This window comes from Nisaea sp., assembly GCF_017640745.1.
GTDB lineage: Bacteria > Pseudomonadota > Alphaproteobacteria > Thalassobaculales > Thalassobaculaceae > Nisaea.
This window is the reverse complement of record NZ_JAEPQA010000020.1, coordinates 1-55538: the sequence shown is the minus strand read 5'-3', so window position 1 is coordinate 55538 and position 55538 is coordinate 1. Positions and strand designations below refer to the sequence as shown.

Sequence of the window (55538 nt, the reverse complement as noted above, 5' to 3'; positions counted from 1 at the left end):
TGCAGTGAACGGCGTCCTCCTCGTGCCGGCTGAGACCGCACGAGGGGCAGGTGTAGGACACCTTCTGCGGCCGGAAAACGGCCTGCGCCAGCCGCAGGAAGAGCGCGACGCCGACGACCATGATGACGACGGCGAGCACCCGCCCCGCCGTTCCGGTCAGGACGATGTCGCCGAAGCCCGTCGTGGTCAGCGCGGAGACCGTGAAATAGAGCGCGGCGATGAAATCCTCGATCCCCGGATTGTCGCCGAACTGCATGACGAAGACGAGCGAGGTCACGAAGAAGACGAAGACGCCGAGATTGACCGCGCTCAGGATCACCTCCTCATTCCGGCGGAAGAAGGGTGTCTCGGAACGCAGATCCCGGAGCACGTGATAGGAATGCAGCAGCCGGAGCGCGCGGAGGACTCTCAGGAACACGAGGTTTTGGCTGAAGACCGGTGCCAGCACGAGCGAGAGGATCACGAAGATATCGGCGATCGTGTAGACCTGCCGCAGCATCCGCGGCCGGTCCGGCGCGATCCAGAAGCGGGCGAGGAAGTCGCAAAGGATCAGCAGGCCGATGATGGCGTCCACCAGGAAGATTTCGCGGGTCGGCGTCAGCGGGATGGTGACGATGAAGAATCCGATCGTGAAGATGTCGAACACGATCAGCGCATAGCGGAACAGCGCCGCGTTCCGGCTGCGCCCGGTATAAAGCAGATCCAGCGTCTTCTTCAGCTTGCTCTCGGCCATGCGGCAAATATCCCGTCCCGTTCGCGCGTCACTCTAGCGGGCATCGGCGCGCGGGGACATGGGTGCGCTGAAGCACCGGCACTTGTCCCCTGACAGAGACCCGCTCTAGGCTGCGCCCGTTCCTACGATCTTCCAGCCAAGAGCCCGCGCGCATGAAACTCTCCGACCTCCAGACCCCCTGCCTGATCCTCGACAAAACGCGACTGGAGCGGAACTGTTCCCGCATGTCCGCACGCGCCAGTGAGCTCGGCGTGGCGCTCCGCCCGCACATGAAGACCGGCAAATCGGCGGAGATCGCCAAACTTGCGACGGCGGGCCAGCCCGGCGGCGTCACGGTCTCAACGCTGGCCGAGGCGGAATATCTCTTCGAACACGGCTTTCCGGACATTCTCTACGCGGTCTGCATCCCGCCTTCGAAGCTCGACCGCGCGGCGGCCCTGACGGCGAAAGGCGCGGACCTGAAGATCCTGATCGACAGCCCCGAAGTCGCCGAGGCCATCGCGGCCCATCCGGGACACCACAAGGTGATGATCGAGATCGACTGCGGCGAGCACCGTACCGGCGTCGACCATGACAGGGCCCGTCTGCTGGAAATCGCCCTCATTCTTGCCGATGCGGAGCGTTCGACGCTTGCCGGTGTGATGACCCATGCCGGCCATTCCTATCGCGGCCGCACGCCGGACGACATGCGCGCCGTCGCGGCGACGGAACGGGACGCCGCGGTCGCGGCGGCGGAAGCGATCCGCGCCGAGGGCATCGCCTGCCCCATTGTCAGCGTCGGCTCGACCCCGACCGCGCTCTATGCGGAGCATCTGGAGGGCGTCACCGAGATGCGGCCAGGCGTCTACACGCTGGGGGACCTGTTCCAGGCAGGGATCGGCAGCCACGGGATTGGGGACATCGCCGCCTCCGTCGTCGCCAGCGTGATCTCGCACAACCGGGCGCGCGGCACGCTGATGCTGGATGCGGGCGGCATCGCGCTCTCCAAGGACCGCTCGACCCAGGCGCTGGGCGGGGCCGGCGACATGGGTTTCGGACTCCTTGCGGATCTTGAAACGGGAACCCCGCTCGACGGCCTCACCATCCGCGGCACGCACCAGGAACATGGCGAGGTCGCGGTCGCGGATCCGGCGCTCTACGACAGGCTGCCGATCGGCGCGAAGGTCCGCGTCCTGCCGAACCATGTCTGCATGACCGTCGCCGCCTATGAGGGCTATGAAGTGTTCGAGGAAGGTTCCGACAAGATCGTCGCGAGGTGGGAGCGACGCAACGGCTGGTGAACCGCCGCGCCGCCCTCGCTCAAATCACACGTTCGAATCCGGGAAGCTCGCCTTGCGCTTCGCCATGAACTCGTTCAGCGCCTCGTCCACCGCCGGATCGATCTCCGGCGCCTGGTATTCCGCCAGCATGGTCTTCACCCGGTCGCCCATGCGCTGGTAGGCGTCGCGGGAGCCCTCGGCGGCCCATTGCTCGTAGGTGTTGTTGTCGGCGACCTTCGAGCGGAAGAAGGCATTCTCGAAATTGGCCTGGGTATGGGCGCAGCCGAGGAAGTGCTTGCCGGGGCCGACCTCGCGGATCGCGCTCATCGCCTGGCCGTTCTCGGTCATGTCGACGCCGCCGAGCAGGGTCGGCATCATGGCGAGCTGGTCGGCATCCATCAGCAGCTTCTCGTAGGAGGCGACGAGTCCGCCCTCCAGCCAGCCCGCCGCATGCAGCACGAAATTGACCCCGCCCATCACCGTCGGGTTCAGGGTCTGGGCGGACTCGTAGGCCGCCTGCGCGTCCGGCACCTTGGAGCCGCAGAGCGACCCGCCGGAGCGGAACGGCACGCCGAGACGCCGGGCGAGCTGGGCGCAGCCATAGAGCACCATGGCCGGCTCCGGAGTACCGAAGGTCGGCGCGCCGGACTGCATGGAGATCGAGCTCGCGAAGGAGCCGAAGATCACCGGTGCGCCGGGCCGGATCAACTGGGTGAAGGCCATGCCCGCCATCGCCTCGGCCAGGGTCTGGGCGAGCGTGCCCGCGACCGTCACCGGGGACATCGCGCCCGCGAGGATGAAGGGAGTGGTGATGCAGGCCTGGTTGTTGCGGGCATAGGTCTTGAGCGCGCCCAGCATGGTGCCGTCCCAGACCATCGGCGAATTGGCGTTGATCAGGCTCGTGCAGACCGTGTTGTTCTCGACGAATTCGGCGCCGAACAGGATCTTCGCCATGTCGACCGTGTCCTGCGCCCGCTCCGGATGCGTAACCGAGCCCATGAACGGCTTGTCGCTGTATTTCATGTGCGCGTAGACCATGTCGAAATGCCGCTTGTTCACAGGCAGGTCGACCGGCTCGCAGACCGTGCCGCCGCTATGGTGCAGCGAGGGCAGCATGTAGGTCAGTTTCACGAAGTTCTGGAAATCCTCGATCGTCGCATAGCGCCGGCCGCCATCGACGTCGCTGACGAAGGGCGGGCCGTAGACCGGCGCGAAGATCGTGTTCTTGCCGCCGATCTCGACCGAGCGCGCCGGGTTGCGGGCATGCTGGGTGAAAGTCGCGGGTGCGGTTTCGATGAGCTTGCGAGCCAGGCCGCGCGGGATATGGACGCGGGTGCCCTGGACATCCGCGCCGGCCTCGCGCCAGAGGGCGAGCGCCTCCTCGTCGTCCTGAAACTCGATGCCGATCTCTTCCATGATGGTGTCGGCATTGGCCTCGATGATCTCCAGCGCTTCCTCGCTCAGGATCTCGTAGACCGGGACGTTGCGCGTGATGTAAGGCGCCTGCAGCTGGCTCGGTCTCGCACGCAGGGCCCGCCGCGCCTCACGTCCGCCGCCTCCGCCGCGGCTCCGGCGTCCGCGTCCTTCGGCAGATGGGGCGTCAGTTTCAGTCGTTTCGAGATCCCGGGCGTCGGCGGCCATCTCGCATCCTCCAAAAGACAGCTGTTTCAGCCGATATGATCACGAAACGGCACGCCCATTTTCTAATGTGCGTCATGAAATGTCGCGCTCTGGCCAGCGCGTTATTTCAGAGGCTAACGCCCGAATAACGCGATCCGGGAGATAAAGGCTCATCGGCTCAAACCTACGAAAGGTTCAACCGACAAGACGATTTCCCCCTCCCCGCCCACTGACGGGCTCGCCGGCTCCCGCCGACGGGCCCGCATCTTTTTCGATCTTCACCTTGCCGAGAGATCCTGCAAACGAAGTTGTATCCGCCCCGGAAGAGTGAGACGCTGTTCGAAAGCGTAAGGCCGGAGTTCCGGGCCTTGTCAGTCCGGACGTACCGGCTCGAACCGGAGGGAACGTCCCATGCTGAGGAAAATCGCGACCCTTACCCTGTTCTTTGCCATGAGCGGCGCCGGTGCCGCGGGCGCGGCCGGGCAACCGGCCGAGCTGCCGCAGGTGCTCGGGCTCGTCGCCACCAAGCTGCCGGTTCCGCTCGACTGCGCGGACGGCAGTTGCACCGGTTTCTTCTCCGCCTTCTGCCTCCAGGAACAACGCCCGAAGCCGAGCAAAGGCCATGTCTACGATGCCGCCGGAGAAGGCGACATCACCATGGTGGTCGAGAAGAACGACGGCAGCACGGCCGAATTCTCCGCCGCCGGCCTGCTCCATTTCGAGAGCACCGGTGCCTATACCTCGGTGCGGATTTCGATGGACGCGCGCCGGCTGGTCTCGCTCGATGCGAAATCCGTGTCGCTCAGCGTGCCGCGCCGGGTCTCCCTGCTGCCGCGCTCGGAACCGGCCGTCGCCGCCCGCCCGAGTGCCGAGGATCTTGATGCCGCCACCGGTGACAAGCGCCTCCTTGCCGAACGCTATTTCGAGAGCGGGTCGCCCCGCGCGGACGCGAGCGCCATGCTCTCGCGCATGATCAATCTGCTGCCCGCCGACGGATACGAAACCAAGGCGGTGCGGGACGGTACCTGGGGCCGGGCGGCCAGCCCTGCCAGCCTGAAAACCTTTTCACCTGAAGGGCTTGGCGAGGCGCGGCAAGCCTATGACCGCTGCCGGGCCTATGCGGACCAGGGCTACAGGATGCGGCTTCGCGGCTGTCTCGAAAATAGCCACGACAAGCTGATGAAGATTCTGAACGATAAATATTGGGAAGGCGATGCCGGGTTCTGAACGAAAGAACCATAGCAGCATCATATCGTTACGCCCAATTCACCCATCTGGACAGGTCGGCCGCCGCCCCCTCGGCGGTTTGCATCTCTTTATATTGCTGCACGACAGCAGGAAACGGTCCGATGAAGCTGGACAGGACATCATCAGTCACCATAAAGTAGGCAAAAATCAGCAACCAATGACTGATACGTTAGGTCTCCAGGGAATGCATCAATTGCGGCTCGTTGATAATGATTCTCCTCCCGTAAGGTGGCGAGAAACGGATTTCGCCGAGGAGATCCCGTCGGTCGCGCTGAGCGCCCTTGCCGCCTATTACCCGCTCGCCCGATGCCCGGACCGCCTTGCCGTCGAGCAGTGGATCGCGAGCGAGCCCGGACTCTCCGGTCCGCACTGCGCCGTATTTCAGCTTGCCGAGGACGGAATCGAAATGATCCGCCAGGGATCGGAGGTTTGTTCCGGCGCCGCGGCCGCCCTCGCTCGTATTATCGAGCAAGACATCCTCGGAAAAGAGGATGGTGCACGGCGCTACGAAATCCAGACTGACGATCTCCGCGACGCGACCGTTCTGCCGCTGCTCCAGAATGCCAGATTGTGCCTGGCGGTCGTCATCTGATGCCTTCCGGTCTCCAGCTTGAAGTGATCCGCGGGGCCGACCCCGCCGTCGTCATCACCTACGATCAGCTCGATTTCCGGCTCGGTACGGACAATCAGCTCGCCGAGATCTTCACGATGTCCGCGCGCGCCGGAACACCGGGGATGCCAAGCCTAGAGGGCATCTCCTTCAACGAGGTGTCCGAACGGGCGCCGGACGTTCTGCCCTACATCCATATCCTGAAAGTCTCGGACGAACCGGCGACCTTCGAATACGAGCGCTTCGGCTTCGGCACGCGCATCCATGGCGGCGGACGGCCGAAATTCGTCGGCGAGCTGGTTCCACATCTCGGTCCCAAGCTGTGGAGCAGCCTCGCCGGTCTTTATGCGGATGCGGCTTTTCGCGGCCGCATCTCCCTGTCAGAAGTTCACGCCAGCGCGGGCGGCGAGTGGTTCGCTTACCGCCGGCTGGTCACGCCGCTCTCGTCCAATGGTCGCAACATCGACAAGATTCTGTGCGCCGTGATCCACAATACGTTCGAGCTCGAGGGCCTGCTGCCCGGCGATCTCGTCAGCATCAATGTCGATGACGAACAGCCGCTCCGCCTTACCTGTCGGTCGGAAAGCATCTCCTGAGAGCGCCAGCCAGGAGCGGGAAAAGCCATAGATGCGGCTGGCGAAGCCCGCGCCCTCAATCCCCGTCTGGAGAAGCCCGCAATGCCGGTCGACGCCCCAGTGCATCACCGAGAGCGCCCGGACGATCCGGGGCAGAACCCAGGACAGACCGGCCTTGCGGGCTTTCGGGTGGACCCATAGTCCGCCAGCATGGCCGATCTTACCGGCAAGCCGCGCATCCATCGCATGCCGCTCGTAGGGCGCCGCAAACATTTTGGTATCCTCGACGAAGCCGACGAAGTCGTCGGTCTCGATCAAGCGGTCGCAGATAATTGCCACCGTTTCCGCATTTTCGTTCGAGACCCGGAGCCAGAATGCGTCTCCCGGCTGGAAATCCGCTTTCGCCGGGTCGAACATGCCTGAGACCAGGGCGGTGCCCGGTGCAGTCTGCATGATGTGTTTCCACTCGCCCATATCGTTCTCGATCGAGATGCGATATCCGGAGCGGACAATCAAAGCCATGGTCTCGCGGTAGTAGGAACGCGCAGTGTCGATTCTCTTAAACATGCCGATTCTCCAATGTTGGGGGCGACACCATAGCATGTGCAGCGTGACCATTCGTTGCAGTTCCGCGGGATTTTCCGGGCCCCGGAACAAACTGATCCGAGCCGGCTCTTCAGCGCCGCTCGGCCAGCACGCCCTCTTCGGCACGGATGCGATAGGCGAGCAGAACGAGGTTCGCGAAGCCGAACAGCAGCGCGAGGTCCCACGCGCCGAAGGCGAGTGGGAGAAGCGGGATCTCGACGGCCACCAGAAGATAGTTGGGGTGCCGGAACCAGCGATAGGGGCCGCGACGGACCAGCGGAGCGCCCGGGAGGGTCACGATCCGCGTGGTCCAGAACCGCCCGAGCGAGACGATGACCCAGAGGCGTACGCATTGCAGCAGGGCAAAGACCCCAAGCAGCACGGGATCGGGCGCGCGCGTCTCGCGGACCAGGAAGAACAGGGCCACGATCCAGGCGCCGTGAAGCAGAACGAAGAAAGGGTAATGTCCGGGATGGTACTCCTTGCCGCCCGCCGACAGCAGCCGGTCCAAGTTGCGGCGCGCATGCAACAGCTCCGCAACTCGGAGAAAAGCGACCGCGATTGCGGTCCATTGCGCCCACCCCATAGCCACCCTCAGCCCTCCAGAACGGCGAAGCCCGCGGTGAAGCCGGGTCCGAGCGCCTGAACCAGGATCCGTTGGCCGACAATCCCGCCTTCCACCATCCGCTCGAGCACGAACAGAACGGTCGCCGCGGACATGTTGCCGTAATGCTTCAGAACCTCACGCGACGTCTGCAGGCCCCATTCCGGCAGACCGTAGGCCTCCTCCAGCGCCGCCGCCACCTTCGCGCCGCCCGGATGGCAGGCGAAAAGCTCGATATCGGCAAGCGTCAATTCATGCTTGGCGAGGAAGCGGTCGGTCTCCGCGCGCATCTCCCTGCGCACGATTTCGGGGATACGCTGGCTGAAAATCACGCCGAGCCCATCCTCCTCGACCGACCAGCCCATCACGTCGAGCGAGTCCGGCCATGTATGCTCCCCCCAGGCCGCTACGGACATTCCTGCCCCGCCGCCACGCAGCACCACCGCTGCCGCACCATCGCCGAACAATGCGGTAGCGACCTGATTTGATTTTCCGGTGTCGCGCCAGCGGAAGGTGAGGCTGCAGAGCTCGACCACCAGAAGCAGCACGATCTCGCCCTCCCGCGCGGCCGCGAGCTGCGCCGCCCGCCCGAGCCCCAACACACCTCCGGCACAACCAAGTCCAAAAAGCGGTACCCGCTTCACATCTGTCCGGAACCCGATCCGGGAGAGGAGCCGTGCATCGAGGCTCGGCGTCGCGATGCCGGTGCTGGAGACGGTTACGAGCGTGTCGACATCGCCGGGATCGAGCCCCGCCCGCTCCAGCGCCCGTTCCGCCGCATCGGCGAGCAAATCTTCCGCCGTCCGGAGATAGACCGCGTTGGCCTCGGACCAGCTGCGGGGCTTTTCGAACCAGTCGAGCGGCACCGACAGATAGCGGGTCGAAACTCCCGCATTTGCATAGACCGGCGCCAGCCGGGCGAAGTCGGGCGCCCGGTCTCCGAAGATGCTCCGCGCATGCGAGAGGGCTTCTTTCTGGCAAAGCCGGTACTCCGGCACCGCCGTCGCGACGCTGAGAAGTCGTGGCGCATTCATGCCATGAAATGTGCGCCTATTCCGGCGCACGGCAAATGAAAACCCGAGAACCGGGCCTATCGATCCCTGCCCCGGCCGCGTTCACGGACAAACGGGCCTAGAACTTGCCGTACTTCAGATACGCCTCCTGCGGATCGGTGCCCGAGAGGATCGCGGTGCGGACCTTGTTCTCGGTCGCGATCGCTGTCTCCGACTTCTCGACCACCTCCTCGACGATCCCCTTCGGCACGCGTATGAGGCCGTCCCGGTCTCCGATCATGTAGTCGCCCGGCTCGATCACGACATCGCCGATGCGCACATCGACGTCCGTCGCCGCCGGAAGCCACCAGCCGACGATGTCGCGCGGGGTGAAACCGCGGCACCATGTCTGGAAGCCGATATCCAGCAGAAAGTTCACGTCGCGGGCGAAGCCGTCGGCGACGCAACCACGCACGCCCTTGTTCTTCAGGGTCTCGGCCGAGAGCTCTCCCATATGCGCCACCGTCCGGTCGTTCGGCTGGCTGACCCAGACCGAGCCTGCCGGCGCCTTCGAGAGCAGTCCGGTCCAGGCGAGCAGCGTTTCGTGCGCGTCCGCCATCGGATCGACCTTGCCGAGGATGGTGAAGGCGGGACCCGCCATCGGTTTCTCCGGCATGATCGGGCGCAGGTCCGGCGGCAGGGTGAAGTTCTTCAGCCCCATTCCTCGCATCACGTCATGGACGACGCCCGTGTAGCAATTCTCCAGCCGCTCGGTGATCGACATGGTTCCTCCCCATTTTGATTTTATTATCCTTATTCGGCGGCCGGCAGGCAGGCCGGGCCGATCGGCTCGAACGTCTTGTAGGTCAGGATGAATTCCTGGTGGCCGAGATCCTCGGAACGGGTCTTAGCGCCGCCGGCGACCGCCAGCACCAGATCCCGGATCTCCGCCCCGACCTCGTCCAGCTCCGCATGCCCTTCGAGGATCCGGCCGGCATCGACATCCATGTCGTCCGCCATCCGCCGGTAGGTCTCCGGGTTGGCGCAGATCTTGACCACCGGCGAGATGGCGGAGCCGACGACAGAGCCGCGTCCGGTAACGAAGAGATTGATATGGGCGCCGCAGGCCATCAGTTCGGCGATCTCGGCATTGTCGTTGATGTTCGGAAAGCCGAAGCGGACCTCGCCGTCCGGCACCACGTCGAGCAGGTAGAGCCCGCCCGTCGGCGGCAGGTCGCCGGGTTTCAGCAGCCCGACAATGGGCGAGGCGCCGGACTTGGCATAGGCGCCCATCGACTTCTCCTCGATGGTGGTCAGCCCGCCTGTCGCGTTGCCCGCGGCGAAAGAGCCGTAGCCGAGCGTCGCGTAATAGCGCGCCGCCTTTGCGACACTCGCCTCGAGCTCGGCGGCGAGCGCCGGCGTTGCGGCGCGGGCGGCCATGATGTGCTCGCAGCCGATCAACTCTCCGGTCTCCTCGAAGATGCAGGCCGCGCCCTCCGCGATCAGCATGTCGAAGGCGCGCCCGGCGGCGGGATTGCCGGTGATACCGGAGGTGCCGTCCGAGCCGCCGCAGATCGTGCCGACGACCAGTTCGGATGCGTCCATCGGCACACGTTCCGCCGCTTCGAGCGCCGGAAGATGCTCCGCAACGAAGGCCTCGCCCTCGGCGATCGCTGCGCGCGTGCCGCCGACCTGCTGGATCGTGACCGTCTTTACGGGACGTCCCGTCGCCGCGATCTCCTCGCGCAGCATCCGGTTGTTGAAGGACTCGCAGCCGAGCGAGAGCAGCAGCGCGCCGCCGACATTCGGATGGGTGCAGAGCGCCCGCATCATCCGCTGGGCATAGTCATTCGGGTAGCAGCCGGGGAAGCCGATCAGATGCACCTCCCGGTCCCGGAAGCGCAACACGATCTCCCGCGCCACGTGATGCGCGCATTCGACCAGATAGGCGACGACGAGGACGTTGCGGATCCCCTTGCGTCCGTCGCTGCGCGGATACCCTGTGAGGGCACTCACGGCGTCTCCTCCGGCAGAGAATAGGTCGGCGTGTAGTTGCTGCGGACATTGTGCACATGGACATGCGCACCGGCGGCGATCGGCTCTGTCGCCACGCCGATAACAGCGCCGTATTTCAGGATCGGCTCGCCTTCCGCGATGGCCCGGCGGGCGACCTTGTGGCCGAGATTGAGGCTGCGGCCCGCGGTGACTTCAATCTCACCGACAGCAAGACACTCGCCCGCGCCGATACCCTGGCGCAGCACCAGAACATTGTCGTCGGGACTGAGAAGCAGCAGGCGTCGGTCAATCATAGCAAAACTGTGCGCCAGATCCGGGGACAAACAAAAGAGAAAGCTGAAGCCCTCACACTCTCGGCTATGCCGGAAATTTCAGAAAGCGGGAGGCTCACGGGCGATCGCCAATTTCCAATTTTTCCAAATTGGATTTCCAATTTTTCCAACAAAATGCCAACAATTCCAATAGTTTATTGATGTCGACGCCGCCATGTTTCACGCGTGGAATGTTTTCCTCAAAAGAATCATGGATCAAGCGCCGTATGATTTTTGGCAAAGCCTGTCTCTTCATCGATCCTGCCGTCCGTAACGCGGATCTCCTGGTCTCCGGCCTCCGCGCCGGAGCAGGCACCTACAGGCTCGCCGTTTCGGACGATCCGCTGGCCGAAATCGCGGCCGAACTTCACAGCGCCTCCGGGGTGCGTCAGATCTCGGTCCTGGCACACGGCACCCCCGGCGCGATCGAGCTTTCCGGACAACGGATCGACAGTGCGGCGCTGAGGCGGAACAGCGCCACCCTTGACCGGATCCGGCGCGCGCTCTCACCCGACGCGGAGTTGGTGCTGATCTCCTGCGAGGCCGGTGCCGGACACGCCGGCGCAGAGCTGGTCGGTGTCTTGGAAGAGAAGCTCAGCGTCACCGTTCGGGCCTCCTCGCTCCCGCTCGGCGGCGATGCCGGATGGGCGGGCCTGCCCGCCGCGGCCAAGCTGTTCACGGGCGAAGCGCTGGACGCCTATCCCGAACGCCTCGCCGTAACCGGCGGCCCGGCCACCGCCGGCAACGACACACTGACCAGCGACGGCGACGCGGACACGATCGACGCGCTTGCCGGCAACGACGTCATCAACGGCAATGGCGGCGACGACGTCATCACCGGCGGCGACGGCGCCGACACCATTTCCGGCGGGGCCGGAACCGACAACCTGATCGGCGGCACCGGGGACGACGTCTTCCACGCCACCTCCAGTGAAGTTTCGGGGCTCGCCGAAACCATCGACGGCGGTGCCGGCGGCAACGACGTGTTGTTCCTCAATGGCGGCGGCACGTTCGATCTGTCCAACGCGGTCATTTCCGGCATCGATCTATTCACCGGCTCGGCGGCGGCGGACACCATCACCGGCACCAGCGGCGACAACACCATCAGCAGCGGAGACGGCGCAGACCTGATCAGCGGCGCAGACGGCGCAGACCGTCTCTATGGCGGGCTCGGCACCGACATCCTCTACGGCAATGCCGGCAACGACATCCTCTACGGTGACGGCGGCGACGACACGCTCTATGGCGGCACCGGCAACGACTCTCTCCTTGCCGGAACCGGAAGCGACGTGCTTTACGGCGGCGACGGCAACGACACCTTTCACGCCTTCAGCGACACCGGCGCCGACACCTATTATGGCGGGGCCGGGGACGATTCGGCCTCAGCTTTCTACTTCAATACCGGCGCGGTCTTCTATGGCGGCGACGGGAACGACACCGTCACGGGGCCGGGAGGAGCGGCCACCGGCACCACCCAAGGGGCGGTGATCTACGGCGATGCCGGCGACGACCTCGTTACCGCGGACGACGGCCCCGACACGATCTATGGCGGGACCGGCAACGATACCCTCTGGGGCGACGATGGCGGTGGCAAGGCCGTGAACCTGATCTATGGCGACGATGGCAATGACCTGCTCTATGCCGGATCGAATTCCGACGATGGGGACGGAGAAATCGGGAACACGGTCTATGGCGGGACGGGCGACGACACCTTCTATGGCGGCAACGACAGGGACATGCTCGTCGGCGGCGCCGGGGCCGATGTCTTCGTCGGTGAGGGCAACAGCGGTAACGCCAAGGCGAAACTGAACGGCGATACGATCTTCGGGCTCGATACCAGCGACAGCATCGTCGTCCGGAACAACGATCTGAGCTCTCTCAGCGGCACAATTGTCAGCAGCTCGATCAATCTCGACGGCACGAACGTAGTGAATCTCGCCGGCATCTCCGGCAGCCTCCAGATCTCCGTCGCGTTCGACGGCACGCACTCCACGCTGAGTTTTTCCCGCTACGAGGCCCCCGCCAGCACCAGCCTCACCACGACGGACCGGAGCGGCGGCGACGGGACGGAGACCAACCAGACCCTCACCAACAATACCGGCGCCGACGCGACCGGCCTGCTGGTGAGCAATACCGGCAGCGGCAACACCATCACCGTCACCCTGCCGGCGGGGCTTTCGCTGACCCAGACCGGAACGGGAGCGGCGGTGAGCGGCGCGGCGGCGGGATCTTTCCTGACCGGGCAGGTCCAGGGCTCCGGCGCCTCGGGTGCGAGCCAGGCCCTCTTCGACGGCCACGGCCAGAGCTACATCAACAGCCTCGGCGGCACCCCGCTGGACATCCGCAGCATCACCTTCTCCGGCTCGAACGGCACGCAGCAGACCGTCCAATTCACCGGCACCGCCAACGGCGGCGGCGAGGCCTTCATCGTCGACACCTCCGGGCTCGCGCCGGGCTCGACCACCCGGCTCGACCATATCGATTTCGCAGCCGTGCTCGGCAACGCCACCGTCACCGGCGGCGAGGGTTCCAGATATGTCGCCGGAGACGACGCGGCGCAGTTCGTCTCGCTCGGCACCGGGAACGACACGATCGCCGGCGGCGGCGGTAACGACACGCTCGCCTCCGGCTACGGAGAGGACATCACCTACGGCAACCAGGGCGCGGACTCCCTCCTCGGCGGCGGCGGTAGGGACACGCTCTTCGGCGGCCAGGACGGCGACATCCTGCACGGCGGGAACGACAATGACCTGCTCTACGGCAATAAAGGCGCGGATACGCTCTCCGGCGGCGGCAACGAGGATCTGTTCTATGGCGGGCAGGGTAACGACATCCTCTACGGCAATGCCGGAAACGACAGCCTCCATGGCAATCTCGGCGACGACAGTCTCTATGGCGGGCAAGGCAACGACGTGCTGGCCGGCGGCGGCGGCAACGACCTGCTCTGTGGCAATGCGGGCGACGACACGCTCACCGGCGGACTGGGCGCGGACACGTTTGTCTTCAGCTTCGGCGGCGGCAACGAGACCGTGACGGATTTCGCGGCGGGGACCGACACACTCGCGCTGGAGAACGGGCTCGGCGTCAGCGGCGGGACGGAGAGCGGGGACAATACCATCGTCACCTTCTCCGACGGCGGCAGCGTGACGGTGATCGGCGTCTCAAAGACCGACCTCGCCGCCGCCACGGGATGGGAGCTTGGGTGAGCCGGCCTCCCTGCCGCCACTCCCGCTTTTGCGGAAATGGCGGAAATCCGGACACCCCGGCCGCCGGGCATAGCGACAAAGGTCAGGCCGTCACCGGCTCCATAGCCGACCAGACACCGGTTCGTGCCGTACGAGACACATAATCCGCGAAGCTTCCGGGTCCCCGCCCCAGAGCCTCCCGGATCCCGCCGGAAAGATACGCGTTGCGTCCGTCCAGCACCGTCGTGAACAGGTAGAGCAGAAGCGAGATCTCTGCGTCCGAAACGCCTGCGTCGCGGAGCATCTCGGCATAGCTTTCGGGGGCGATCTGCCGAAAACGTATCGTCCGTCCCGCCGCTGCCGAGATCGCTGCCACCGCCTCCTCGAAGCTCAGGAGCTCCGGACCGGTGACCTCGTACAGCCGGCCCGAATGCCCCTCCTCCGTCAGTGCCGCAACCGCAATCGCGGCGATATCCTCGACATCGACGAAAGGCTCCTTCACAGGGCCGACGGGCAGCAGGACTTCGCCTGCCTTGATGGCATCGAGCAGGAAAGTCTCGCTGAAATTCTGCAGGAACCAGCTGGCACGGATGATGGTCCAGTCCGCCCCGGATCCGATCAGAGCCTGCTCGGCCTCTTCAGCCTCCGGCTCGCCGCGTCCGGAAAGCAGCACCATCCTCTTCGCGCCCGCCGCGAGCGCCACTGCAGCAAAGTCGCGGATTGCCGACACTGCGCCCGGGACCGCGAGGTCCGGATGAAAGGTGATGTAAACCGCCGAGGCACCAGCGACAGCAGGCCCCCAAGTTTCCGGATCGTTCCAGTCGAACGGCGGTGTTGCCGCACGGGAACCGACCCGAACCGGCCGACCTTTTTCGATCAGGCCTTTCACCACCCTGCTTCCCGTCTTCCCGGTCCCGCCAAGGACCACGATCGGCGCTTCATCGAGTTCGTGTTTCATCGTCATCTCCAAAATGTGAGGGTTACTCATATTTATAAACCTGATAAACTCTCACATTTACCGAGTCAACCAAATTTGCTTTGATGCGGATGACGGTCACGGGGAACTGAGGTCGATGGAACTGCCGGATTTATCGAGAGTCGCGCTGGAGCACATTTCGCTCCGCCGGACGCCGAGCCAGGCGCGCAGCCGCGCGCGGGTCGAGCAGATGCTGAACTGCGCGATCGCCGTGATCGCAGAAAAAGGCAGCGAGGCGATGACGATGAGCGAGATCGCCCGGCTCGCGGGCGTGTCGATCGGATCGCTCTATCAGTATTTTCCCGACAAGAGCTCGATCATGCGCGCGCTCGCAGAGCATTACGGCGCGGAATGCCTCAAATGCATCGAGCAGGAACTGGCAGGCGCCACGACCCTGGAGGAACTCTGCAGCGCATTGGGCGCGCTCATCGACGTCTATTTTGCGCTGTTCCAGGCTGAGCCGGTGATCCGCGACGTGCGTTCCGGCACGGAGGCGGACAAGACTTTGAGAGACATGGAGATATCGGAAAGCCGCAAATCCGGCGCCTTGCTCTCGGCTGCGCTCTTCCGGGTGGCGCCGGAATGCCGTCGGGAAGATGCCGAAACGGCCTGCTTCCTGGTCATGCATCTCGGCGAGTCCACCATGCGGCTTGCGCTCTCGGTCGGCCCGGAAGAGGGAAAACGGCTGGTCGAAGCTTACAAAGGCCTGGCCTTGCGGGAGGTCCGCCGCGCCGGAACAGCAGCCTGAACCCTTCATCGTACGGCCCTCACCGAGATGTGAGTCCTATCCGCCTCCAACCTGTCGACATCGCTCCGCTTTACCATCAGAACGCAGCCTGAGAGGGAGATCCACATGACGGATGCGGCACGGTTCTGGGACAGGCATGCAGAAGGCTACGCGAAACGCCCGGTCGCGGACGAGACTGCCTACGAGCGCAAACTCGAGCTGACCCGCGCCCGGCTGAAGCCGGCGATGAAGGTGCTGGAGATCGGCTGCGGCACGGGCACCACGGCGCTCCGCCATGCACCGCATGTCGCGCACGTCCGGGCGACGGATATCTCGCCGCGGATGATCGAGATCGCCCGACGCAAGGCGCAGACGGCCGGGATCGGCAACGTCTCTTTCGAGCTCTCGGATATCGAGCGCCTGGGATCCGATAACGGCGCCTACAATGCCGTCATGGCACATAGCATCCTGCACCTTCTGCGCGACCGGCATGCAGCGATCGCCAGGATTGCACGTCTGTTGCCGGAAAACGGTCTCTTCATCAGTTCGACGCCCTGCCTTGCGGGCGGTCGCCTGGGCTGGCTGCGCTACGTGCTGCCACCGGCACGCTGGCTCGGTCTCGTGCCCTGGGTCGGGTTCTTTACGGTCGAGACTCTCCTCGCCGACTTCGAAGAGGCCGGCTTCGAGATCGAGGAGCAGTGGCAGCCAGGTCCTGCAAAGGCGCTCTTCGTGGTTGCCAGAAAAGTCGAGAGGCCTGCCCTCACCCCCGCATAAGCGCGCCTTTCGGATCGTGCAGCGGCGCGGACACCCGGTGTGCCGTCAGGATCTTGCCGAGGATCTCGACCTCGAAGCCGTCTTTCTTCTCCGCATATTCCCGCGGCACGTAGCCGAGCGCGATGCTCTTGCCCACGGTATGGCCGAAACCGCCGGAGGTAACCCAGCCGACCGCCTTGCCGCCGTGGAAGATCGGCTCGTCGGCGATGGCGTCGATCTCCTCGACGTCGATGGTGAGGGTGATCAGCCGGTAGGTGCCGCCGCCCGCCGCCTGCTCGGCGGCCAGCGCCTCGCGGCCAATGAAGCTGTTCTTCGACATGTCGACGAAACGCTCCAGCCCGGCCTCGAGAGGCGAATAGTCCGGCGTGAATTCGCGCAGGAAGCCGCCGAAGCTCTTTTCGAGGCGCAGGCTGTTCAGCGCCCGGCCGCCGAAATGTCTCAGCCCGAATTCAGCGCCCGCCTCGACCAGCAGGTCATAGAGCGAAATCAGGTAGTCCGGCCGGACCCAGATCTCGTAGCCCCGCTCGCCGGTGAAGGAGAGCCGGCCGACCATGGCATGCAGCAGGCCGATATTCATCTCGCGAAAGCACATGAAGGGCATCGCCGCAGTCGAGACGTCCTCGTGCGTGACTTTGGCCAGCAGCTCCGCCGCCTTCGGCCCGGCGATGGAGAGACCGACAAGGTCCTGGCAGCGGCTGCGGATCTCGACGCCGCTCTCCGGCAGATGGTCCCAGAACCAGCGGAGATGGAACATCTCGGCGACGCCGGAGCCGAAGATCATGAAACGGTTCTCGGCCAGCTTGGCGATGGTGAAATCGCCGATGATCTTGCCCTGCCGGTTGAGCATCGGCGTCAGCACGATGCGGCCGGTGCTCGGCATCCTGTTGGTCATGAGTTCGGAGAGCCAGGCCTCCGCCCCCTCGCCCGTCACCTCGTACTTGGCGAAGTTGGAGATCTCCAGGAGGCCGACGCTCTCGCGCACCGCCCGGCACTCCTCGCCGACCGGTCCGAAAGCGTTGGAGCGGCCGAAGGTCACGTTCTCTACCGGCTCCATGCCCTCCGGCGCGAACCAGAGCGCATGTTCCAGCCCATAGGAGGCGCCGAACACCGCATTCTTCGCCTTCAGGCGATCGTAGATTGCCGTCATGCGGTGCGGGCGGCCCGCCTTCAGTTCCTCGTTCGGGAAGGTGATCGAGAAGCGGCGGGAATAGTTCTCCTTCACCTTCTCGTAGGCATAGCCCTTGGTCGCGTAATTGCCGAAGCGGGCGCAATCCATGGCGAAGACGTCCATGTCCGGCTCTCCCTCGATCATCCACTGGGCGAGCGCGAGACCGACGCCGCCGCCCTGGCTGAAGCCGGCCATGACGCCGCAGGCGAGATACATGTTGCGGAGCCCCGGCACCGGGCCGACCAGCGGGTTGCCGTCGGGCGCGAAGGTGAAGGGCCCGTTGATCATCGACTTGACGCCAGCATTCGCAAGGAACGGGAAGTGCTGGTAGGCGACGTCGAGCGAGGGCGCGATGCGGTCGAGGTCCGGCTGCAGCAGCTCGTGGCCGAAATCCCACGGCGTCTCGTGCGGCGACCAGGGCACGCAGGCCTTCTCGTAGGTCCCGAGGAGGAAGCCGACACCCTCCTGGCGGGTATAGATCTCCGCCTCGAAATCGATCAGGTGCGGCAGCTCGTTCTCCAGCGCCTTGATCTCGTCCAGCGGCTCGGTGATCAGGTAATGGTGCTCCATCGCCAGCACCGGCAGTTCGAGCCCGACCATGCGGCCGACCTCGCGGGCCCAGAGACCGCCCGCATTCACCACCTTCTCGGCCCGGATCGTGCCCTTGTCGGTGACGACGGACCAGGTGCCGTCCTTCTCCGCCACCAGCTCCTCGACCTTGGTGTGGCGGTAGATCTCCGCCCCGCCCTTGCGGGCCGAGATGGCATAGGCGTTGGTCACGCCGGAGGGGTCGACATGGCCCTCGTTCGGATCGTAGACCGCGCCGACGAAATGCTTCGCGTCGCAGAGCGGATGCAGGCGCTGCACCTCGTCGAGCGAGATGAAATCGATGTCGAGGCCCATGTATTTCGACTTCGCGACCATGGTCTTCAGGTAATCGACGCGGGACTGCGTGCCCGCCGCCATGATGCCGCCGGAGAGATGGACGCCGGTCGCCTGGCCGGAGATCTCCTCGATCTCCTTGTAGAGGTCGATGGTGTATTTCTGCAGCTTGGTGACGTTCGGATCGCTGTTCAGGGTGTGCATGCCGCCCGCCGCGTGCCAGGTCGAGCCGGAGGTCAGCTCACTGCGCTCCACCAGCACCACGTCCTTCCAGCCGAGCTTCGTCAGGTGATAGAGCACCGAACAGCCGACGACGCCCCCGCCGATGACCACGACCTGCGTGTGCGATTTCATGACGCGTCTCCCCTGCCCCGCTTTCTCATGCAGGGATTAGTCGAACAGGTCCGCACCGAAGAGGCGAGCCGCACGGCGACAAAGGCCCCGCCCCCCGCGTCGCAATTGGAGCATTACCCGGATCGGCCGCGGGGCTTTGCCCGAAGCGCTTCGGCAGGTACCCTGACACCGATTGCAGTCGCGGGAGGAGATCATGGCGACAGTCGATATGAGTGTGAAACTTGCGGCACCGGCGGCCGATGTCTGGGCCGTGGTCGGGGATTTCCTCAATATCCACCAGTGGCATCCGGCGGTCGACCGGACCGAGGCGATCGGCGCGGGCGGGATCCGGCGGGTCCACAGTGCCAATGGCGGGCCGGTCTTCGACGAGGTCCAGCTCGAGCGCGACGAGGACGGCCGGCGCATGCGCTATGCCATTGTCGGCAAGCCCTTCCCGATGGAGAACTACTCCGCCTGGATGAGCGTCGAGGATACGGGCGGCGGTTCGGTCGTGCGCTGGCATTCAGCCTTCGCCCCGGACGAGGGACGCGAGGAGAAGGCGGCCGGGATCGTGAAGTTCATCTACAAGAGCGGCTTCGATGCGCTGGTGGAGCGGTTCGGCGCCGGCTAGCAGAAGCCCCTAACGCACCCGGTCGACCGAGCGCACGGCGGCGGCAACCAGCAGGCCGAGGAGGCCGACGCCGATCATCGGCAGATGGCCGTTGGACCAGCCGCCGAAATAGGTCACCACGGTCGCGAAGATCGGCGCCGCCAGCAGGTTGCCGAGATTGGAGCCATGCACCACGACGCCGCTGCAGGTCGCGACCTCGGTGGCGTTCCGGGCATGAGCCGGCGCGCCGGCGAGGCAGGCCGCCGGCAGCACGCCGCAGATGCAGGACATCGCCACAGCGGCGGGCACGCGGAGCAGATCCGGCGCGCTTCCGGCAAAGACGAACCATGCCGTCCCGATCGCGCCGAGGAAGCTGATCGCGATGATGACCCAGCGGGGCAGGCCGCGATGCATCAGCCAGGCCGCCCCGAGATTGCCGACCACGTTGACCAGTACGACGAGTGCCCCCAGCAGCGCTGCGCGCTCGAGCGAATAGCCAAGCCGCTCGATCAGGAAGGTCGGCATCCAGGTCATCAGGGCGAAGACCGCGCAGGCATAGAAGAAGAAGGCGAGCGCGAAGAGATAGGGCGCAGGCAGCCGCAGCGTCTGGAGGACGTCGCGGAGACCACGGCCACGGTGCGGCTGCGGGACTCCGGACCAGCGCCCCGGCCGGACCATGATCCAGAGAAACAGAGCCATGGCGATGCAGATGACCGAGTCGGCGAACCAGAGCCCGCGCCAGCCCCATTCGCCGAGAAAGACCGGTGCGGCGACCATGGCGATGGCCGCGCCGACCGGGAAATAGGCCGACCAGTAGCCGAGTGCGAGGGAACGGTCCCGCGGGCGGGACGCCGCGACGATCAGGGTCGGCGCGGCGATCGAGGTGGCGAGGAACCCGAGACTTTCGAGCGCACGACCGGCGAACAGCAAAGCCGCCGAGCCGGAGAGGACGCCAAGGGCTGACCCCGCCGCCATGATCAGCATCGCCCAGACCAGAAGGCGCGCCGGTCCGACCCGGTCCGTCGCCATGCTCATGCCGATGGCAAGGACAGCCGCGAAGACATGCAGAAGCGATGCGAGCCAGCCGCCGCCGACCAGCGACAACCCGAGATCGGCACGCAGTTCCGGCAGCGCCGGCGGCACCTTGCCGACCTGCAGCGCGGAAACGACGCCAGCCAGGACCGCGAGGGTCACGATGTCCCAGCGGGTTTTCTCAACGGCAGTGGCGCTCACGGTATGGCCAGGCGGGCCAGTTCGTCCGCGCGCTCGTTCTCCGGGTGGCCGGCATGGCCCTTGACCCAGTGCCAATCGATCTCGTGCCGTCCGCAGGCGGCTTCGAGCCGCTGCCAGAGCTCCACGTTCTTCACCGGCTTCTTGTCGGCGGTGCGCCAGTCGCGCTTCTTCCAGCCGTGGATCCACTTGGTGATACCGTCGCGGACATAGGTGCTGTCGGTATAGAGATCGACATGCATAGGACGGGTCAGCGTCTCCAGCGCGGTGATCGCCGCCATCAGCTCCATGCGGTTGTTGGTGGTTTCCTTCTCGCCGCCGGAGAGTTCCTTCTCCGCCTCGCCGTAGCGCAGGATCGCGCCCCAGCCGCCCGGTCCGGGATTGCCGCTGCAGGCACCGTCCGTGAAGATCTCGACTCTCTTGGACGCCATCAGATGCCGTAACCCGCGCTCGAGGAGACGGTCTGATGGAAGCTCAGCTTGCGGTGATATTCCATCGGGTCCTTCGGCTTCACGAAAGCGCCTTCCGGGTGATTGATCCAGTCATAGAGCCGGGTCAGCAGGAAGCGCGTGGCGGAGCCGCGGGCGAGCACCGGAAGCGCGTCCAGTTCGGCTTTCGAGAGTTTGCGGACCGCGTCGTAGGACGAGATCATCTGCCGCGCCTTGGTCACGTTGAAGCTGCCGTCGGTCTCGAAGCACCAGGCGTTGAGGCAGATCGCGAGGTCGTAGACCAGCATGTCGGTGCAGGCGAAATAGAAGTCGATGAAGCCCGACAGCCTGTCGCCGAGGAAGAAGACATTGTCCGGGAAAAGATCGGCATGGACCACACCGCGCGGCAGGTCCTTCGGCCAGTTCTTCTCCAGAAAGTCGATCTCTGCCTCGAGAAAGGCATAGAGCCCGGCCTTCACCTCGTCCGACTGCGGACCGCAGGATTCGAGCAGCGGGCGCCAGGAGGAGACGGAGAGATTATTCTCCCGCACCATCGAGAAATCTGCGCCGAGCGCATGCATGCGGGCAAGCTCGCCGCCGAGCGCGTGGCAGTGCGCGGGCGTCACCTTGCGATGCCAGACACCGTCGAGAAAGGTCACCACCGCCGCCGGCCGGCCGTTCAGCGTGCCGAGCACCGTGCCGGAGCGGGCGCGCACCGGCTGCGGGCACGACAGACCCTTGGCCGAGAGGTGGTCCATCAGATTGAGGAAGAAGGGCAGATCGTCCGGATTAACCCGCTTCTCGTAGAGCGTCAGGATGTAGGTGCCCGTCGTCGTCCGGACCATGAAGTTCGAATTCTCGACCCCCTCGGCGATCCCTGCGAAGGAGATCGGCTCGCCGATATCGTAGGTCTTCAGGAAGGACGCGAGATCCTCGTCGGAAACGGAGGTATAGACGGCCACGGGGTCAACTCGCCAGTTCGCGGGGCAGCTTGAAACGGACGTCCTCGCGGGCGACGGTGACTTCCTCGATGGTGACGTTCCGCTGCGCCCGGCAGGCCTCGATCACCTCGTCGACCAGAACTTCGGGCGCCGAGGCGCCCGCGGTGATGCCGAGCACGGAGACGTCCGACATCCAGTCCCAGTCGATGTCGGTGGCGCGCTGGATCAGCAGCGCCTTCTCGCAACCTCGGGTTCTGGCGACCTCGACCAGTCTCTTGGAGTTGGAGGAGTTCGGCGCGCCGATCACGACCATCCCGTCGCAGCGCTCGGCAATCGCCTTCACCGCTTCCTGGCGGTTGGTGGTGGCGTAGCAGATATCTTCCTTGGCCGGCGCGACCATCTTCGGAAAGCGGCTCTGCAGCACCGAGACGATCTCCGCCGTGTCGTCCACCGAGAGCGTCGTCTGGGTGATGAAGGCGAGATCCGGATCGCCCTCGAATGTGACCGTCTCGGCGTCCGCGCGGGTCTCGACCAGCGTGATCGTGCCCTCGGGCACCTGGCCCATGGTGCCGATCACTTCGGGGTGCCCCGCATGGCCGATCAGCACGATATGGCGGCCCTGCTTCAGATGCCGCTCGGCCTCGAGATGCACCTTGCTGACCAGCGGGCAGGTGGCGTCGAGATAGACCATCTTGCGCCGCTCCGCCTCGGCCGGGACAGATTTCGGCACGCCGTGGGCGCTGAACACCACCGGCGCATCGACCGGAACCTGGTCCAGTTCCTCGACGAAGATCGCGCCTTTCTTTTCCAGGCCCTCGACCACGTAGCGGTTATGCACGATCTCGTGCCGCACATAGACCGGCGCCCCGTATTTCTCGAGGCTGCGCTCGACAATCTGGATGGCGCGGTCCACACCGGCACAGAATCCGCGCGGCGTAGCCAGCAAGATGGTGAGATCGGCTCGGGTCATGCCTCGCGATGTAGTCCCTCTTCCGGAACTTGTCCATAGAAGACAGGCCATGCCGCCGAGGAGGCTCCAGGCCATTTGCGAGCATGGAGTGAAACGGTTAGTGTGGCCGCGTTTCAACCCTGACAGAGCTGGCTCCATGTTTTCTCGTCCGCGTCTCCGCTTCGTGACCCGCATCGCGCTCCCGGTGGCGCTGCTGGCCCTTGTTGCGGCCTGCTCCTCGGACAAGGGCCCGCCGCCGGGGTGCCCGAAGACCGATTTCGTCAGCGATCTCGATCATATGACGGCCTTCGCCGACGGCGCGGTCGGCGACCTGACAGACGTCCGCTTCGATGCCCGCCTTGGCGGCCTCACCGCTATCTGCAATTTCGAGAAGAACGAGCTGGTGATGGACGTCGCCTTCCAGGTCGTCGCCACGCGCGGGCCTGCGAACCGGAACAACCAGGCGGAAGTCACCTATTTCCTCGCCATCGCCGACGAGACCGGCGCGGTCATCGCCAAGGAAACCTTCAGCAACACCCTGCCCTTCAAGGGCAACCTGCGCCGCGTCGCCATCACCGACGAGTTCGCGCCGCGGATCCCCTACACGGCGGACAAGCTGACCCTGAACCGCTACCGTGTCCTGATCGGCTTCCAGCTGACGCCGGAGCAGCTCGCCTACAATCGGCGGCAGCGGCGCTAGAGCCCCCTTTTCTTTTCTCCGTCGCGAGCATATGGTTTCGCGACTACCGACGACCCTCGAGGGAGAGACCGGCCCGCTTCTAGCGTTTGGGCCGGCGCCGAAGGAGCAACCGCCCCCGGAAACTCTCAGGCAAAAGGACTTCGAGGCGAGGAAAATCTGGAAAGTAGGCGGGAAACCGCCTCACCCACGGTGAAAGCCCGGCACAGAGTTCGCCGGGTGAATCTCTCAGGTTAGCGACAGAGGGGGCTGGTTCCGGCATTTCGCCGGGATGCCTTACGCTGACCGGAGAGATTTATGGCCGATACCGACCTCTTGAAGACTCCCCTTTACGACCTGCATGTCGAGCTCGGCGCCAAGATGGTGCCTTTCGCCGGCTACGACATGCCGGTGCAGTACCCGATGGGCGTCAAGGCGGAGCATCTGCACACCCGTACCAAGGCCGGCCTCTTCGACGTTTCCCATATGGGCCAGGTGAAGCTGACCGGCCCCGACGCGGCGCGCGATCTCGAACGGCTGGTGCCGGGCGATCTCGACGGGCTCGGCCACGGGCAGATGCGCTACAGCATGTTCACCAACGAGGCGGGCGGCATTCTCGACGACCTGATGGTCTGCCGGATCGAGAACGGTCTGATGGTCGTCGTCAACGCGGCCTGCAAGGCAGCCGACATCCGCCACATGCGCGCGCACCTTTCCTCCGACATCGAGGTGCTGGAGGACCGCGCCCTGATCGCCCTGCAGGGCCCCGGCGCCGAGATGGCGCTCTCCGCCCTCGCGCCCGCGGCGGCCGCCCTCACCTTCATGACCGGCATGGAGATGGATATCGACGGCGCTGCCTGCTTCGTCACCCGCTCCGGCTATACCGGCGAGGACGGCTACGAGATCTCGGTTCCGACGGATCAGGCCGAGGCGCTCGCCCGCAAGCTGCTGGCGCAGAACGACGTCGAGGCGATCGGCCTCGGCGCGCGCGATTCGCTGCGCCTCGAAGCCGGGCTCTGCCTCTACGGCCACGATATCGACGAGACCACGACCCCGGTCGAGGCCGCGCTGACCTGGTCGATCGGCAAGCGCCGGCGCGCCGAAGGCGGCTTCCCGGGCGCCGATATCATCCTGAAACAGATCGCCGAGGGCACGGCCCGCAAGCGCGTCGGCATCCTGCCCGAAGGCCGCGCCCCGGCCCGCGAGGGCACAGAAATCCAGGCGCCGGACGGCACGACCATCGGCTCCATCACCAGCGGCGGCTTCGGGCCGAGCCTCGAGGCGCCGGTCGCGATGGGCTACGTGACGTCGGAGCATGCCGCCGCCGGAAGCGCCGTAAATGTGGTCGTTCGGGGCAAAGCCCTGCCGGCCAGGACTGCCAAGATGCCGTTCGTCCCGAACGGCTACAAACGTTGAAAACAAAGCACCCGAGGGGAACAGAGAGATGAGCGAGCGTCGCTATACCGAAGACCATGAATGGATCGATCTCGACGGCGAGATCGGCACCGTCGGGATCACCGACTTCGCCCAGGAACAACTCGGCGAGGTGGTCTTCGTCGAGGTTCCGGACGTCGGCAAGACCGTGTCCAAGGGCGACGAGACCGCCGTGGTCGAATCCGTGAAGGCCGCGAGCGAGCTCTATGCCCCCTGCGCCGGCGAGGTCGTCGAGGCGAACGACGCGCTCGCCGACACGCCGGATCTGGTGAACAGCGATCCCGAGGGCGCGGCCTGGTTCTACAAGATCAAGATCTCCGACAAGGCCGAGTTCGACGCCCTTATGGATGCGGACGCCTACAAGGCCCACACCGAGGCCTGATCCACGGGCGCGGTCTTCCGGAGAGGAACTGGCCGCGCCCCAACAAAGCAAAGAACGACGCACGGCCCCGGGGCCGGAAGGAGCAGACGCGATGAGCGCGATGACGGACAACAGACTGGCCTTTGCCGAGCAGGAAGAAAGCGACGAGTTCATCCGCCGCCATATCGGTCCGAGCACCGAAGAACAGTCGGTCATGCTGAAGGCCCTCGGCTACGAGAGCCTCGACGCCCTGATCGACGATGCCGTTCCGCCGAAGATCCGCTCCAAGGATCCGCTCGCACTGCCGCCGGCCCAGACAGAGAGCGCCGTGCTGCAGAAGCTCAGGCAATATGCCAACAACAACGTCCTGAACCGGTCGCTGATCGGCATGGGATATTACGGCACCCGGGTCCCGGCGGTGATCCAGCGCAACATCCTGGAGAACCCGGCCTGGTACACGGCCTATACACCCTACCAGCCGGAAATCAGCCAGGGCCGGCTGGAAATGCTGCTGAACTTCCAGACCATGATCGCCGACCTGACCGGGCTCGAGATCGCCAACGCTTCCCTGCTCGACGAGGGCACTGCCGCGGCGGAAGCGATGGCCTTCTGCCAGAAGGCCTCGAAGAACAAGGGCATGGTCTTCTTTGCCTCCGAAAACTGTCACCCGCAGACCATCGACGTGCTGAAGACCCGCGCCGAGCCGATCGGCGTTTCCGTTGTCGTCGGCAACGAGAACGACGGCTTGCCGGAAGACGCCTTCGCCGTGCTGCTGCAGTATCCGGACACCAACGGCGCGGTCGCGGACTATACCGCCATCGTCGAGAAGGCGCATGCCCAGGGCGCGCTCGCCGTGGTCGCGGCGGACCTGCTCGCCCTGACCCAGCTCACCCCGCCGGGCGAATTCGGCGCCGACGTCGCCATCGGCACCAGCCAGCGCTTCGGCGTGCCGCTCGGCTTCGGCGGCCCGCACGCCGCCTATTTCGCGACCAAGGACGAGTACAAGCGCTCGATCCCGGGCCGCATCGTCGGCGTCTCGGTCGACCGCAACGGCGACAAGGCCTACCGCCTCGCGCTGCAGACCCGCGAGCAGCATATCCGGCGCGAGAAGGCGACCAGCAACATCTGCACGGCCCAGGTCCTGCTCGCCGTCATGGCCGCCGCCTATGCCTGCTATCACGGGCCGGACGGGCTGCGGAAAATCGGGCGGCGGGTGCATCGCCGCACAGCGATCCTCGCCCAGGGTCTGCGCGATCTCGGCTACAAGATCGCCCATGACAGCTTCTTCGACACCATCACCGTCGAGACCGGCGACTGGACCGGCTCCGTCATCGAGGCGGCCCGGATCGAGGGCGTGAACCTGCGGATCTTCGAGGACAACAAGGTCGGGATCTCGCTTGACGAGACCTGCACGAAGGAACTGGTCGAGCGGCTCTGGGCCATGATGGCCTTCGATTCGATGAAGGAACTGACCTACGAGGAAGTCTCCGGCCGCACGCCGGACGCGCTGCCGGAGAAACTGCTGCGCAAGAGCGATTTCCTCACCCACCCGGCCTTCAACACCTACCATTCCGAGACCGAGATGCTGCGCTATCTGCGCCGCCTCGCGGACAAGGACGTCGCGCTCGACCGCTCGATGATCCCGCTCGGCTCCTGCACCATGAAGCTGAACGCGACCACCGAGATGATCCCGGTCACCTGGGCCGCCTTCTCCGACATCCATCCTTTCGCCCCGCGCGACCAGGTCGAGGGCTATCACCAGATGATCTCGGAGCTGGAACGGATGCTGGCGGAGATTACCGGCTATGCCGCCGTCTCTCTGCAGCCGAATGCCGGCTCGCAGGGCGAGTATGCCGGCCTGCTGGCGATCCGCGCCTATCACGAGAGCCGCGGCGATAGCGGACGGAACATCTGCCTGATCCCGAGCTCGGCCCACGGCACCAACCCGGCCTCCGCGGCGATGGCGGGCATGAAGGTCGTGGTCGTCAAATGCGACGAGAACGGCAACGTGGACATGGAAGACCTGAAGGCGAAGGCGGAGCAGCACAGCGCCAGCCTCGCCGCGCTGATGGTGACCTATCCCTCGACCCACGGCGTCTTCGAGGAGACCATCACCGAGATCTGCGACCTGATCCACGAACATGGCGGGCAGGTCTATATGGACGGCGCCAACCTCAACGCCATGGTTGGCGTCTGCAAGCCGGGCAAGTTCGGCTCCGACGTCAGCCACCTGAACCTGCACAAGACCTTCTGCATCCCGCATGGCGGCGGCGGCCCCGGTGTCGGCCCGATCGGCGTCGGCGCCCATCTCGCCCCGTTCCTGCCCGGCCACCGCACGCTCGGCGCGCCGGAAAGCGCGATCGGTCCGGTCAGCGCGGCGCCCTATGGCAGCGCCGGCATCCTGCCGATCTCCTGGTCCTATATCGAACTGATGGGGGCCAACGGCCTCCGCAGCGCGACCGAGGTGGCGATCCTTTCGGCGAACTACGTCGCCCGCCGGCTCGAGGAGCATTATCCGGTGCTCTACAAGGGCAAGAAGGGCCTCGTCGCGCATGAATGCATCATCGATCTGCGCCCGCTGAAGGACTCGACCGGCGTGACCGTCGAGGATGTCGCCAAGCGGCTGATGGATTACGGTTTCCATGCCCCGACCATGTCTTTCCCGGTCGCCGGCACGCTGATGATCGAGCCGACCGAGAGCGAGCCGCTCTCCGAGCTGGAACGGTTCTGCGAGGCGATGATCGCGATCCGCGGCGAGATCCGCGAGATCGAGGAGGGCAAGCTGACCCACGAGGAAAGCCCCCTCGCCTTCGCACCGCACACCGCGTCCGACCTTCTGGCGGACCAGTGGGACCGGAAGTATTCCCGCGAACGCGGCGCCTTCCCGGTCAAGTCCCTGCGCGAGGCGAAATACTGGCCGCCGGTGGCCCGGATCGACCAGGCCTACGGGGACAAGAACCTGATCTGCTCCTGCCCGCCGCTCGAGGCCTATCAGGACGCGGCAGAGTAAGAAGATGAGCAAGAGCGTCAATCGCGTGAAAGCGGCAGCGGAAGCTGCCGGTCTCGCCACCGAAATCCTGCGCATGCCGGAATCGACCCGGACCGCCGAGGAGGCCGCAGCGGCCTGCGGCTGCGAGGTCGGACAGATCGTGAAGTCGCTGATCTTCAAGGGGGCGGAGAGCGGCGAGCTGAAACTGCTGCTGGTCTCCGGCTGCAACCAGGTCGACCTAGCGAAAGCCGCCGCGGCGGCGGGAGAGCCTCTGGAGCGGGCCGACCCGAAGGAGGTGCGCGAGATCACCGGGTTCGCCATCGGCGGCGTCGCCCCAATCGGACACCTTGTCCCGGTCGCGACCTGGATGGACGAAGACCTGCTCGGCTATGGGAAGGTCTGGGCGGCAGCCGGCGCGCCGAACGCGGTGTTCGAGACCGGCCCGGCTGCCTTGAGGGACGCCGCCGGCGCGACCGTCGCAAGACTCAGCTAGCGGCGGCGGGCGGCGTTTCGCTCTCCGCCCCCTTCATTCCGGCCAGCGCGCCGCCGAGCAGGTCGTCGATGAAGAGACTGACGAGATGCGAGCGGCCCGCTACGCCTGCCTTGGCATAAACCCGGGTCAGCTGGGCCCGTACCGTGCTCGCGGCCGTGTTCCGGAATGCCGCTATCTCTCCGATCTCGAAACCCTTGATCGCGAGCAGGGCGACGTCTCGTTCCGCTTCGGTGAGATCCCACTTCCGGAAATGCTCCTCGATCACCGAACCGAGCGCGCCAGAGGCAACCGTCACAGCGGTTTCCGCACGTCCCGCCCGGTCGAGCACGCGGCGCATCTCACGCGCGCCGAACACGACGCCGATGATCAGGACGAGCCCGACCACCGCTTCGAAGGCATTGTGCAGGTTGAGCTCGTCGACCCGGAGGTCCTCGATGGAATCGGCGATGAAGAAAACGGCGCAAAGCGCCTGCAGGACAAGCACGGCGGCCAGTCCGTAGGTCCGTCCGCGAGACTGGCCGCTTGTCGTCTGTCCGTTCACGCCGGTTCCTCTAAACGTCTTTCGAGCTCCGGCCGGAAAGCCAGGTCATCTGCCTGACGAGATTGGTCCTGGTCAGGCGGGATTCGAGCAGAACGCCACTCACATGGATCGCGGCCATCACGATCAGCATCGTTGCCGCCACTTCGTGTGTCTCCTCGGCGGCCTCACCGAGCATCCCGTGTTCGCCCACGATATCGAGCACCATACCGGTGGCACCGACGAGGAACAACATGGCCCAGATCCCGTAAACCATGAGCGCACCGAGCGGATTGTGCGATGCGTGAGCCTGCCGTGACCCGGAAAACACCGACGCGAGATGGGCGAGCGCCGCACCCGGGCTCGGCGGGAAGGAAGTGAATCTTGCGCGTTCGGTCCCGACAATGCCCCAGATCATTCTGAGGCCGAGCATGGCAAGCGCGACATAGCCGATCCAGACGTGAAGCACCGACTCCTCGTCGACGATCGCGTAATTCAGGAGCACCGCGAGGGCGATGGTCCAGTGGGTGATCCGGACGAGCGGGTCCCAGGCCCGCTCCTCCGTCTGAAGCTGACCGGACATCAGTCCTCGCGCTCCTTTTTCAGGATCTTGCCCGTCGCGGGGTCGAGGTTGAGTTCCCACAGTTCCGATCCCTGGGTCGCCTTGACCTCGATCTTGCCGTGTTCCTCCCGCTCGACACGGATCACCTTGTAGCCTTCCTTCGCGAGCATCTCGGTGATCTGCGCTTCGCTCAGCTTCGAGGCATCCGTGGTGGAATAGGAACTGGCAAGGGTCTGCCCGGCGAGCGGGACCAGAATGATTGCTGCGGCCGTCAGACCGAGTAGCGTCTTTTTCATCGGAGGCTCCATCCTCTGTGATCGCCCGGCTGCCGATCGGTGCCGGTGATCCAAAGATGGAGAAGCATGCCCCTCCGCGGAATGCGCCTTCCGCTTATGAAGAGGGCCATAAGCAAAAGCTTACGGCCCGGAATACGCGGTTTTCGAAGATTTTCTGCAGGTCAGAGCTTCAGGCCCTTGTTGCCGTCGTCCCCGTCCTTTTTCTCGTCCTGCTTCGGTGCATCCGGCTTCACCCGGCGGATAATGATGTCTCCGTTGGGCAGAACCTCCGGCGGCTCGTATTGCGGGATCGAGGCGAAGAATGCCCGGAGGCCGTCGATCACCAGCTGCGCGCCACGCTCGATGGTATCCGCCGGCGCCTCGTCCGATGCGGCACGTGCGACGGAGACCGGGCCGGCGAGCGCCGTCGCAAGGACAAGAACGGTCAAGTATCTGGACTTCATGAATGCCTCCATTGCCGGTCTTTCCAGCATAACCGAAAATCAGGCGAAGTTATGGCCGGACCTATTCGTTCCGCAGCAGCGGCGCCGCCTTCTGGGACAGCGCGCTCCAGGTGCCGACGAGGCCGAGCCCGATCGTCAGCAACGTGGAGAGAGCTGCGGTCGCCGTCACCGAGACCGCATCGAAGGCGAAATCCGCGCGCATCAGGAGCGCGATCACGAGATAGCCGATCACGGTTCCGATCAGGGCCGAGACCAATGAGGTCGCGAGGCCCAGCAGACCGTACTCCATGACATAGGCCGTCAGCACCTTGCGCCGCGTGGCGCCGAGCACCTTCAGCACCACCGCGTCGTAGATCCGCCGCTGATGGCCTGAGATCACTGCGCCGGCAAGCACAAGCACGCCGGCCAGCAGCGTCACAGAGGCGGTAATCCGGATCGCGATGCCGACCGCGTCCATGATCCGCCCCGCATTCTCAAGCGCGTCCTTCACCCGGATCGCGGACACGTTCGGGAAGCGGTCGGTCACGGCGCGCTGCACCGCCTCCTCCGCTTCCGGCGTCTCGGCATAGACCGTCGAGATGATGCTGTGCGGCGCGGCTTCGAGCGTGCCGGGCGCAAAGACGAAGACGAAATTCATGCCGAGCGACTGCCACTCGATGTTGCGCAAATTCTTCACCGTCGCGGTGATCTCGCGGCCGAGCACGTTCAGCTTGATCGTGTCGCCGATGCCGATGCCGTAACCGCGTGCGATCTCCGCGTCGAAGGAGAGCAGCGGCGGACCCTTGTAGTCGGCGGGCCACCATTCGCCCTCGACCAGATCGGTGCCCGGCGGCGGGGTGGCGGCGTAGGTCAGGCCGCGGTCGCCGTTGATGGTCCATTGCACGTCCGGATCGACCTTGCGCTCTCCCGCGGGCACGCCTGCGATCTCGACGATCCGGCCGCGCACCATCGGCGTGCGCTCCATCTTGGTGATGCCAGGGACGCTCTCCACGGTCTGGGTGAAGTCCTCGACCTGATGCGGCTGGATATCGATGAAGAAATAGGACGGGGCCTTCTCCGGAATCTGCTCCTTGAGCTGACGGGAAAGATTCGCTTCGATCAGCGCGATCGCGACCAGCACCGTCAGGCCGAGACCGAGCGAGAGGATGACGCTCGCGGTCGGCGCCCCCGGGCGGTGCAGGTTGGCGACGGCGAGGCGGAGATCGGGCCGTTTCGGCGCCGGAACCGCGCGGGCCGCCTTCACGATCAGCAGCGCCCCGCCGCCGAACAGCAACAAGACGCCGACGGCGCCGGCGATGAAGGATCCGGCAAGTTTCGGATCGCCGGTCGTGACCAGTACCAGAACGGCGAGCACGGCAGCGCTGATCGCACTCCAGAGGATGTAGCGCCCCGGCGGGCGTCCGCCGGGCGGCACTATCAGGGCGCGGAAAAGCTGCGCCGCGCGCACCGACCCCGCGCGTCCGAGCGGCCAGAGCGAGAAGGCGATGGTGGTGAGATAGCCGAACGCACCGGCGGTCAGCAACGGACCCCAATAGATCCCGCCCGGAACCTCGAACGGCAGCATGCCGGAGACCAGCTTGCCGGCGATCAGCGGGGCCACGGCGCCGAACACCAGCCCCAGGCCGATGCCGACGGAGGCGACGACCATGATCTGGATGAAGTAGGCGGTGAACACCGTGGAGGTCGAGGCACCGAGGCATTTCAGCGTCGCGATCGTCGCCATCCGGCGGTCGAGGAAGCTGCGCACGGCATTGGCGATGCCGACTCCGCCGACGAGCAGCGCCGTCAGCCCGACGAGGGTCAGGAACTGGGTCACGCGGGAGATGAACCGGTCGAAACCCGGCGCCGCGCGGTCGAGCCCGCGGATCCGCCAGCCGGCGTCGGGGAACTTCGCATTGGTCTGCTCGATCCATGCCGCGCCGTCGGTGCCGGGAGCGAGCGCGATGCGGTAATGGAAGCGGATCAGGCTGCCGCGCTGCACTAGCCCGGTCTCCGGCAGCGCTGCATTGGAAAGCATCACCCGCGGCCCGAAGGAGGCGAAACTGACGGCACGGTCCGGTTCCTTGACGATGATGTCCCGGACCTCGATCTCGGCCTCGCCGATCCTGAGACGGCTCCCCGGCTCAAGCCCCAGCCGCGCGGCGAGCGAACTGTCGATCACCGCGCCATGGACGCCGTTGCGCGCCGCCAGAACCTCCTGAATCGAGCCTCCGTTCTCAAGCTCCATCGCGCCGAACAGCGGGTAGCTGCCGCTGACGCCCTTTAGTTCCACCAGCGTCCGGCGGTCGCCGTCCGACTTGCGGGCCATGGCGCGCATCTCCACCGTCTCAGCGACGCGGCCGGACTGGCGGAACCATTCCTGCTGCTCTTCCGTCGCCTCGCGGTGGCTGAAGCGGATGTCGATATCGCCGCCAAGGATCTCCCGCGCGTCGCGTTCGACCCCGGCCATCATCGCGGAGGAAACGGACCCGACGCCGGCCATCGCGGCGACACCGAGCGCGAGGCAGGCGAGGAACACCCGGAAGGAGGACGCGCTGCCGCGCAGCTCGCGGCGGGCGATCTTGAGAGCGACGGAGAGGTTTTTCATCAGGCGCTCTGCCGTTCGTCCGCGATTTCGCCCGCATCCGAGACCTTGGGCGCCGGGCGATGACGGGTATCCTCGACGATCTTGCCGTCGGCCATGGAGATCACCCGCGCGCAATGCTCGGCAAGCGCCGTGTCATGCGTGATCAGCACCAGGGTAGTGCCGTGGCGCTCACTCAACTCGAAAAGCAGTTCCATGATCCGGTCGCCGGTCGCGCCGTCGAGATTGCCGGTCGGCTCGTCCGCCAGCAGCAGTTTCGGGCGGGTGACGAAGGCGCGGGCGATGGCGACGCGCTGCTGCTCGCCACCGGAGAGTTGGTCCGGGTAGTGCGTCACCCGGTGCCCGAGGCCGACCCGTTCGAGGCTCTCGGCGGCCAGCGCGAACGCGTCGGTACGACCGGCGAGCTCCAGCGGTATGGCCACGTTCTCCAGCGCCGTCATCGTAGGCACCAGGCGGAAAGCCTGGAAGACGATCCCCACCGTATCGCGGCGGAACTCGGCGAGCGCATCCTCATTCATCCTCGAAAGGTCGTGGCCGGCGACCGAGACCGTACCGGAACTCGCCTGCTCCAATCCGCCCATCACCATCATCAGGGTCGACTTTCCGGCGCCGGACGGACCGACGATGCTGACGGTCTCGCCCTCGCTGACATCGAGATCGATTCCGCGCAGGATATTGACCTCGCCCGCCCCGCTTCTCAGGTTAAGGTGCAGGTCGGACAGCCGGATCAGTGACATGAGTTCCTCTTCGATAATCCGTCGGCAGGACGGGCCGGATTCCCCGGACATGCCGGGAAAAAGCGCGTCATCGGGATATGGGGCGGGCGCTTCATATTGCAACGCCGCATGGCGCACGCTCCGCGCCGCTTTCCTCGGGTTTCTAGCGTTTCTCGCAGTTTCTTACGCGGGAATGGCGCCGGCGGATGCCGAAACGCGGATTCTCGGGCTTGGCGACAGTCTTATGGCCGGGTACGGGCTGCCGCCGGGCGAGAGTTTCCCGGACCAGCTCCAGCGAGCCCTGGCGGCGCAAGGGCTGGCGGTCGAAGTGACGAATGCCGGCGTCTCCGGAGACACCAGCGCCGGAGGCCGGGCGCGGCTCGACTGGGCGCTCGCCTCCGACCCGCATGCGGTGATCCTCGAACTCGGCGCCAACGACGGGTTGCGCGGGCTCGATCCCGAGGAGACGCGGCGCAATCTCGACGCGATCCTGACGGCGCTGGGCGAACGGGGCCTTCCGGTCCTGCTGGCGGGGATGCTGGCACCGCCCAATCTCGGCCAGGAATACGGCACCGAATTCGAGGCCGTGTTCCGCGAGCTGGCGGAGAAGCACGGCGCGCTCTTCTATCCGTTCTTCCTCGATGGCGTCGCCGGCGATCCGTCGCTCAATCTGGCGGACGGGATACATCCGACGGCGGACGGCGTCGCAGTGATCGTCGAGCGCATCATGCCGCTCGTGAAAGAGTTGATTGCGCGGAGCGAAACAGCCGCCCGTTGATCCCCGGCAAAGACAGCGACTAAACTCCGCCCCTTCCGGGCCCGTTCCGCCCGCCTGAAATCAACGGAAGAGACATATCGATGGAATACCGCCCGCTCGGACGAACGGACCTGCGCGTCAGCGTGATCTGCCTCGGCACCATGACCTACGGCGAGCAGAACACGGAGGCCGAGGGCCATCAGCAGATGGACTACGCGCTGGAGCGCGGCGTGAACTTCTTCGACACGGCGGAGATGTATTCCGTGCCGCCGCGCGCCGAGACCTACGGCCGCACCGAAGAGGTGATCGGCACCTGGTTCAAGGCCAGCGGCAAGCGCGACAAGGTGATCCTGGCGACCAAGGTGGTCGGCCCGGGCGAGCGCTTCGCCCATGTCCGCGACGGCAAACCCAAGTTCGACCGGAAGCATATCACCCAGGCGGTCGAGGACAGCCTGAGGCGGCTGCAGACCGACTATATCGATCTCTACCAGCTGCACTGGCCGGAGCGCAGCGTGAATACCTTCGGCAAGCTCGGTTATACCCATGTCGAGGACGAGGTCTGGACGCCGCTAGAGGAGAGCCTCGGCGTGCTCGCCGACCTGGTGAAGGAAGGCAAGATCCGCCATATCGGTCTCTCCAACGAAACGCCCTGGGGCGCGATGAAATGCATCGCCCTCGCGGAGACGATGGGCCTGCCCCGCGTGGCCTCGATCCAGAACCCGTACAATCTGCTGAACCGCAGCTTCGAGGTCGGTCTGGCCGAAGTGGCAATCCGGGAAAACTGCGGGTTGCTCGCCTATTCGCCGATCGCGGGCGGCGTGCTCAGCGGCAAGTATCTCGACGGCGCGCAGCCGAAGGGCGCCCGGATGACCATGTTCCCGGGCAATTTCTCCCGCTATTCGACGCCGAATGCCGAGCCCGCCACCATCGCCTATGTCGAGCTCGCGAAAGAGTTCGGATTCGCGCCCGCGGACCTCGCCAACGCCTTCGTCAACACCCGCCAGTTCACCACTTCGAACATCATCGGGGCGACGACGATGGAACAGCTAAAAAGCAATATCGATACGTGGGATATGGCCCTTCCGGACGACGTCCTGGAGGAGATCGAGCGCATCCATCATCTCTACTGCATGCCCTGTCCTTGACAGGAAACGCGGGCGTGATACGCAGCTTGTATGAACAGGCTGTTCGTCGCGCTCGCGCTGCCCGAGCATGTCAGGTCCGCCCTGACAGGTCTGCGGCGCGGTTTTCCCGGGGCCCGCTGGGTCGCCGAGGAGAACTTTCACCTCACGCTCCGCTTCATCGGTGAGGTCGACAATCGGGCGATGGACGATATCGCGGACCGGCTGGACCGGATCCGCGAGCCCGGTTTCGACCTCGAGATCGACGGTTTTGGCTGTTTCGAGACCAAGGGCAAGGTTCGGGCGCTCTGGGCCCGGACGGTCGGCAGCGACGAGCTCTTTCACCTGCAGCGCAAGATCGACACCGCGCTCGACTCCGTCGGCGTGCCGCGGGAGACCCGCAAGTTCAAGCCGCACATCACCCTGGCCCGCTTCAAGGACGCGCCGCTCGACCAGGTGAACCGCCTGATCTGCGAGGCGAGCCCGTTCCGCGTCGCACCATTCCCAATCGGGTCCTTCACGCTCTACCGGAGCTTCCTGAACCGGGACGGGCCGATCTACCGCCCGGAAGTGGTCTATCCGCTCGACGGCGACGATTTCTCGGACCCCTATTTCGACGAGTTCCGGGACGACGAGGAAACCGACTGGGAGGAAAGCGAAGCGGCACCGTCACATTAGCCGCCAACCGACACGGATTCTTCACATTGTCCTGCAAGGATGGGAGCAGACCAGAACAGCCACGGTGAGCCATGCTGCGCCTTGTCCTAACTGCTCTCTGCCTCCTGACCTTCGCTCCGGGCCTGGCCCGGGCCGAAATTCCGGTCGATATCGAACTCTTGCTGGCGATCGACTGCTCTTCGAGCGTCGATGACGAGGAATTCGTCCTCCAGGTCCAGGGCATGGCAAATGCGTTTCGGGATCCGATGATCCAGGAAGCGATCCAGGGAGGCCCCGAAGGCGTAGTCGGGATCTCGGTGATCCAGTGGTCGAGCGACCGGTTCCAGAACGTCGCGATCCCCTGGCGGCTGCTCGCCGGCCCGGCGGATGCCGACAAGCTGGCGGACGAAATCGCGTCCATGCCGCGCACCATCGGGACCGGCGCCACCTCGATCGCCAACGCCCTGCTGTTCGCCGCCGAAACCTTCAACGGCAACGGCATGGAAGGCTACCGCCGGGTGATCGACATGTCGGCCGACGGCGAGAACAATCAGGGCCTCGACCTTCACATCGCAAGGACCCAGGTGCTGGCCCGCGGCATCACCATCAATGGGCTCGCGATCCGCAACGAGTTCCCCAATCTCGACATCTATTTCCAGGACCGGGTGATCGGCGGCGACCGGGCGTTCGCCGAGGTCGCGAAGGACTATGTCGACTACCGGAACGCGATCTTCCGCAAACTCTTCCGTGAACTGCGCGATGTGCCGGTTGCGGTCGGGCCGGAGCTTGACCCATCATGGAAGGAAGCGTCGCTTCTGCCCCATCCCTGAGGCGGAAGCCGAAGAGCAACCATGAAGGTGACAGTTTGCGGATACTGAAAGCGGTTCTGGGCCTTTGCCTCCTGCTGCTCGCCCCGTCCTCCGTTGCGCAGTCCGAATATCCCGTCGACGTGGAACTCGTCCTCGCTCTCGATTCCTCCGCCAGCGTGGACCGGTTCGAGTTCGACCTGCAGCTCCGCGGCCTCGCGCTTGCCTTCAGCGATCCCGAGGTTCAGGAAGCGATCAAGGGCGGTCCCTTCCAGGCCATCGCGGTCACCATGCTGGAATGGTCCAGCGCCGACCGGCAGGCGGTCAGCATTCCCTGGCGGCTGATCGACAGCGCCGAGAGCGCGAATGCGCTGGCGGCCGAAATCGCCGACTCCCCCCGGAGTGTCGAGACCGGCGCGACCTCGATCTCGGCGGCGATCTTCTACGCCGTACCGCTGTTCGCCGCGAACAACTATGCAGGGCAGCGCCAGGTGATCGACATCTCCGGCGACGGCTTCAACAATTCCGGCCGCACAATGCGAGACGGGCGGGAACTCGCGAGAGGGGCCGGCGTGATCGTCAACGGGCTGGCGATCCAGAACCAGGTGCTCGATCTCGGCGGCTATTTCGAGGAATACGTCATCACCGGCCCCGGCAGCTTCGTGATCACCGCGGAGGACTACCAGGACTATGTGAAAGCTATCCGGCGGAAGCTGCTGCGCGAGATCCGCGCGGGACCGATTTCCTAGCCGCGGGCCTGCTCGAAACCGCTGAGAAACGCCGCGAGATTGGCGCCGAGCTGGTCCGAGATATAGCCGCCCTCCTGCACCAGCAGGCTCGGGTAACCGGCTTCCGAGATCGCCCGCCCCATGCGCCGGAAGCCCTCCGTCGTGATCTTGCAATAGGCGAGCGGGTCAGCCTCCGACGCATCGAGGCCGAGGGCGACGACCAGCGCGTCCGGCTTGAAGGCCGAGACGCTCTCGAGCGCATCCGCGAGAAATTCCAGATAGGCGCCGTCCCCGGTGCCGCGGGGGAGCGGGTAATTGACGTTCGCGCCAGCGCCTTCGCCTTCCCCGGTCTCGTGCGCGAAGCCGGTGAAGAACGGGTAATAGTCCGCCGGATCGCCATGCAGGGAGACCGTCAGCACGTCGCCGCGGGTGTAGAAGATGCCCTGGGTGCCGTTGCCGTGATGCACGTCCACATCGAGGATCGCGACCTTCGCCGCCCCCCGGTCGCGCAGGCGCTGGGCGGCGATGGCGGAATTGTTCAGAAAGCAGAAGCCCCCCGCCTGATCGGCATAGGCATGGTGCCCCGGCGGGCGGCAGAGCGCGTAGAGGTAGGCGCCGCGCTTCCCCGCATCGAGATCGTCGGCGAGTAGATCGGCCGCCGTCACCGCCACGTCCGAGGAGGCGAGCGCCCCCCCCCAGGTGCCGGGACCGATCGGGCAGGCCGTGTCCGCCTGGTAATGCCCCGCCTGGGCCACGATATGCTGCGGCGGCTCTGACATGTTGCGGCCGGAATGCACGTTCGGGACGATCTCGTCCGCGCTGTCCGGCAGGGCGGACCAGCGCGCAAAGCCGTTCTCCAGGAAATCGAGATAGCCCGCATCGTGGATCCGGGCCGCCGGCCCGGCACCATGCGCTTTCGCTCGCACCATCTCGTGCCCGGCCTCACTCGCCGCCCTGAACAGGATCTCAGCCCGCTCCGGCTTCTCCGGGCTCTGCCCGATCGCGCCGCGCATGATGAAGCGCTTCGGGGCGTGCGCCGCATGCCCCTCCGTATAGACCACTCGCATGTCCGGTACTCTCTCTAGAGCGGGATGTTGTCGTGCTTCTTCCAGGGATTCTCGAGCTGCTTGTTCTTCAGCATCGAGAGACCGCGGCAGATCCGCCGGCGGGTATTGTGCGGCATGATGACGTCGTCGATATAACCGCGCGCACCCGCGACGAAGGGATTGGCGAACTTGTGGCGGTATTCCTCGGTCCGCTCGGCGATCTTCGCCTCGTCGCCGAGATCGCCCCGGAAGATGATCTCCACCGCGCCTTTCGGCCCCATCACCGCGATCTCCGCCGTCGGCCAGGCGAAGTTGAGGTCGCCGCGCAGATGCTTCGAGCTCATGACGTCATAGGCGCCGCCATAGGCCTTGCGGGTGATGACCGTGATCTTCGGCACCGTGGCCTCGGCATAGGCGTAGAGCAGCTTGGCGCCGTGCTTGATGATGCCGTTGAATTCCTGCGAGGTGCCCGGCAGGAAGCCCGGCACGTCGACGAAGGTCACGATCGGGATGTTGAAGCAGTCGCAGAAGCGGACGAAACGCGCCGCCTTCTTGGAGCTCTCGATGTCGAGGCAGCCGGCCAGCACCATCGGCTGGTTGGCGACGATGCCCACTGTCGAGCCCATCATGCGGGCGAAGCCGACGAGGATGTTGCCGGCGAAGTTCGGCTGGATCTCGAAGAAGTCGCCCTCGTCGACGACCTTCTCGATCAGCTCCTTCATGTCGTAGGGCTTGTTCGGATTGCTCGGCACCAGCGTGTCGAGCGAGAGCTCCGGGCGGTCCATCACATCCGAGGTCGGGCGTACCGGCGGTTTCTCGCGGTTGTTCGCCGGCAGGAAATCGATGAAGCGGCGGAGCTGCAGCAGCGCTTCCACGTCGTTCTCGAAGGCGAGATCGGCGACGCCGGACTTGCTGGTGTGCGTGATCGCGCCGCCCAGTTCCTCCTGGGTGACGGTCTCGTGGGTCACCGTCTTCACCACGTCGGGGCCGGTGACGAACATGTAGGAACTGTCCTTCACCATGAAGATGAAGTCGGTCATGGCGGGAGAATAGACCGCGCCGCCTGCGCAGGGGCCCATGATCATGGAGATCTGCGGCACCACGCCCGAGGCCAGCACGTTGCGCTGGAACACCTCGGCATAGCCGCCAAGGGAGGCGACGCCTTCCTGAATCCGCGCACCGCCGCTGTCGTTGAGGCCGATGACCGGAGCGCCGACCTTCATCGCCTGGTCCATCAGCTTGCAGATCTTCTCGGCATGGGCTTCCGAGAGGGAGCCGCCGAAGACCGTGAAATCCTGGCTGAAGACAAAAATCATGCGGCCGTTCACGGTGCCGTAGCCGGTGACCACGCCGTCGCCCGGCACCTTGTTCTCGGCCATGCCGAAATCGGTACAGCGGTGCTCGACGAACATGTCCCATTCCTCGAACGAGCCTTCGTCGAGCAGGACCTCGATCCGTTCCCGCGCCGTCAGCTTGCCCTTGGCGTGCTGCGCCTGAACGCGCTTCTCGCCACCGCCGGCCCGCGCGCCCGCGCGCATTTCCTCAAGCCGCTGAATGATGTCCTGCATGTGCGTCTTCTCCCCTTAACGCGCAACGATAGGCCCAGCTTGTGCAGCGCGTCAAACCCGGCACATGGCGGCAAAGCGCGCGGCATTTTCCATGTCGCGGGCGAGCGTCTCGCGCCGCTCCGCGGCTTCCGAATCCTCGCCCCAGCGCTCGGCCTGAAAGAGCTCGTCCAGCAGCGCGAGCTCGACGCCCTTCCCGGCATCGATCCTGCCCTCGACCACCGCGAGCGCAATGATCAGCGAGCCGAGCCCGGTGGTGAGCTGGTAGAGGCCGGAGAGCACGAGATCGTCATAGGCGGCGACGGCGAGACGCAACGCTTTCAGCGCCGCTTCCGGCTGCTCCGCCGGCATGATCCCGGCAGTAACGGTGAGCCGGGCGTCGAATCGCCCTTCCGCCCAGTCGAGCAGCGGCTGCCAGGAGGCCATCTGACGTTCCGCCAGGTCTGCCGGCGCGTCGGCGCGGTAACAAACCAGATCGGAGCCGCCATAGGCCGCGATCTGGTCGATCACCGCCTCGCGCTGCGTCGTCACCCGGTCGATTCCGGTCGCCGCGAGCGACATGAAGGGCATGGAGCCGGGCTCCACCTTCTCCCCCTGCGCCTCCCACTCGGAAGCGATCGCTGCCGCCAGCGTCTCGACTGGCAGCAGCATCTGTGCTTTCGCCGGGGTCCGGATCGGCCGCCCGTCGAGCAGCACCTGATATCCGCCGTCCGACGATCCGACAGAGGCGGTCTTGTAGAAACGTTTCACGCGTTACTCCAGAAGCTTCTTGATCCCGCCAAAGATACCGTCAACGGCCTTCCCGGGAAGCTTGATGACTTCGTCGGCCGTTTTTGGAACTCCCGCCGGCTTGTCGGCACCCCCGTTGGCCTCGGCGCCGATCTTGGCAGCCTCCTCCGGGCTCATGCCTTCCGCCAGGGCGATGGCGGCCGGACAAGGATTCTCGCTGGAGCCGGACGAAACAAGGGGCAGCATCAGGGCGAGCGGGTTGATCGCCGTCAGGGCCACCGCCCCCGCGCCCAGCACGGCCGATTTCGCGGCGCCGGCCGGATCGGGATAGATTTTCGGATCCGTCATCGGCCCCGAGATCCGTATCGGTGTGGCGAGACTGACGAAGCTGAAATCCTTCGGTTTCGGCTGAAGAAGGAAATCCACCGTCTCCTCGCGCAGGTTGACGGTGCCGTCCCCGCCCACGGTCACCCGCGAGCTGTCGACCAGAAAGACCGTGGAATCCGCGTTCCCGTCCTTGATGTCGAAGCGGGTCACCATGCAGTTCAGCTTGCCTTCCTTGTCGGCTGTCTTGCCGATAAAGGGCAGCAGGCTGGTGACGAGGTCGGCGGCGATCAGCTCCCAGTAGGTGTTCGAGACCTTCCCGTCTTTCATGTAGACGGCCGCATGCCCGCTGACCGTGTCCATCGTCTCCCGCGGCGTCCGGCCGCGGGCGTTGAGCGCCAGCGAGGCGTTGCCGTAGCCGCTGATCACGTCGCTGTCGAAATATTCCCGGACCACGTCGCCGAAATGCGCTCCGGTCCAGGTGCCATCGACCGAGACCGCGGCCAGCGGAGGCTTGCTGCCGTCGATCGACGCCTGGAACTTCGCCAGACCCTCGTTGAAGATTCCCTCCGACGGGTAGACGGTCAGCACCCTGTCCGCCAGAGATGCGCGCAGATCGAGATTCTTCGCCGTCAGCCCCGGCATCCTCAGTTCACCGGCCTTCAGATCGAGGGATCCGTCCGCCAGGTCGAGAATTTCGACCGGCAACGGCTTGTCGAGCGGGTCGTTCTGCTTCTCGGACGGGCCGGAGGCCGACGGTGAATGCTGCTCACCCGCCGCCACCTGATCGTCGAGATAGGGCTCAAGATCGAGCAGGTTGCTTTGCAGAACGACATCGACCTTCGGCCGCTCGCCCTCAAGGCCGAGCTTCACAGAGCCGGTCAGGTCGGACCGGCCGATCCGCGCATCGAGCCCGGATAGGGTGAAACTGGTGAACTGGTCGCCGGCCTGAACCAGGGTGAGCTGCCCCTTGATCGCAACCTTCTCTCCGGAGATCGATCCGGCGATGTCGAAAGGCAGTGCCTGGCCTTTCTCGGCAAGAGCTTTGAGTGAGGGGAAGCGGCCGCCGATATCGACCTCTTCGGCGCCGAAACTGCCCTTGATCATGCCGACGAACGGCTCGGACATCGAAGTAGCCTTCAGAGACAGGGCCTCGACCCTGACCCTTTCGGACTCCGCCGCGCCGGCGGGCAGATAGGTGACGCCCGCCATATCGAGGCCAAAACTCCCGTCAACGGCCGACAGGATGGAGCCGATGGTGCGGCCCTCGCCCGTCAGGTCGACATCGATATCGGCCCGTCCGGCAGCGCGGCCGTCGATACCAAGTCGGCGCGCGGCAATGTTGAGGTCGACGTTCTTCCAGAGCACGCGGGACGAGAACCGGGTCTTCTCGCCCGCCGGCTCGATGCGCAAGGCAGCCTGCAGATGCGCCCGCGCGAGCATCATGTCTGGAATCGAAAGGGAAAGGACCTCGTCGTTCAGACTGACCGCGATATCGAGGTCGCGCACCTTGTCCTGTGCCGTCGCGACCTCGGCTGCCCGGACATGCGCTTCGCCGGAAAGCCCTTTCAGCACGATCTTCCGAAGCGGGGTATCGAGACCGATATCGCCCGCGTTCTCGATCAGGTTCAGAACTGCCTTCGGCTCGGTCCCGACGACATCGAGCGTGACCGCGAGCTTGGAGATCGCGAAGTCCCGGCCTGCGGCGGGCCCGGCTGGATCCTGGTATCGTACCGCGGGCATTCCCGCTTCGCCCTTGATACGGGCACCGGCGATCAACTCACCGATGCGGCTGCCCGAGGTTTCGATCTGCAGGCTGAGATCTCCACCGGCTTCAAACCCGGCGACATCGATCGCCGTTCCGGCGAGCCGGTCGAAATCCGCACCCTTGATGGAGAGATCGGCACGCGCAGCCAGCCCCCGTCCGTCACGCGTGACATCCGCTTCGAGCCGGATCGGCGAGCCCGCATAAATCGCCCAAAGCGGGGCAATGGAGAGTTTTCCGTCCCGCAGTTCCGCGGTCAGGGCAATATCCGACACATCTGCGGGGGTGCTCTTCAGATTTTTCACATTCAGCGAGAACGCGACTTCCGCGGCGTCCAGCCAGTCGGCCGGCACACGCTCGTCGAGCATATCCGCGATGCCGTCCGGCGTTGTTTCGCGCGGGCTGTCCGTACCGGATCCTTTCGCCAGGGCTTCCAGCGGGCGAAGGTCGAGCATTTCAGATTTGAGCGTGGCGGAAATCTTCGGGATCCTGCCGGATCCGTCGAACTTGAACTCGCCGGCAAGGTCGGAGGACAGCGCCGCGACCTTCAGATCCTGAAGCGCGATATTCACGGGGACGCCGTCCTCGTAAGCGAAGAGGAGCTTGCCGGAAACCTTGAAGGGCTCGCCCATGGCTTCGCCGGTAATGTCGAACGGCTGCGGCGCGCTCGCGTCCCCGAGGGAAACGGCGGGCGGCAGCTTGCCCGAAAGCGCAATCCGCTTGCCGTCCACCGACATGTCCACGATCGCATCGACGGGGTTTGCCATATCCGGCGCATCGAGATCGATCGAGGCGATGTCCACCTCGTGGCGAATGCCCTCCAGCGCGTCGTCATAAACGACGTCGACATTGATCAGCGTCACGCTCTTGATAACGGGGAACATGCCGCCGTGTCCGCCCGAGGAGGGATCGTCCTCTTCCCCGGAACCCTCCATTCCCGGAAACTCCCAGTTCGCGCGCCCGCCGGCATCGCGCTCGAGAGTTACGCTGGCCTGCTCGACGAACAGGCTCTCGACGATCACGATGCCGTCGAAGACGCGATTGAGGTCCAGATCGGCTTCCAGCACCCCGACGCGGACCATCTCGGGCGTCGCGCTCCAAGCGGCATTCTGGAAGCTGACATCCTCCGCACGGATTTTCGGGGTCCAGGAAAGTTCGTAGCTGAGCGGCCCCGCGATTTTCAGCGACCGGCCCGTCGCCTTCTCGACCTGCTCGGCCAGAAGCTTTTTCACATCCTCGGTGTCGAGCGTGAAGACGTAGACCGCCGTACCGGCAACCGCGAGGAAGACAAGCGCCAAAAGGGCCAATAGGCCGTATTTCAGAAAGCGCATCACGCCGCTCCTACTTGTTTGCCAAGAGCCGCTCGACTGCCCCATCCAGATCGTCGAAATGGTCGATAAGCGCGCCCGCCCCATAAGATTGGAGCGCATCCCGCTCATGATAACCCCAAGTCACGCCGACGGAGGCCACGGAGGCGTTCCGGGCCGTTTCGAGGTCATAGACCGTGTCACCGACCATGACTGTGTCGCGCGCCTCGACGCCTGCCTCGTCCATCGCCTGGAGAAGCATGCCCGGATGCGGTTTTCCGGGCGCCGTGTTCGCTGTCTGGATACTGACGAAATAGTCGATCAAGCCATGCACCTCCAACGCATGACGGGCCCCTCTGGTTCCCTTCCCCGTCGCCAGGGCGATGAGATATCCGGCCGCATCCAATCGCTCGATCACTTCGCGGGCGCCGGGCATCAGCGGTTCGTCCCGCTCGCCCCGGTCGAGCTTGCTGCGGTGATCGTCCCGGTAGGCCACCACCAGCCGCTGATAGACCTCCGGATCCTGCTCCGGCAGCAGAGACCGGAAAATGGTCTCGAGCGGCAATCCCACCCCGGTTCTGATCGATGCCGGGGCCGGGGCGGCGAACCCGTTCTCCGAGAATGCACGGGTCATTGAGGCGATAATATGGTGCTGACTGTCGATCAGCGTCCCGTCCATGTCGAAGACGACGAGACGCAGGGGATCGCCCGCCGCCATCTAGAAGGCCTCGCGCAACGCGTCGGCGCCGCCGTCGGGATCGAAGCCGAAGAACTGCCAGGCCTTCAGCATGTGTTCCGGCAACGGAGCCGACACCCGCAGCAGCTGACCGTTCGGACGCGTGACCTCGACCTCGCGCGCGTGCAGGTGCAGCTTCCGGGAAAGCCCCTCGGCGACCAGGAACGCCTCCTGCCCGCCATACTTGCCGTCGCCGACGATCGGCGTCCGGCGCTCCATCATGTGAACCCGGAGCTGGTGGGTCCGTCCTGTGACCGGGCTGAGTGCGACCCAGGCGACGCGCTTGGCCAGCTGCTCGACCACCTCGTAGTCGGTCTGCGCCTTCTTGCCCTCCTCGAAATCGACCGCCATCTTTTCTCCGGCCTTGCCCGGCAGCTTCGCGATCGGCAGGTCGATGCGGGCCGCCCTCGGCTTGACCTCGCCGACTACCAGCGCCCAGTAGATCTTGCGCGCGGTCTTGGCGCGGAAGGCGGCGGTGAGCCAGCGCGCGGCCGCCGCGGAGCGGGCGATCAACAGAACGCCGGAGGTGTCCTTGTCGAGCCGATGCACCAGCTTCGGCCGCTCCGGCTTGCCGAAGCGCAGGGCATCGAGCATCGCATCGAGATGGGTCTTCTGCCCGGTTCCGCCCTGGGTCGCGAGACCGGCCGGCTTGTCGAGCGCGATCACGTCATCGTCCATGAAGAGAATGCGCTGGCGCAGTTCCTCGGCGAGCGCTTCGTCGATTTCCGGCTGCTTCTTCGGCCGCGTGTCCGCCGAAGGCGCCGTGGTCTCGGCCTCGCCCATCGGGGGGACCCGGACCTGCTGGCCCGCCTCCAGACGCTGGTTGGCCTTCGCCCGCTTGCCGTCGACCCTGATCTCGCCCTTGCGGAGCAATTTCTCCAGCCGCCCGTGTGCGAGGCCGGGATAGTGCTTTTTGAACCAGCGGTCGACCCGCATCTCGGCTTCGTCGCCCGCGACCGGGACCGTCTTGACACCGCTCATGCGAAAATCGTCCTCATAACGGCGAGACCGCCGAACATGGCCAAGATGGCTCCCGCCACCGAAATCGCGACATAGAGCCCCGCGAGCATCAGATTGCCGCGCTCCGTCAGGAGCGCGAAATCGAGCGCGAAAGTGGAGAAAGTCGTGAACGCCCCGCAGAAGCCGACCATGAGGAAGGCCCGCGCCTCGAGTGGCAGGTTGAACCTGAAAGCGAGGCCGCCGGTCAGCACGCCGAGCAGGAAGGATCCGGCGAGATTCACCGCAAGCGTCCCGTAGGGAAAGCCGCTGCCGAGCCAGTGCATGGCAAGGGAGCCGACCTTATGCCGGGCGAGCGCCCCGAGAGCGCCGCCGAGCGCGATGGCGAGGAGCATGTTCATCCGCGCTTGCTATCCCAAGCGGCGCCGAATATCCAGCCTTCCCTTGCGGCGGCAGGATGCCGCGACTCCGCCCAGAGCGATGCGTCACCGCTCATGGCGCGCAATCCGGCGGCCGTAATCAGCGCGTCGGCCTCGTCCTCCGTCCTGATCTGCGGCACCGTGCCGTCCGAGACACCGTAGTACCGGCAGACGGCGGCGAGGTTGTCCCGCGCGCTCCAGGCGCGAGGATCGCCGGACGCGCGCTTGTAGAAGAGCCGGGGGAAAATTTCCGTCACCGTCAGGCTGCCGCCCGGCTCGGCATCGAACGGCCAGATCCGCACCGCGTCACCCCAGCCCCGGAGCCGGTGCAGCAGCCGCATGCCAGCAAGCGATCCGGTTCCGACATTGGCCGCGCCGATGCATTTGAACACCGGATGCGGCGTGGTGACGGAAGCAGCTGCCAGCTCAGTCTGCCGCTGGCGATGGCGGTAAAGCTCTCCAGAATGCCCCGGCGCCATGAAATAGTCCCGGTACGGGAGGTCCGTGCGCTGATAGAACGCCGCACCATAAAGTTCCGCTGCGGCCTCCGCCGAGCGTTCGACGAGGGCCCAGACTTCCTCGGGATGCTTCGGGGCCGCGTGCAGTCCCGGGAAATACGCTCCCGCGTCCTCGAACGGATAGCAGAACGCAAAATCGAACCCGGCAAGCACCCTCATGCCCTCGCAGATCCGCGCCTCGAGGAAGGAAAGCACGTCGAGGCGCGACCAGATACCGTGGTCCCTGAAAGGGTTCGGCAGCAGTTCCGGCATGGCTCCGCCCGGTAAGGCGGCCGCGACCTGGATACCCTTCGTGCGCGCGCCTTTCGCTCCGGACCAGTCGATCCCGAGATAGAGGTCGAAGCCGCCGTCAGCCCTCATCGCCGCTCCGCTGGCGGCGCAGCTTGTCCCAGTAGGCGAGCCGCTTCTGTACCTCGCGTTCGAAGCCGCGCTCGACCGGATTGTAGAAACGCTCGCGCTGCATGCCGTCAGGAAAATAGTTCGCCCCGGAGAACCCGTCCGGCGCGTCGTGATCGTAGGTATAGCCCTTGCCGTAGCCGAGATCCTTCATCAGGTTAGTCGGTGCGTTCAGGATATGTGCCGGAGGCATCAGAGAGCCGGTCGCCTTGGCAGAGCGCTTCGCCGCCCCCGCCGCCTTGTAGGCCGCGTTCGATTTCGGCGCGGTCGCAAGATAGATCACGCATTGCGCCAGCATCAGGTCGCCCTCGGGGGAGCCGATCCGGTCGAAGGCGTCCCAGCAGGCGAGCGCCTGGGGCAGCGCCGCCGGGTCCGCCATGCCGATATCCTCGGACGCGAACCGGGTCAGCCGGCGCATGATGTAGCCCGGATCCTCGCCGCCCGCGAGCATGCGCGAGAGCCAGTAGAGCGCCGCATCCACATCCGAACCGCGCAGCGATTTGTGCAGCGCGCTGATGAGGTTGTAATGCTCCTCCCGGTTCTTGTCGTAGACCGGGGCCCGGTGCTGCACGGTCTGGGCAAGCGCCGCCGCGTCGAGCAGCGGCTCCGGCGGCAGCAGGAAGACCTCCTCGGCGAGATTGAGAAGATAGCGCCCGTCGCCGTCCGCCATCGCCTTCAGCGCCTCGCGCCCCTGATCGGTCAGCGGCAGCTTGCGCCCCTCGATCTCCTCCGCCCGGGCGAGCAGCTTGTCGAAGGCGGCATCGTCGAGGCGGCGCAGCACCAGCACCTGGCAGCGCGAGAGCAGGGCGGCATTCAGCTCGAAGGACGGATTTTCCGTCGTCGCCCCGACCAGCACGACGGTGCCGTCCTCGACATAGGGCAGGAAACCGTCCTGCTGGGCCCGGTTGAAGCGGTGGATCTCGTCGATGAAGAGCAGCGTGCCGCGCCCCATCTGCCGGCGTTCCTTCGCCCTCTCGAACACCTTGCGCAGATCTGCGACGCCCGAGAAGACGGCCGACAGCGGCTCGAACTCCATGTCGGTGCCGTCGGCAAGCAGCCGGGCGATCGTGGTCTTGCCGCAGCCGGGCGGTCCCCAGAGCAGGATCGAGGCGACCCGGCCGCGCGCCATCATCCGCCCGAGCGGCGCCTCCGGGCCGAGCAGGTGATCCTGCCCGACCACTTCGGAAAGCGTCTGCGGCCGGAGCCGGTCCGCAAGCGGCCGCGGGGCCTCGCTCTCAAACAAACTTGCCACGTCCTATCCCTTGACTTCCGTCGTCAGCACCTGGCCCTCACGGCGGATCGAGATGCGCCAGGCATGCTGGCCGGCCAGCATCGCCTGCTCGAGCGTCGCAACCAGCTCGATCTTGGTGCCGTTGACCTCGATCACGACATCGCCGGGCCGGAGCCCGATACGCGCTGCCGGCGACTGCCGCGCGACCTTCAGGATCACGACCCCGCGTGCCATGTCATCGAGCCCCTGCTCGAGGGCGAAGGCCGGCGAGAGATTGGCGACCCGGGCGCCCGCGAGCGGATGCTGTCCCTGCATGTCGCGCACGTCCGGCTCCGGCTTGGCGAGGGGCGGCCGCATCGGAACCTTGACCGTCTGTAGTTCCCCACGGCGCAGGATCTCGATCTCGGCGATGCTCTCCAGCGGGCGCGTCGCGACGCGGTAGCGCAGCGCCTGTTCGTCGACGATCTCCCTGCCGGAGATCTTGAGAATGATGTCGCCCACGCGGATACCGGCATTCGCGGCAGGCCCGTCCGGATAGACGTCCGTAACCGCGACCCCGACAGGGCGCGGCAGGCCGAACTGCTCTGCAAGCGCCGTCGTCATGGTCTGACCGGAGACCCCGAGCCAGGGCCTCACGATCGCCCCCTTGTCCACGCCTTCGAGGATGGTGCGGACCATGTTGGAGGGCACGGCGAAGCCGATGCCGACGGACCCGGCGCCGCTGCCCCTCTGATTGCTGAAAATCGCCGTGTTCACCCCGACCAGCTTACCGTCCATCGAGATCAACGCACCGCCGGAATTGCCCGGATTGATCGCCGCGTCGGTCTGGATGAAGAAACTGTAGTCGGTGATACCGAGCGCAGTCCGCGCGAGGGCCGAGATGATCCCGCTGGTCACGGTCTGGCCGACCCCGAACGGGTTGCCGATCGCGAGTACAATGTCGCCGACCTCGAGCTCGTCGCTGTCGCGGATCTCGAGGAAGGGCAGGTTCTCGCCGTCGGTCTCGAACTTCAGCACCGCGAGGTCCGTGCGCTCGTCCTGGATCAGGATCTTTGCGTCGAACTCCCGGCGGTCCGCCAGCACGACCGTGATCTCGTCGGCGCCCTTGATGACATGCGCGTTGGTCACGACGAGCCCGTCCGCCCGCATGATCACGCCGGAGCCGAGGGACTGGGCCGTGCGCTTGCGGGTCTCACCCGGGAACACGTCGCCGAAGAACCGTCGGAAAAACGGATCGTCGAACAGCGGCGACACGCGCCGCTCCGTGACCTCGGCCCGGGCGTAGATGTTCACGACAGCCGGACCGACCTTCTTTACGAGCGGGGCAAAGGAATACTGGATATCCTCGCGCGAGGACGGCACCTGCTTGACGGTCTGGGCGATCGCCGGAACGCCCGCCAGAAGGGGAAGAAGAAGTCCCGCGGCAAGGGCCAAACGTGCCGTCCTGGCCAGGTACCTGGCGAGAGAAATGTCGAAAAACCGAGTGGAATCAGATCCCCGCATCAGTCGCTTTTCCGTTTGTTGTCACAAAAACCGGTCGAATGTACGCTATCCTATATGGGCTGACGGTGCATGGGGCAAAAGGGACGCACCAGACGCGCCGGGCCGGGAACGGAGGGGTTCATGCCAGGCGATCAGGACGCCGGGAAAGCCACGATCTCCAGAGCCGGAGAGCTTGCGGACGCGCTCAGCCATTTCGGAGACAGCGACCGCGAGATCGCGGCAGCTCAAGCCTGCTACGATTCACTCTACGAACTCGCCCGCGATCATAGTGGGTCCGCCGATGTCCGGGACCGGCTGATTTGCGGTGCCCTGCGCCTCGCGGCCTGTCATGCCCGGCGCAAGGAGCTCGCCGCCATCCGGGATGTCCGCGCGCGACTTGAGAGCTATGCCAGCGAGCATCCGGACGATCCGGGCATGCGCCGCGGCTATTGCGAGCTTTCGGTCACGCTCTGCCTCGAATATGCCCGCCAGGGAAAGGACCGGGAAGCGGACCAGACCTTCGAGGAGATCCGCACCATCGCGGCCCGACATCCGACGGACCGCCTGCTGCGTTCCACCCTCGCCAAGGCGATCTCGAACCGAATCGCGGCGCATTGCACCGAACGCCGCACTCGCCGGGCCCGCCATCTGCATCGCTCCCTCTGCGCCCTTGCGGAAGTGCCGAACAGCCGCCCCGACACCATGCTGCACAGGGCGAACGGCAGCTACAACCTGGCAACCTATCTCGCCCGCTCAAACGCCCCTGAGAAGGCGCTTGAGATCTATTTCGATCTCGCCCGTTTCGTCGAACAGCGCGGGCCTGATCCCGAGCTTGCGGAGGTACTGGCCGATGCCGGTTTCGCCCTGGTGACAGTCTTCGGCGACAAGGACGACCTCAGCTCGGCGGAAGCCGTCTACCGGGACCTGCAGCATCGCGCCGCTGTCGACGATGCGATGACCGGCAAGGCGTCGCTGGCGGCCTTCAACCTGATGACGGATTTTTGCCGGGACGGAAATGTCGGCAAGGCAAGGCTGGTTTATGACGATATCCTCGCGCTCTCGGCCGCCCGCCCGGAGGACGAGGAGATCGCCCTGGTCCATGCCAAGGCCTGCGCCAACCTGCTGCTGACCGCCGATGCGCTGGACGACGCCGCGCATGCGGACCTGCTGAGCCAGGAACTCACCCAGCTCGTCGCGGCCTGGCCGGACGATGCGGAAATCTGGGAAATCGCCGCCAACCTGGCACCGATCGACCACGCCTGAGCTTTTTCATTCGCGGACAAAAGAAAAGGCGGCCCGGAGGCCGCCTTCGCTTTTCGTCGATACGCGCGGGCGCGATCAGATCGCTGCCGGCATCGCGCCTTCGAGCTCTTCTTCCTCGACATGCACCGGACCGGAGTCCTGACCGCGGGCATCCTCGTCCCGGTCGACCAGTTCGATCACCGCCATCGGGGCGCTGTCGCCGTAGCGGAAACCGGCCTTCAGGACGCGGGTGTAGCCGCCCTGGCGGTCCTTGTAGCGCTCGGCGAGAACGTCGAACAGCTTGCGGGTCATGCCCATGTCCTGCAGCTGCGACATCGCCTGACGACGGGCGTGCAGGTCCTGACGCTTGCCGAGGGTGATCAGCTTCTCAACGACGCTGCGCAGGTCTTTCGCCTTCGGCAGGGTGGTGACGATCTGCTCGTGCTTGATCAGCGCGTTGGCCATGTTCTTGAACATTGCCTTGCGGTGGCTGGCGGACCGGTTGAACCGGCGGCCTTTAAAACGATGTCGCATCGCGAAAACTCCAGTTTCGTATCTTCAAGTGCCTCACGGCACTGCGCGTTACGGCTTTAGGCCGCTCAGAACGGCTCTTCCAGCCGCTTGGCAAGCTCTTCGATGTTGTCCGGCGGCCAGTTCGGGATATCCATGCCGAGCGCCAGGCCCATCTGCCCCAGAACCTCTTTGATCTCGTTGAGGCTCTTGCGGCCGAAGTTCGGGGTCCGGAGCATTTCCGGCTCGGTCTTCTGAACCAGATCGCCGATATAGACGATGTTGTCGTTCTTCAGGCAGTTCGCGGAACGCACGGAGAGTTCCAGCTCGTCCACCTTGCGGAGCAGGTTCTTGTTGAACGGCAGCTCGGTCTTTTCTTCGGTCTCGACCACCTGCTGCGGCTCTTCGAAATTGATGAAGAGCTGGAGCTGGTCCTGGAGGATGCGGGCGGCATAGGCCACCGCGTCTTCCGGGGTCAGCGAGCCGTCGGTCTCGACAGTCACGGACAGCTTGTCATAGTCGGTGACCTGGCCGACGCGGGTGTTGTCGACCTTGTAGGTGACCTGGCGCACCGGGGAGAAGATCGCATCGACCGGGATCAGGCCGATCGGCGCGTCTTCCGGACGGTTGGCGCTCGCCGGAACGTAGCCCTTGCCGGTCTCGACGGTGAATTCCATCGACAGGCTCGCGCCGTTGTCGAGGGTGCAGATCACCAGATCCGGGTTCATGACCTCGATGTCGGCGCCGGCCTCGATCATGCCTGCGGTGACTTCGCCCGGGCCCTCGGCCTTCAGGCGCATCTTGCGCGGGCCTTCGCTATGGGCACGGAGCGCGATCGCCTTGATGTTGAGCACCATGTCGGTGACGTCCTCGCGGACGCCGGCGACGGAGGAGAACTCGTGAAGCACGCCGTCGATCTGGACCGCAGTCACCGCCGCGCCCTGAAGGGACGACAGCAGGATGCGACGAAGCGCGTTGCCGAGGGTCAGACCGAATCCACGCTCCAGCGGCTCCGCCACGATCGTTGCCTTGCGGGCGGGATCCGAACCCGGTTGCACATCGAGCTTGTTCGGCTTTATCAGAGCCTGCCAGTTCTTCTGAATCACGGGAGTGACCTCATCGCTATCGAGACCCGCGGGCCTCTAACTTATGCTTTCGGCCCCGAAACCGACTGCTTCGGGGCCAAGGCGCTACCGGTAGGACGGCCGAAGCCGCCCGCCTCTTAGACCCGGCGGCGCTTCGGCGGCCGGCAGCCGTTGTGCGGGATCGGCGTGACATCGCGAATGGAGGTCACGGCAAAGCCGACAGACTGCAGCGCGCGCAGAGCGGACTCGCGCCCCGAACCCGGGCCGCTGACTTCGATCTCAAGGGTCTTCATGCCATGCTCGGCGGCCTTCTTGCCGGCATCCTCGGCCGCGACCTGCGCCGCGTACGGGGTGGACTTACGGGAGCCCTTGAAGCCCATCGCACCGGCGGAGGACCAGGAAATCGCATTGCCCTGGGCGTCGGTGATGGTGATCATGGTGTTGTTGAAGGACGCATTCACGTGCGCGACACCGGAAGTGATGTTCTTCCGCTCGCGGCGCTTGACGCGTGCCTGGGTCGGTTGCTTAGCCATTTACTGCCCTTCCGGCTTTTCGGGACGAACCCGAATTACTTCTTCTTACCAGCGATAGCCTTCGCCGGGCCCTTGCGGGTCCGCGCGTTGGTGTGGGTCCGCTGACCACGCACCGGGAGGCCCTTGCGGTGCCGCAGGCCGCGATAGCAGCCCAGATCCATCAGACGCTTGATGTCCATCGCAACCTTGCGGCGCAGGTCACCCTCGACCACCTGGTCGCGGTCGATGACCTCGCGCAGGCGCGCGACTTCGTCTTCGGTCAGTTCATGTACACGGCGCTCGCGCGGGATTCCGACACTCTCACAAATCTTTGTGGAGGTGGTCCGGCCGATACCATGAATGTATGTCAAAGCAATCTCGACACGCTTTTGCGTCGGGATATTCACGCCTGCGATGCGCGCCACGAGCAAACTCCTCAGTACAACGCTTGTCAGCGTCCAACAAAATTACGGGTCATTTGACCCAGGCACCGAACTCGGAAAATTCGCGCAAGCGAATACGCACGGTTTCTCCGAAACCGAGGGCGCGGATTATACGCAACCGGATTGCCGAGTCAACCGGTTTACCCGCACCTCAAAACCCAAACTCAGGCCGCCGCGATCGCGTCGATCTGAGCACTCACCTCTTCGATGGAGGCCATGCCGTCCACCGTCTTCAGCGCTCCCTTGGCCGCGTAATACGGCGTGATCGGAGCGGTCTGTTCCTTGTACACGTCGAGGCGCTTCTTCAGCGTCTCTTCGTTGTCGTCGCTGCGGCGCTCGGCTTCCGGCGTTTGTGCGATCCGGGTACGGATGCGGTCAAACAGGATGCTTTCGTCGACCTTGAGCTCGATCACGTGATCGATCTTCAGGCCCTTGTCGGCCAGCATGACGTCGAGGGCTTCGGCCTGCGCGACCGTGCGCGGGAAGCCGTCGAGAATGAAACCGTTCTTGCAGTCCGGCTCGTCGATCCGCTCGGAGATCATCTGAACCATGATGTCGTCGGAAACGAGACCGCCGGAGTCGATGATGCTTTTTGCCTTCAGGCCGACCTCGCTGCCGGACGCGATCGCCGCGCGCAGCATGTCGCCGGTGGAGAGCTGGACGATCTTGAACTTGTCCTCCAGGCGTTTCGCCTGGGTCCCCTTACCGGCACCCGGAGGGCCGAGCAAAATCAGATTCATCGACGTTTCCCCCTCAATTTCGATTTTTTGATCAGGCCCTCATACTGGTGCGCCAGCAGATGCGACTGGATCTGGCCCACAGTATCCATGGTCACCGTCACGACGATGAGCAGGCTGGTTCCCCCGAAATAGAAGGGCACCTGATATTGGCTGATCAGGATCTCCGGCAGGATACAGATCGCCGCGAGATAGGCGGCACCCAGCACCGTGAGCCTGGTCAGAACGTAGTCGAGATAGTCGGCCGTGTTCTTGCCGGGACGGATCCCGGGCACGAAGCCGCCATATTTCCGCAGGTTGTCCGCGGTCTCCGCCGGATTGAAGACGATGGCGGTATAGAAGAACGCGAAGAACACAATCAGCGAAACGAAGATCGCCAGATAGAGCGGCTGGCCGCGTCCAACCATCGCGGTAAAGGTGGTGAGCCATTCCGGCCCGCCGCCACCGGCCGTGGTCATCTGCGCGACCGTCACCGGCATCAGCAGGATGGAGCTGGCGAAGATCGGCGGGATCACGCCCGACACATTGATCTTGAGCGGAAGATGGGAATTCTCGCCGCCGAACATCCGGTTGCCGACCTGGCGCTTCGGATATTGCACCGTGATCCGGCGCTGCGAGCGCTCGATGAACACGATGCC

55 protein-coding genes and 2 riboswitches (1 of these 57 running past the window's edge) are annotated in these 55538 nt (G+C 65.2%); of the genes, 20 read left to right on the top strand and 35 right to left on the bottom strand.

Annotated elements, in window-relative coordinates; all coding sequences use genetic code 11:
* Positions 1–733 carry the 5' portion of a potassium channel family protein gene (locus JJ959_RS14720; RefSeq protein ID WP_292884936.1) on the bottom strand. The gene continues 47 nt to the left of window position 1, outside the view, so the window shows 733 of its 780 coding nt (coding positions 1–733); the start codon lies at positions 731–733; its stop codon lies beyond the left edge, outside the window.
* 152 nt (positions 734–885) lie between these two features.
* Here JJ959_RS14720 and JJ959_RS14715 point away from each other — a divergent pair, with 152 nt between their 5' ends.
* Positions 886–2013 carry an alanine racemase gene (locus tag JJ959_RS14715; protein WP_292884934.1) on the top strand — a complete coding sequence of 376 codons (1128 nt, stop codon included), beginning with the start codon at positions 886–888 and terminating at the stop codon, positions 2011–2013.
* Positions 2014–2037: 24 nt separating this feature from the next.
* Here JJ959_RS14715 and JJ959_RS14710 read toward each other — a convergent pair whose 3' ends face one another.
* The gene (locus tag JJ959_RS14710) at positions 2038–3633 is read right to left on the bottom strand and encodes a trimethylamine methyltransferase family protein (protein WP_292884932.1); all 1596 of its coding nucleotides are present in this window, start codon (positions 3631–3633) and stop codon (positions 2038–2040) included.
* A gap of 390 nt (positions 3634–4023) precedes the next feature.
* Between JJ959_RS14710 and JJ959_RS14705 the strand changes: the two genes are divergently transcribed.
* From JJ959_RS14705 to JJ959_RS14690, 4 genes are all read left to right on the top strand, one after another.
* Positions 4024–4839 carry a hypothetical protein gene (locus JJ959_RS14705; RefSeq protein ID WP_292884931.1) on the top strand — a complete coding sequence of 272 codons (816 nt, stop codon included), beginning with the start codon at positions 4024–4026 and terminating at the stop codon, positions 4837–4839.
* Positions 4826–5452: a hypothetical protein gene (locus tag JJ959_RS14700; protein ID WP_292884929.1), complete on the top strand. Its 627-nt coding sequence runs from the start codon at positions 4826–4828 to the stop codon at positions 5450–5452. Before JJ959_RS14705 ends, JJ959_RS14700 begins: the two co-directional genes overlap by 14 nt.
* Positions 5452–6066, top strand: coding sequence for a hypothetical protein (locus JJ959_RS14695; protein WP_292884927.1), 615 nt, complete (start codon positions 5452–5454; stop codon positions 6064–6066). The genes JJ959_RS14700 and JJ959_RS14695 overlap by 1 nt, the downstream gene beginning before the upstream one ends.
* Positions 6067–6255: 189 nt before the next feature.
* Positions 6256–6468 carry a hypothetical protein gene (locus JJ959_RS14690; protein ID WP_292884925.1) on the top strand — a complete coding sequence of 71 codons (213 nt, stop codon included), beginning with the start codon at positions 6256–6258 and terminating at the stop codon, positions 6466–6468.
* 253 nt (positions 6469–6721) lie between these two features.
* Here JJ959_RS14690 and JJ959_RS14685 read toward each other — a convergent pair whose 3' ends face one another.
* The 5 genes from JJ959_RS14685 to JJ959_RS14665 all read right to left on the bottom strand — a co-directional run bounded on the left by JJ959_RS14685 (position 6722) and on the right by JJ959_RS14665 (position 10535).
* A complete protein-coding gene (locus JJ959_RS14685; RefSeq protein WP_292885024.1) occupies positions 6722–7216 on the bottom strand; it encodes an isoprenylcysteine carboxylmethyltransferase family protein in 495 nt (164 codons plus the stop codon).
* An 8-nt stretch (positions 7217–7224) separates the two neighbouring features.
* A complete protein-coding gene (locus JJ959_RS14680; protein WP_292884924.1) occupies positions 7225–8268 on the bottom strand; it encodes a type III polyketide synthase in 1044 nt (347 codons plus the stop codon).
* A gap of 97 nt (positions 8269–8365) precedes the next feature.
* Positions 8366–9010: an RraA family protein gene (locus JJ959_RS14675; protein ID WP_292884923.1), complete on the bottom strand. Its 645-nt coding sequence runs from the start codon at positions 9008–9010 to the stop codon at positions 8366–8368.
* Between the two features lie 29 nt (positions 9011–9039).
* Complete coding sequence (locus JJ959_RS14670) at positions 9040–10242, bottom strand: UxaA family hydrolase (protein WP_292884921.1); 1203 nt, start codon at positions 10240–10242, stop codon at positions 9040–9042.
* Entirely contained in the window at positions 10239–10535 is a 297-nt protein-coding gene (locus JJ959_RS14665; protein WP_292884911.1) for a UxaA family hydrolase, read from the bottom strand. Before JJ959_RS14665 ends, JJ959_RS14670 begins: the two co-directional genes overlap by 4 nt.
* Before the next feature lie 245 nt (positions 10536–10780).
* Here JJ959_RS14665 and JJ959_RS14660 point away from each other — a divergent pair, with 245 nt between their 5' ends.
* Positions 10781–13759 carry a DUF4347 domain-containing protein gene (locus JJ959_RS14660; RefSeq protein ID WP_292884908.1) on the top strand — a complete coding sequence of 993 codons (2979 nt, stop codon included), beginning with the start codon at positions 10781–10783 and terminating at the stop codon, positions 13757–13759.
* Between the two features lie 82 nt (positions 13760–13841).
* Here the strand turns inward: JJ959_RS14660 and JJ959_RS14655 are convergent, their stop codons facing one another.
* Positions 13842–14696 (bottom strand): NAD(P)H-binding protein, encoded by an 855-nt coding sequence (locus JJ959_RS14655; RefSeq protein ID WP_292884905.1) that lies wholly within the window; start codon positions 14694–14696, stop codon positions 13842–13844.
* A 115-nt stretch (positions 14697–14811) separates the two neighbouring features.
* On the opposite strand from JJ959_RS14655, the gene JJ959_RS14650 reads away from it, so the two are divergent.
* Positions 14812–15462, top strand: a complete 651-nt coding sequence (locus tag JJ959_RS14650) for a TetR family transcriptional regulator (protein WP_292884903.1) — start codon at positions 14812–14814, stop codon at positions 15460–15462.
* A 105-nt stretch (positions 15463–15567) separates the two neighbouring features.
* Positions 15568–16215: a class I SAM-dependent methyltransferase gene (locus JJ959_RS14645; protein WP_292884901.1), complete on the top strand. Its 648-nt coding sequence runs from the start codon at positions 15568–15570 to the stop codon at positions 16213–16215.
* On the opposite strand, the gene JJ959_RS14640 is transcribed toward JJ959_RS14645, so the two are convergent.
* Positions 16202–18619, bottom strand: a complete 2418-nt coding sequence (locus tag JJ959_RS14640; protein WP_292884899.1) for an FAD-dependent oxidoreductase — start codon at positions 18617–18619, stop codon at positions 16202–16204. The two genes, JJ959_RS14645 and JJ959_RS14640, sit on opposite strands and share 14 nt — an antisense overlap.
* A gap of 193 nt (positions 18620–18812) precedes the next feature.
* Here JJ959_RS14640 and JJ959_RS14635 point away from each other — a divergent pair, with 193 nt between their 5' ends.
* Entirely contained in the window at positions 18813–19229 is a 417-nt protein-coding gene (locus tag JJ959_RS14635; protein WP_292884896.1) for an SRPBCC family protein, read from the top strand.
* Positions 19230–19238: 9 nt separating this feature from the next.
* Here the strand turns inward: JJ959_RS14635 and JJ959_RS14630 are convergent, their stop codons facing one another.
* The 4 genes from JJ959_RS14630 to ispH are packed head-to-tail and all read right to left on the bottom strand — an operon-like array spanning position 19239 to position 22777.
* Entirely contained in the window at positions 19239–20441 is a 1203-nt protein-coding gene (locus JJ959_RS14630) for an MFS transporter (protein ID WP_292884894.1), read from the bottom strand.
* Entirely contained in the window at positions 20438–20869 is a 432-nt protein-coding gene (rnhA, locus tag JJ959_RS14625) for a ribonuclease HI (protein WP_292884891.1), read from the bottom strand. Before rnhA ends, JJ959_RS14630 begins: the two co-directional genes overlap by 4 nt.
* On the bottom strand, positions 20869–21828 hold the full coding sequence (locus JJ959_RS14620; RefSeq protein WP_292884888.1) for a homoserine kinase: 960 nt from the start codon (positions 21826–21828) through the stop codon (positions 20869–20871). Before JJ959_RS14620 ends, rnhA begins: the two co-directional genes overlap by 1 nt.
* Before the next feature lie 4 nt (positions 21829–21832).
* Positions 21833–22777 carry a 4-hydroxy-3-methylbut-2-enyl diphosphate reductase gene (ispH, locus tag JJ959_RS14615; RefSeq protein WP_292884885.1) on the bottom strand — a complete coding sequence of 315 codons (945 nt, stop codon included), beginning with the start codon at positions 22775–22777 and terminating at the stop codon, positions 21833–21835.
* Between the two features lie 136 nt (positions 22778–22913).
* Between ispH and JJ959_RS14610 the strand changes: the two genes are divergently transcribed.
* The 5 genes from JJ959_RS14610 to JJ959_RS14590 all read left to right on the top strand — a co-directional run bounded on the left by JJ959_RS14610 (position 22914) and on the right by JJ959_RS14590 (position 28709).
* Positions 22914–23456: a hypothetical protein gene (locus JJ959_RS14610; RefSeq protein ID WP_292884882.1), complete on the top strand. Its 543-nt coding sequence runs from the start codon at positions 22914–22916 to the stop codon at positions 23454–23456.
* Positions 23457–23505: 49 nt separating this feature from the next.
* Positions 23506–23607: riboswitch (glycine riboswitch) on the top strand.
* A gap of 4 nt (positions 23608–23611) precedes the next feature.
* A riboswitch (glycine riboswitch) is annotated at positions 23612–23697 on the top strand.
* 53 nt (positions 23698–23750) lie between these two features.
* Complete coding sequence (gene gcvT / locus JJ959_RS14605) at positions 23751–24848, top strand: glycine cleavage system aminomethyltransferase GcvT (protein WP_292884879.1); 1098 nt, start codon at positions 23751–23753, stop codon at positions 24846–24848.
* Positions 24849–24876: 28 nt separating this feature from the next.
* The gene (gcvH, locus tag JJ959_RS14600) at positions 24877–25248 is read left to right on the top strand and encodes a glycine cleavage system protein GcvH (RefSeq protein ID WP_292884876.1); all 372 of its coding nucleotides are present in this window, start codon (positions 24877–24879) and stop codon (positions 25246–25248) included.
* A 100-nt stretch (positions 25249–25348) separates the two neighbouring features.
* Positions 25349–28237: an aminomethyl-transferring glycine dehydrogenase gene (gene gcvP / locus JJ959_RS14595; RefSeq protein WP_292885021.1), complete on the top strand. Its 2889-nt coding sequence runs from the start codon at positions 25349–25351 to the stop codon at positions 28235–28237.
* Positions 28238–28241: 4 nt separating this feature from the next.
* Complete coding sequence (locus JJ959_RS14590; protein WP_292884873.1) at positions 28242–28709, top strand: YbaK/EbsC family protein; 468 nt, start codon at positions 28242–28244, stop codon at positions 28707–28709.
* Here JJ959_RS14590 and JJ959_RS14585 read toward each other — a convergent pair.
* The 6 genes from JJ959_RS14585 to JJ959_RS14560 form a co-directional block, all read right to left on the bottom strand.
* A complete protein-coding gene (locus tag JJ959_RS14585) occupies positions 28702–29250 on the bottom strand; it encodes a LuxR C-terminal-related transcriptional regulator (RefSeq protein WP_292884870.1) in 549 nt (182 codons plus the stop codon). The two genes, JJ959_RS14590 and JJ959_RS14585, sit on opposite strands and share 8 nt — an antisense overlap.
* 10 nt (positions 29251–29260) lie before the next feature.
* Positions 29261–29809 (bottom strand): cytochrome b/b6 domain-containing protein, encoded by a 549-nt coding sequence (locus JJ959_RS14580; RefSeq protein ID WP_292884867.1) that lies wholly within the window; start codon positions 29807–29809, stop codon positions 29261–29263.
* The gene (locus JJ959_RS14575; RefSeq protein ID WP_292884865.1) at positions 29809–30084 is read right to left on the bottom strand and encodes a PepSY domain-containing protein; all 276 of its coding nucleotides are present in this window, start codon (positions 30082–30084) and stop codon (positions 29809–29811) included. Before JJ959_RS14575 ends, JJ959_RS14580 begins: the two co-directional genes overlap by 1 nt.
* A 161-nt stretch (positions 30085–30245) precedes the next feature.
* Positions 30246–30527 carry a hypothetical protein gene (locus tag JJ959_RS14570; RefSeq protein WP_292884862.1) on the bottom strand — a complete coding sequence of 94 codons (282 nt, stop codon included), beginning with the start codon at positions 30525–30527 and terminating at the stop codon, positions 30246–30248.
* Between the two features lie 61 nt (positions 30528–30588).
* Entirely contained in the window at positions 30589–33114 is a 2526-nt protein-coding gene (locus JJ959_RS14565; protein WP_292884859.1) for an FtsX-like permease family protein, read from the bottom strand.
* Positions 33114–33848, bottom strand: a complete 735-nt coding sequence (locus tag JJ959_RS14560; RefSeq protein WP_292884855.1) for an ABC transporter ATP-binding protein — start codon at positions 33846–33848, stop codon at positions 33114–33116. Before JJ959_RS14560 ends, JJ959_RS14565 begins: the two co-directional genes overlap by 1 nt.
* Before the next feature lie 172 nt (positions 33849–34020).
* Between JJ959_RS14560 and JJ959_RS14555 the strand changes: the two genes are divergently transcribed.
* From JJ959_RS14555 to JJ959_RS14535, 5 genes are all read left to right on the top strand, one after another.
* On the top strand, positions 34021–34605 hold the full coding sequence (locus JJ959_RS14555) for an arylesterase (RefSeq protein ID WP_292884852.1): 585 nt from the start codon (positions 34021–34023) through the stop codon (positions 34603–34605).
* An 80-nt stretch (positions 34606–34685) separates the two neighbouring features.
* Positions 34686–35729, top strand: coding sequence for an NADP(H)-dependent aldo-keto reductase (locus tag JJ959_RS14550; protein ID WP_292884849.1), 1044 nt, complete (start codon positions 34686–34688; stop codon positions 35727–35729).
* A 30-nt stretch (positions 35730–35759) separates the two neighbouring features.
* Entirely contained in the window at positions 35760–36383 is a 624-nt protein-coding gene (thpR, locus tag JJ959_RS14545; protein WP_292884847.1) for an RNA 2',3'-cyclic phosphodiesterase, read from the top strand.
* Between the two features lie 71 nt (positions 36384–36454).
* Positions 36455–37192 (top strand): DUF1194 domain-containing protein, encoded by a 738-nt coding sequence (locus tag JJ959_RS14540; RefSeq protein WP_292884844.1) that lies wholly within the window; start codon positions 36455–36457, stop codon positions 37190–37192.
* Between the two features lie 35 nt (positions 37193–37227).
* The gene (locus tag JJ959_RS14535; protein ID WP_292884841.1) at positions 37228–37917 is read left to right on the top strand and encodes a DUF1194 domain-containing protein; all 690 of its coding nucleotides are present in this window, start codon (positions 37228–37230) and stop codon (positions 37915–37917) included.
* On the opposite strand, the gene JJ959_RS14530 is transcribed toward JJ959_RS14535, so the two are convergent.
* From JJ959_RS14530 to JJ959_RS14485, 10 genes are read right to left on the bottom strand one after another with little or no spacing between them, the layout of a single operon-like run.
* Positions 37914–38963 (bottom strand): histone deacetylase family protein, encoded by a 1050-nt coding sequence (locus JJ959_RS14530; protein ID WP_292884837.1) that lies wholly within the window; start codon positions 38961–38963, stop codon positions 37914–37916. The two genes, JJ959_RS14535 and JJ959_RS14530, sit on opposite strands and share 4 nt — an antisense overlap.
* Before the next feature lie 14 nt (positions 38964–38977).
* On the bottom strand, positions 38978–40510 hold the full coding sequence (locus JJ959_RS14525; protein ID WP_292884834.1) for an acyl-CoA carboxylase subunit beta: 1533 nt from the start codon (positions 40508–40510) through the stop codon (positions 38978–38980).
* 51 nt (positions 40511–40561) lie between these two features.
* Positions 40562–41257: an ATP12 family protein gene (locus tag JJ959_RS14520; RefSeq protein ID WP_292884832.1), complete on the bottom strand. Its 696-nt coding sequence runs from the start codon at positions 41255–41257 to the stop codon at positions 40562–40564.
* Positions 41258–41260: 3 nt separating this feature from the next.
* A complete protein-coding gene (locus JJ959_RS14515; protein WP_292884829.1) occupies positions 41261–44656 on the bottom strand; it encodes an AsmA family protein in 3396 nt (1131 codons plus the stop codon).
* Between the two features lie 10 nt (positions 44657–44666).
* On the bottom strand, positions 44667–45350 hold the full coding sequence (locus JJ959_RS14510; RefSeq protein WP_292884826.1) for an HAD-IA family hydrolase: 684 nt from the start codon (positions 45348–45350) through the stop codon (positions 44667–44669).
* Entirely contained in the window at positions 45351–46349 is a 999-nt protein-coding gene (locus JJ959_RS14505) for an RluA family pseudouridine synthase (RefSeq protein WP_292884823.1), read from the bottom strand.
* Positions 46346–46726, bottom strand: a complete 381-nt coding sequence (crcB, locus tag JJ959_RS14500; RefSeq protein WP_292884820.1) for a fluoride efflux transporter CrcB — start codon at positions 46724–46726, stop codon at positions 46346–46348. Before crcB ends, JJ959_RS14505 begins: the two co-directional genes overlap by 4 nt.
* Positions 46723–47622 (bottom strand): hypothetical protein, encoded by a 900-nt coding sequence (locus JJ959_RS14495; RefSeq protein WP_292884817.1) that lies wholly within the window; start codon positions 47620–47622, stop codon positions 46723–46725. Before JJ959_RS14495 ends, crcB begins: the two co-directional genes overlap by 4 nt.
* On the bottom strand, positions 47612–48910 hold the full coding sequence (locus JJ959_RS14490) for a replication-associated recombination protein A (protein WP_292884815.1): 1299 nt from the start codon (positions 48908–48910) through the stop codon (positions 47612–47614). The genes JJ959_RS14495 and JJ959_RS14490 overlap by 11 nt, the downstream gene beginning before the upstream one ends.
* A gap of 3 nt (positions 48911–48913) precedes the next feature.
* Positions 48914–50323 (bottom strand): Do family serine endopeptidase, encoded by a 1410-nt coding sequence (locus tag JJ959_RS14485; protein ID WP_292884812.1) that lies wholly within the window; start codon positions 50321–50323, stop codon positions 48914–48916.
* Between the two features lie 189 nt (positions 50324–50512).
* Here JJ959_RS14485 and JJ959_RS14480 point away from each other — a divergent pair, with 189 nt between their 5' ends.
* Positions 50513–51634 (top strand): hypothetical protein, encoded by a 1122-nt coding sequence (locus JJ959_RS14480; RefSeq protein WP_292884810.1) that lies wholly within the window; start codon positions 50513–50515, stop codon positions 51632–51634.
* A 75-nt stretch (positions 51635–51709) separates the two neighbouring features.
* On the opposite strand, the gene rplQ is transcribed toward JJ959_RS14480, so the two are convergent.
* The 6 genes from rplQ to JJ959_RS14450 form a co-directional block, all read right to left on the bottom strand.
* Positions 51710–52147, bottom strand: a complete 438-nt coding sequence (gene rplQ, locus JJ959_RS14475) for a 50S ribosomal protein L17 (protein ID WP_193188641.1) — start codon at positions 52145–52147, stop codon at positions 51710–51712.
* Between the two features lie 65 nt (positions 52148–52212).
* Positions 52213–53229, bottom strand: coding sequence for a DNA-directed RNA polymerase subunit alpha (locus tag JJ959_RS14470; protein ID WP_193188643.1), 1017 nt, complete (start codon positions 53227–53229; stop codon positions 52213–52215).
* Positions 53230–53345: 116 nt separating this feature from the next.
* Positions 53346–53741 (bottom strand): 30S ribosomal protein S11, encoded by a 396-nt coding sequence (rpsK, locus tag JJ959_RS14465; protein ID WP_292884804.1) that lies wholly within the window; start codon positions 53739–53741, stop codon positions 53346–53348.
* A 35-nt stretch (positions 53742–53776) separates the two neighbouring features.
* Complete coding sequence (gene rpsM / locus JJ959_RS14460) at positions 53777–54145, bottom strand: 30S ribosomal protein S13 (RefSeq protein WP_193188647.1); 369 nt, start codon at positions 54143–54145, stop codon at positions 53777–53779.
* Between the two features lie 182 nt (positions 54146–54327).
* Entirely contained in the window at positions 54328–54903 is a 576-nt protein-coding gene (locus JJ959_RS14455) for an adenylate kinase (RefSeq protein WP_292884796.1), read from the bottom strand.
* Positions 54900–55538 (bottom strand): preprotein translocase subunit SecY (locus JJ959_RS14450; RefSeq protein ID WP_292884793.1); only part of this gene is annotated, 639 nt, incomplete at its 5' end. The genes JJ959_RS14455 and JJ959_RS14450, both read right to left, overlap by 4 nt.

Coding starts and splice junctions, on each gene's coding strand:
- JJ959_RS14715 (WP_292884934.1), top strand. CDS start 886: ATGAAACTCTCCGACCTCCAGACCCCCTGCCTGATCCTCGACAAAACG.
- JJ959_RS14570 (WP_292884862.1), bottom strand. CDS start 30,527: ATGAAGTCCAGATACTTGACCGTTCTTGTCCTTGCGACGGCGCTCGCC.
- JJ959_RS14580 (WP_292884867.1), bottom strand. CDS start 29,809: ATGTCCGGTCAGCTTCAGACGGAGGAGCGGGCCTGGGACCCGCTCGTC.
- JJ959_RS14635 (WP_292884896.1), top strand. CDS start 18,813: ATGGCGACAGTCGATATGAGTGTGAAACTTGCGGCACCGGCGGCCGAT.
- JJ959_RS14525 (WP_292884834.1), bottom strand. CDS start 40,510: ATGCAGGACATCATTCAGCGGCTTGAGGAAATGCGCGCGGGCGCGCGG.
- gcvT (WP_292884879.1), top strand. CDS start 23,751: ATGGCCGATACCGACCTCTTGAAGACTCCCCTTTACGACCTGCATGTC.
- JJ959_RS14660 (WP_292884908.1), top strand. CDS start 10,781: ATGATTTTTGGCAAAGCCTGTCTCTTCATCGATCCTGCCGTCCGTAAC.
- JJ959_RS14680 (WP_292884924.1), bottom strand. CDS start 8,268: ATGAATGCGCCACGACTTCTCAGCGTCGCGACGGCGGTGCCGGAGTAC.
- JJ959_RS14700 (WP_292884929.1), top strand. CDS start 4,826: ATGCCGGGTTCTGAACGAAAGAACCATAGCAGCATCATATCGTTACGC.
- JJ959_RS14515 (WP_292884829.1), bottom strand. CDS start 44,656: ATGCGCTTTCTGAAATACGGCCTATTGGCCCTTTTGGCGCTTGTCTTC.
- JJ959_RS14710 (WP_292884932.1), bottom strand. CDS start 3,633: ATGGCCGCCGACGCCCGGGATCTCGAAACGACTGAAACTGACGCCCCA.
- JJ959_RS14575 (WP_292884865.1), bottom strand. CDS start 30,084: ATGAAAAAGACGCTACTCGGTCTGACGGCCGCAGCAATCATTCTGGTC.
- thpR (WP_292884847.1), top strand. CDS start 35,760: ATGAACAGGCTGTTCGTCGCGCTCGCGCTGCCCGAGCATGTCAGGTCC.
- gcvP (WP_292885021.1), top strand. CDS start 25,349: ATGACGGACAACAGACTGGCCTTTGCCGAGCAGGAAGAAAGCGACGAG.
- JJ959_RS14665 (WP_292884911.1), bottom strand. CDS start 10,535: ATGATTGACCGACGCCTGCTGCTTCTCAGTCCCGACGACAATGTTCTG.
- JJ959_RS14685 (WP_292885024.1), bottom strand. CDS start 7,216: ATGGGGTGGGCGCAATGGACCGCAATCGCGGTCGCTTTTCTCCGAGTT.
- JJ959_RS14560 (WP_292884855.1), bottom strand. CDS start 33,848: ATGTCACTGATCCGGCTGTCCGACCTGCACCTTAACCTGAGAAGCGGG.
- JJ959_RS14690 (WP_292884925.1), top strand. CDS start 6,256: ATGGCCGATCTTACCGGCAAGCCGCGCATCCATCGCATGCCGCTCGTA.
- rnhA (WP_292884891.1), bottom strand. CDS start 20,869: ATGGCGTCCAAGAGAGTCGAGATCTTCACGGACGGTGCCTGCAGCGGC.
- rplQ (WP_193188641.1), bottom strand. CDS start 52,147: ATGCGACATCGTTTTAAAGGCCGCCGGTTCAACCGGTCCGCCAGCCAC.
- gcvH (WP_292884876.1), top strand. CDS start 24,877: ATGAGCGAGCGTCGCTATACCGAAGACCATGAATGGATCGATCTCGAC.
- JJ959_RS14530 (WP_292884837.1), bottom strand. CDS start 38,963: ATGCGAGTGGTCTATACGGAGGGGCATGCGGCGCACGCCCCGAAGCGC.
- JJ959_RS14650 (WP_292884903.1), top strand. CDS start 14,812: ATGGAACTGCCGGATTTATCGAGAGTCGCGCTGGAGCACATTTCGCTC.
- JJ959_RS14495 (WP_292884817.1), bottom strand. CDS start 47,622: ATGAGGGCTGACGGCGGCTTCGACCTCTATCTCGGGATCGACTGGTCC.
- JJ959_RS14565 (WP_292884859.1), bottom strand. CDS start 33,114: ATGAAAAACCTCTCCGTCGCTCTCAAGATCGCCCGCCGCGAGCTGCGC.
- JJ959_RS14675 (WP_292884923.1), bottom strand. CDS start 9,010: ATGTCGATCACCGAGCGGCTGGAGAATTGCTACACGGGCGTCGTCCAT.
- JJ959_RS14640 (WP_292884899.1), bottom strand. CDS start 18,619: ATGAAATCGCACACGCAGGTCGTGGTCATCGGCGGGGGCGTCGTCGGC.
- JJ959_RS14590 (WP_292884873.1), top strand. CDS start 28,242: ATGAGCAAGAGCGTCAATCGCGTGAAAGCGGCAGCGGAAGCTGCCGGT.
- JJ959_RS14480 (WP_292884810.1), top strand. CDS start 50,513: ATGCCAGGCGATCAGGACGCCGGGAAAGCCACGATCTCCAGAGCCGGA.
- JJ959_RS14540 (WP_292884844.1), top strand. CDS start 36,455: ATGCTGCGCCTTGTCCTAACTGCTCTCTGCCTCCTGACCTTCGCTCCG.
- JJ959_RS14505 (WP_292884823.1), bottom strand. CDS start 46,349: ATGAGCGGTGTCAAGACGGTCCCGGTCGCGGGCGACGAAGCCGAGATG.
- rpsK (WP_292884804.1), bottom strand. CDS start 53,741: ATGGCTAAGCAACCGACCCAGGCACGCGTCAAGCGCCGCGAGCGGAAG.
- JJ959_RS14695 (WP_292884927.1), top strand. CDS start 5,452: ATGCCTTCCGGTCTCCAGCTTGAAGTGATCCGCGGGGCCGACCCCGCC.
- JJ959_RS14655 (WP_292884905.1), bottom strand. CDS start 14,696: ATGAAACACGAACTCGATGAAGCGCCGATCGTGGTCCTTGGCGGGACC.
- JJ959_RS14510 (WP_292884826.1), bottom strand. CDS start 45,350: ATGGCGGCGGGCGATCCCCTGCGTCTCGTCGTCTTCGACATGGACGGG.
- JJ959_RS14645 (WP_292884901.1), top strand. CDS start 15,568: ATGACGGATGCGGCACGGTTCTGGGACAGGCATGCAGAAGGCTACGCG.
- JJ959_RS14705 (WP_292884931.1), top strand. CDS start 4,024: ATGCTGAGGAAAATCGCGACCCTTACCCTGTTCTTTGCCATGAGCGGC.
- ispH (WP_292884885.1), bottom strand. CDS start 22,777: ATGACCCGAGCCGATCTCACCATCTTGCTGGCTACGCCGCGCGGATTC.
- JJ959_RS14610 (WP_292884882.1), top strand. CDS start 22,914: ATGTTTTCTCGTCCGCGTCTCCGCTTCGTGACCCGCATCGCGCTCCCG.
- JJ959_RS14550 (WP_292884849.1), top strand. CDS start 34,686: ATGGAATACCGCCCGCTCGGACGAACGGACCTGCGCGTCAGCGTGATC.
- crcB (WP_292884820.1), bottom strand. CDS start 46,726: ATGAACATGCTCCTCGCCATCGCGCTCGGCGGCGCTCTCGGGGCGCTC.
- JJ959_RS14455 (WP_292884796.1), bottom strand. CDS start 54,903: ATGAATCTGATTTTGCTCGGCCCTCCGGGTGCCGGTAAGGGGACCCAG.
- JJ959_RS14555 (WP_292884852.1), top strand. CDS start 34,021: ATGGCGCCGGCGGATGCCGAAACGCGGATTCTCGGGCTTGGCGACAGT.